This is a genomic window from Neisseria sp. HMSC078H04 (assembly GCF_001838135.1).
GTDB lineage: Bacteria > Pseudomonadota > Gammaproteobacteria > Burkholderiales > Neisseriaceae > Neisseria.
On record NZ_KV835852.1, the window covers coordinates 82,670 to 140,340 of the forward strand.

The 57,671-nt window shown below is 49.8% G+C and carries 51 protein-coding genes and 2 pseudogenes; 23 read left to right on the top strand and 30 right to left on the bottom strand.

The window, feature by feature from the left end; all coding sequences use genetic code 11:
• Positions 1-43 precede the first annotated feature (43 nt).
• Positions 44-589 carry a TIGR00645 family protein gene (locus HMPREF2560_RS09160; RefSeq protein WP_004519303.1) on the bottom strand — a complete coding sequence of 182 codons (546 nt, stop codon included), beginning with the start codon at positions 587-589 and terminating at the stop codon, positions 44-46.
• A gap of 196 nt (positions 590-785) precedes the next feature.
• On the opposite strand from HMPREF2560_RS09160, the pseudogene HMPREF2560_RS09165 reads away from it, so the two are divergent.
• Together HMPREF2560_RS09165 and HMPREF2560_RS11030 are read left to right on the top strand one after the other, a co-directional pair.
• Positions 786-1,346 (top strand): annotated as a pseudogene (locus HMPREF2560_RS09165) (TSUP family transporter); the annotation flags it as partial.
• A gap of 1 nt (position 1,347) precedes the next feature.
• Positions 1,348-1,509: pseudogene (locus HMPREF2560_RS11030) on the top strand (IS3 family transposase); the annotation flags it as partial.
• Positions 1,510-1,533: 24 nt separating this feature from the next.
• Here the strand turns inward: HMPREF2560_RS11030 and HMPREF2560_RS09170 are convergent.
• The 5 genes from HMPREF2560_RS09170 to HMPREF2560_RS09190 form a co-directional block, all read right to left on the bottom strand.
• Positions 1,534-1,917, bottom strand: coding sequence for a CopM family metallochaperone (locus HMPREF2560_RS09170; RefSeq protein WP_036491551.1), 384 nt, complete (start codon positions 1,915-1,917; stop codon positions 1,534-1,536).
• A gap of 242 nt (positions 1,918-2,159) precedes the next feature.
• Complete coding sequence (locus HMPREF2560_RS09175; protein ID WP_070608033.1) at positions 2,160-3,755, bottom strand: peptide chain release factor 3; 1,596 nt, start codon at positions 3,753-3,755, stop codon at positions 2,160-2,162.
• A 213-nt stretch (positions 3,756-3,968) separates the two neighbouring features.
• The gene (locus HMPREF2560_RS09180) at positions 3,969-5,111 is read right to left on the bottom strand and encodes an NADH-dependent flavin oxidoreductase (protein WP_070608032.1); all 1,143 of its coding nucleotides are present in this window, start codon (positions 5,109-5,111) and stop codon (positions 3,969-3,971) included.
• 118 nt (positions 5,112-5,229) lie between these two features.
• The gene (locus tag HMPREF2560_RS09185; RefSeq protein WP_003745670.1) at positions 5,230-6,294 is read right to left on the bottom strand and encodes a 2,3-butanediol dehydrogenase; all 1,065 of its coding nucleotides are present in this window, start codon (positions 6,292-6,294) and stop codon (positions 5,230-5,232) included.
• A 232-nt stretch (positions 6,295-6,526) separates the two neighbouring features.
• Complete coding sequence (locus tag HMPREF2560_RS09190) at positions 6,527-7,585, bottom strand: histone deacetylase family protein (protein ID WP_070608031.1); 1,059 nt, start codon at positions 7,583-7,585, stop codon at positions 6,527-6,529.
• A 178-nt stretch (positions 7,586-7,763) separates the two neighbouring features.
• On the opposite strand from HMPREF2560_RS09190, the gene yajC reads away from it, so the two are divergent.
• The 4 genes from yajC (at position 7,764) to HMPREF2560_RS09210 (ending at position 12,104) form a co-directional block, all read left to right on the top strand.
• Positions 7,764-8,030 (top strand): preprotein translocase subunit YajC, encoded by a 267-nt coding sequence (gene yajC, locus HMPREF2560_RS09195; protein WP_003675720.1) that lies wholly within the window; start codon positions 7,764-7,766, stop codon positions 8,028-8,030.
• A gap of 75 nt (positions 8,031-8,105) precedes the next feature.
• Positions 8,106-9,959: a protein translocase subunit SecD gene (gene secD / locus HMPREF2560_RS09200; RefSeq protein WP_070608029.1), complete on the top strand. Its 1,854-nt coding sequence runs from the start codon at positions 8,106-8,108 to the stop codon at positions 9,957-9,959.
• Positions 9,960-9,962: 3 nt separating this feature from the next.
• Positions 9,963-10,898, top strand: a complete 936-nt coding sequence (gene secF / locus HMPREF2560_RS09205) for a protein translocase subunit SecF (protein ID WP_003686183.1) — start codon at positions 9,963-9,965, stop codon at positions 10,896-10,898.
• 324 nt (positions 10,899-11,222) lie between these two features.
• A complete protein-coding gene (locus tag HMPREF2560_RS09210) occupies positions 11,223-12,104 on the top strand; it encodes a carbohydrate kinase family protein (RefSeq protein ID WP_070608028.1) in 882 nt (293 codons plus the stop codon).
• Between the two features lie 79 nt (positions 12,105-12,183).
• Here the strand turns inward: HMPREF2560_RS09210 and HMPREF2560_RS09215 are convergent, their stop codons facing one another.
• From HMPREF2560_RS09215 to rimP, 5 genes are all read right to left on the bottom strand, one after another.
• Positions 12,184-12,741, bottom strand: coding sequence for a nitroreductase family protein (locus HMPREF2560_RS09215; RefSeq protein WP_070608026.1), 558 nt, complete (start codon positions 12,739-12,741; stop codon positions 12,184-12,186).
• 110 nt (positions 12,742-12,851) lie between these two features.
• Entirely contained in the window at positions 12,852-15,590 is a 2,739-nt protein-coding gene (locus tag HMPREF2560_RS09220) for a calcium-binding protein (protein WP_070608024.1), read from the bottom strand.
• A 351-nt stretch (positions 15,591-15,941) separates the two neighbouring features.
• The gene (infB, locus tag HMPREF2560_RS09225) at positions 15,942-18,836 is read right to left on the bottom strand and encodes a translation initiation factor IF-2 (protein WP_070608022.1); all 2,895 of its coding nucleotides are present in this window, start codon (positions 18,834-18,836) and stop codon (positions 15,942-15,944) included.
• 11 nt (positions 18,837-18,847) lie between these two features.
• Complete coding sequence (nusA, locus tag HMPREF2560_RS09230) at positions 18,848-20,353, bottom strand: transcription termination factor NusA (protein ID WP_003678742.1); 1,506 nt, start codon at positions 20,351-20,353, stop codon at positions 18,848-18,850.
• A 27-nt stretch (positions 20,354-20,380) separates the two neighbouring features.
• Positions 20,381-20,812: a ribosome maturation factor RimP gene (gene rimP, locus HMPREF2560_RS09235; protein ID WP_003685973.1), complete on the bottom strand. Its 432-nt coding sequence runs from the start codon at positions 20,810-20,812 to the stop codon at positions 20,381-20,383.
• A gap of 343 nt (positions 20,813-21,155) precedes the next feature.
• On the opposite strand from rimP, the gene serC reads away from it, so the two are divergent.
• The gene (gene serC, locus HMPREF2560_RS09240; RefSeq protein ID WP_070608020.1) at positions 21,156-22,262 is read left to right on the top strand and encodes a phosphoserine transaminase; all 1,107 of its coding nucleotides are present in this window, start codon (positions 21,156-21,158) and stop codon (positions 22,260-22,262) included.
• A gap of 61 nt (positions 22,263-22,323) precedes the next feature.
• Here the strand turns inward: serC and HMPREF2560_RS09245 are convergent, their stop codons facing one another.
• From HMPREF2560_RS09245 to rnhA, 4 genes are all read right to left on the bottom strand, one after another.
• The gene (locus tag HMPREF2560_RS09245; protein ID WP_070873833.1) at positions 22,324-23,517 is read right to left on the bottom strand and encodes an LD-carboxypeptidase; all 1,194 of its coding nucleotides are present in this window, start codon (positions 23,515-23,517) and stop codon (positions 22,324-22,326) included.
• A gap of 73 nt (positions 23,518-23,590) precedes the next feature.
• On the bottom strand, positions 23,591-23,989 hold the full coding sequence (locus HMPREF2560_RS09250) for an HIT family protein (RefSeq protein ID WP_070608016.1): 399 nt from the start codon (positions 23,987-23,989) through the stop codon (positions 23,591-23,593).
• Positions 23,986-24,300 (bottom strand): hypothetical protein, encoded by a 315-nt coding sequence (locus HMPREF2560_RS09255; RefSeq protein WP_070608014.1) that lies wholly within the window; start codon positions 24,298-24,300, stop codon positions 23,986-23,988. Before HMPREF2560_RS09255 ends, HMPREF2560_RS09250 begins: the two co-directional genes overlap by 4 nt.
• A gap of 10 nt (positions 24,301-24,310) precedes the next feature.
• The gene (gene rnhA / locus HMPREF2560_RS09260) at positions 24,311-24,748 is read right to left on the bottom strand and encodes a ribonuclease HI (RefSeq protein ID WP_070608012.1); all 438 of its coding nucleotides are present in this window, start codon (positions 24,746-24,748) and stop codon (positions 24,311-24,313) included.
• Positions 24,749-24,867: 119 nt separating this feature from the next.
• Between rnhA and HMPREF2560_RS09265 the strand changes: the two genes are divergently transcribed.
• Together HMPREF2560_RS09265 and tehB are read left to right on the top strand one after the other, a co-directional pair.
• Positions 24,868-25,257 carry a PH domain-containing protein gene (locus HMPREF2560_RS09265; RefSeq protein WP_049323867.1) on the top strand — a complete coding sequence of 130 codons (390 nt, stop codon included), beginning with the start codon at positions 24,868-24,870 and terminating at the stop codon, positions 25,255-25,257.
• A 12-nt stretch (positions 25,258-25,269) separates the two neighbouring features.
• Positions 25,270-26,139, top strand: a complete 870-nt coding sequence (gene tehB / locus HMPREF2560_RS09270; protein ID WP_070608010.1) for an SAM-dependent methyltransferase TehB — start codon at positions 25,270-25,272, stop codon at positions 26,137-26,139.
• Between the two features lie 56 nt (positions 26,140-26,195).
• On the opposite strand, the gene HMPREF2560_RS09275 is transcribed toward tehB, so the two are convergent.
• On the bottom strand, positions 26,196-26,696 hold the full coding sequence (locus HMPREF2560_RS09275; protein ID WP_070608007.1) for a GNAT family N-acetyltransferase: 501 nt from the start codon (positions 26,694-26,696) through the stop codon (positions 26,196-26,198).
• A gap of 13 nt (positions 26,697-26,709) precedes the next feature.
• Positions 26,710-27,246 (bottom strand): isochorismatase family protein, encoded by a 537-nt coding sequence (locus HMPREF2560_RS09280; RefSeq protein ID WP_070608006.1) that lies wholly within the window; start codon positions 27,244-27,246, stop codon positions 26,710-26,712.
• Positions 27,247-27,399: 153 nt separating this feature from the next.
• Between HMPREF2560_RS09280 and argS the strand changes: the two genes are divergently transcribed.
• Complete coding sequence (gene argS / locus HMPREF2560_RS09285) at positions 27,400-29,118, top strand: arginine--tRNA ligase (protein WP_070608004.1); 1,719 nt, start codon at positions 27,400-27,402, stop codon at positions 29,116-29,118.
• Between the two features lie 155 nt (positions 29,119-29,273).
• Here argS and HMPREF2560_RS09290 read toward each other — a convergent pair whose 3' ends face one another.
• Both HMPREF2560_RS09290 and HMPREF2560_RS09295 read right to left on the bottom strand, forming a co-directional pair.
• Positions 29,274-29,630 (bottom strand): SpoIIAA family protein, encoded by a 357-nt coding sequence (locus tag HMPREF2560_RS09290; protein ID WP_003745709.1) that lies wholly within the window; start codon positions 29,628-29,630, stop codon positions 29,274-29,276.
• Between the two features lie 18 nt (positions 29,631-29,648).
• Positions 29,649-30,539, bottom strand: a complete 891-nt coding sequence (locus HMPREF2560_RS09295; protein ID WP_070608002.1) for a DMT family transporter — start codon at positions 30,537-30,539, stop codon at positions 29,649-29,651.
• 175 nt (positions 30,540-30,714) lie between these two features.
• Here HMPREF2560_RS09295 and HMPREF2560_RS09300 point away from each other — a divergent pair, with 175 nt between their 5' ends.
• Entirely contained in the window at positions 30,715-31,062 is a 348-nt protein-coding gene (locus HMPREF2560_RS09300; protein WP_070608001.1) for a cupin domain-containing protein, read from the top strand.
• A 73-nt stretch (positions 31,063-31,135) separates the two neighbouring features.
• Here the strand turns inward: HMPREF2560_RS09300 and HMPREF2560_RS09305 are convergent, their stop codons facing one another.
• A complete protein-coding gene (locus HMPREF2560_RS09305) occupies positions 31,136-31,888 on the bottom strand; it encodes a CPBP family glutamic-type intramembrane protease (RefSeq protein WP_070873834.1) in 753 nt (250 codons plus the stop codon).
• 206 nt (positions 31,889-32,094) lie between these two features.
• On the opposite strand from HMPREF2560_RS09305, the gene HMPREF2560_RS09310 reads away from it, so the two are divergent.
• A complete protein-coding gene (locus tag HMPREF2560_RS09310; RefSeq protein ID WP_039861961.1) occupies positions 32,095-32,493 on the top strand; it encodes a DUF350 domain-containing protein in 399 nt (132 codons plus the stop codon).
• Between the two features lie 200 nt (positions 32,494-32,693).
• Here the strand turns inward: HMPREF2560_RS09310 and HMPREF2560_RS09315 are convergent, their stop codons facing one another.
• Entirely contained in the window at positions 32,694-33,536 is an 843-nt protein-coding gene (locus HMPREF2560_RS09315) for an outer membrane beta-barrel protein (protein WP_070607997.1), read from the bottom strand.
• A gap of 406 nt (positions 33,537-33,942) precedes the next feature.
• On the opposite strand from HMPREF2560_RS09315, the gene HMPREF2560_RS09320 reads away from it, so the two are divergent.
• The 6 genes from HMPREF2560_RS09320 (at position 33,943) to HMPREF2560_RS09340 (ending at position 40,659) form a co-directional block, all read left to right on the top strand.
• Positions 33,943-34,956: an SPFH domain-containing protein gene (locus tag HMPREF2560_RS09320; protein ID WP_070607995.1), complete on the top strand. Its 1,014-nt coding sequence runs from the start codon at positions 33,943-33,945 to the stop codon at positions 34,954-34,956.
• A gap of 203 nt (positions 34,957-35,159) precedes the next feature.
• Complete coding sequence (locus HMPREF2560_RS09325; RefSeq protein ID WP_283116388.1) at positions 35,160-36,680, top strand: DUF4178 domain-containing protein; 1,521 nt, start codon at positions 35,160-35,162, stop codon at positions 36,678-36,680.
• 1 nt (position 36,681) lies between these two features.
• The gene (locus HMPREF2560_RS11285) at positions 36,682-36,828 is read left to right on the top strand and encodes a hypothetical protein (RefSeq protein ID WP_162837292.1); all 147 of its coding nucleotides are present in this window, start codon (positions 36,682-36,684) and stop codon (positions 36,826-36,828) included.
• Entirely contained in the window at positions 36,825-37,208 is a 384-nt protein-coding gene (gene speD / locus HMPREF2560_RS09330; RefSeq protein ID WP_070607994.1) for an adenosylmethionine decarboxylase, read from the top strand. The genes HMPREF2560_RS11285 and speD overlap by 4 nt, the downstream gene beginning before the upstream one ends.
• 87 nt (positions 37,209-37,295) lie before the next feature.
• Entirely contained in the window at positions 37,296-38,987 is a 1,692-nt protein-coding gene (locus tag HMPREF2560_RS09335; protein WP_070607993.1) for a DUF4178 domain-containing protein, read from the top strand.
• A 67-nt stretch (positions 38,988-39,054) separates the two neighbouring features.
• Entirely contained in the window at positions 39,055-40,659 is a 1,605-nt protein-coding gene (locus tag HMPREF2560_RS09340; protein ID WP_070607991.1) for an NAD(P)-binding protein, read from the top strand.
• Between the two features lie 65 nt (positions 40,660-40,724).
• Here HMPREF2560_RS09340 and HMPREF2560_RS09345 read toward each other — a convergent pair whose 3' ends face one another.
• Together HMPREF2560_RS09345 and edd are read right to left on the bottom strand one after the other, a co-directional pair.
• A complete protein-coding gene (locus tag HMPREF2560_RS09345) occupies positions 40,725-41,363 on the bottom strand; it encodes a bifunctional 4-hydroxy-2-oxoglutarate aldolase/2-dehydro-3-deoxy-phosphogluconate aldolase (RefSeq protein WP_070607990.1) in 639 nt (212 codons plus the stop codon).
• 90 nt (positions 41,364-41,453) lie between these two features.
• Positions 41,454-43,289 carry a phosphogluconate dehydratase gene (gene edd, locus HMPREF2560_RS09350; RefSeq protein WP_070607988.1) on the bottom strand — a complete coding sequence of 612 codons (1,836 nt, stop codon included), beginning with the start codon at positions 43,287-43,289 and terminating at the stop codon, positions 41,454-41,456.
• A 482-nt stretch (positions 43,290-43,771) separates the two neighbouring features.
• Between edd and zwf the strand changes: the two genes are divergently transcribed.
• From zwf to pgi, 5 genes are all read left to right on the top strand, one after another.
• Entirely contained in the window at positions 43,772-45,217 is a 1,446-nt protein-coding gene (gene zwf / locus HMPREF2560_RS09355; protein WP_070607985.1) for a glucose-6-phosphate dehydrogenase, read from the top strand.
• 63 nt (positions 45,218-45,280) lie between these two features.
• Entirely contained in the window at positions 45,281-45,976 is a 696-nt protein-coding gene (pgl, locus tag HMPREF2560_RS09360) for a 6-phosphogluconolactonase (protein ID WP_070607984.1), read from the top strand.
• Positions 45,957-46,937, top strand: coding sequence for a glucokinase (locus HMPREF2560_RS09365; RefSeq protein WP_039861966.1), 981 nt, complete (start codon positions 45,957-45,959; stop codon positions 46,935-46,937). The genes pgl and HMPREF2560_RS09365 overlap by 20 nt, the downstream gene beginning before the upstream one ends.
• A gap of 77 nt (positions 46,938-47,014) precedes the next feature.
• A complete protein-coding gene (gene hexR / locus HMPREF2560_RS09370) occupies positions 47,015-47,863 on the top strand; it encodes a DNA-binding transcriptional regulator HexR (protein ID WP_004519348.1) in 849 nt (282 codons plus the stop codon).
• A gap of 143 nt (positions 47,864-48,006) precedes the next feature.
• Positions 48,007-49,650, top strand: coding sequence for a glucose-6-phosphate isomerase (gene pgi, locus HMPREF2560_RS09375; protein WP_070607982.1), 1,644 nt, complete (start codon positions 48,007-48,009; stop codon positions 49,648-49,650).
• 51 nt (positions 49,651-49,701) lie between these two features.
• Here pgi and HMPREF2560_RS09380 read toward each other — a convergent pair whose 3' ends face one another.
• From HMPREF2560_RS09380 to HMPREF2560_RS09410, 7 genes are all read right to left on the bottom strand, one after another.
• Complete coding sequence (locus HMPREF2560_RS09380; protein ID WP_070607980.1) at positions 49,702-50,799, bottom strand: NnrS family protein; 1,098 nt, start codon at positions 50,797-50,799, stop codon at positions 49,702-49,704.
• A 283-nt stretch (positions 50,800-51,082) separates the two neighbouring features.
• Positions 51,083-51,697 carry a CadD family cadmium resistance transporter gene (locus tag HMPREF2560_RS09385; protein WP_070608089.1) on the bottom strand — a complete coding sequence of 205 codons (615 nt, stop codon included), beginning with the start codon at positions 51,695-51,697 and terminating at the stop codon, positions 51,083-51,085.
• 309 nt (positions 51,698-52,006) lie between these two features.
• The gene (locus HMPREF2560_RS09390; RefSeq protein ID WP_210398624.1) at positions 52,007-52,699 is read right to left on the bottom strand and encodes an ATP-binding cassette domain-containing protein; all 693 of its coding nucleotides are present in this window, start codon (positions 52,697-52,699) and stop codon (positions 52,007-52,009) included.
• Complete coding sequence (locus HMPREF2560_RS09395; RefSeq protein ID WP_070734661.1) at positions 52,699-53,496, bottom strand: ABC transporter permease; 798 nt, start codon at positions 53,494-53,496, stop codon at positions 52,699-52,701. Before HMPREF2560_RS09395 ends, HMPREF2560_RS09390 begins: the two co-directional genes overlap by 1 nt.
• Positions 53,497-53,621: 125 nt before the next feature.
• Positions 53,622-54,116: a hypothetical protein gene (locus tag HMPREF2560_RS09400; protein WP_070734659.1), complete on the bottom strand. Its 495-nt coding sequence runs from the start codon at positions 54,114-54,116 to the stop codon at positions 53,622-53,624.
• 307 nt (positions 54,117-54,423) lie between these two features.
• Positions 54,424-55,401: an ABC transporter substrate-binding protein gene (locus HMPREF2560_RS09405; RefSeq protein WP_049248358.1), complete on the bottom strand. Its 978-nt coding sequence runs from the start codon at positions 55,399-55,401 to the stop codon at positions 54,424-54,426.
• Positions 55,402-55,458: 57 nt separating this feature from the next.
• Positions 55,459-57,378, bottom strand: coding sequence for a TonB-dependent receptor (locus tag HMPREF2560_RS09410; protein WP_070734656.1), 1,920 nt, complete (start codon positions 57,376-57,378; stop codon positions 55,459-55,461).
• Positions 57,379-57,671: the final 293 nt, after the last annotated feature.

Below are 57,671 nucleotides of genomic sequence, written 5' to 3' on the forward strand. Positions count from 1 at the left end.
AGGCCGTCTGAAATATTTCAGACGGCCTTTTGATTGCTTTTTATCAATGCGCTTTATGCGTCGTGCTGTACACGATTTTGTCTGTTAAAGCCATGGCGAGGGCGGAAATCAGGAAACAGATGTGGGTAATACATTGCCACATGATTTGTTTTTCCGACAGATTGGCGGCGTTGAGGAAGGTTTGCAGCAGATGGATGGAGGAAATGCTGATGATGGACATCGACAGCTTAACCTTCAAAACCGAAGCATTGACATGGCTGAGCCATTCGGGCTGGTCGGGATGTTCGTCAACGTGAAGGCGGGAGACGAAGGTCTCGTAGCCGCCGACAATGACCATGGTCAGCAGGTTGGCAATCATCACAACATCAATCAGGTTCAATACGGCGATCATGATGGTGTTTTCATCCATGATGCTGAAATTGGATACCAAGTGCCACAATGATTTGAGGAACTTACAGGCATAAATGACTTGGGCGATAATCAAGCCTATATAAATCGGTAGTTGCAGCCAGCGGCTGGCAAAAATGAAATGCGCGAAGATGCCCATTCGGTCGTGGGCTGTGCGTTTGGTCGGGGTGGAATGTTCCATAGAATGTGTTGTGTGTGGGAAAGATAAGGGGCGGCATTTTAATGGAAAAGTTTTTAAGCTGCAATTTGAGTGGCTGAATTTAAAAAGAAAGGCCGTCTGAAAACAGAATATCGTTCCTTGTTTTTCAGACGGCCTTGTAGGTTGTCAGGACAGGCAAACACGCGCAAAATCGCTTTGCTTTTTAGAGATGGATATTATGCTTGCAGATTCGTTTTTTTATTATCTGGTGTTGGTCGGCTTTGCTGCCGGGCTAATGGATGCGGCGGTTAGCGGCGGCGGGCTGTTGCAGATTCCCGGATTGTTCAACCTATTGCCAAACGCTACGCCTGTGGCTTCGGTGATGGGTGTCAATAAATTTGCTTCCTGCTGCGGCACGTTGACTGCGACGGGGCAATATCTGCGCCGAATCCCTGTGCCATGGAAAATGCTGCTGCCTGCGGCGGCGTTGGCATTTGCCGCTTCATATTTGGGCGCGAAAACGGTGGTGTATTTCCCCGTGCAATACATGAAACCGGCAATGCTGGTCATCATGATTGCCATGTGCCTGTACACTTTTTTGAAAAAAGACTTGGGGCAGACAGTGCGCACTGAAAAGCTGACGCGCCGCGAAACTTTATGGGGCTTATTTTTCGGCGCGTTAATCGGGTTTTACGACGGCGTGTTCGGGCCGGGAACGGGCAGCCTGCTGGCTTTTGTGTTCGTCCGCTTTTACGGCTATGATTTTTTAGCGGCCAACGCTTCGGCAAAGGTCATCAATTGGACGATTAAAAATGGAATGTTATTACGGTAAATGATTTGAGACGTTCTAACAACTGGAAAAAACGATTCATGAGTACATTCATTATTACAACCATGAGCGCATTCAGGGGAAACTAAAAGGACTGAGCTCTGTGAATTACAGAACTCAGTCCTTGAACTAAATCAGTCTAACTTTTTGGGTCAGATCATTTTACGGAGCTTTTTTTGTTGTGTGCTTTAAGCCATTTTTGCATTTGTTCAATTTCCGCTTGTTGTGCGTTAATAATATCCTCAGCAAGCTTACGCATCTCAGGATCCTTTCCGTATTTTAATTCAACTTCCGCCATTTTTACTGCGCCAATATGGTGTGGCAACATACCTGCTGCAAAAGCAACATCAGGATCTTTATATTGCGCAGCTGCCATCATGTCTTGATTCATTTGATTCATACCTTGCATTAATTCTTGTTGCATTGCAGAATCTGTCGACATTGGCATATTCATGTGTGCTTGATGCGGTTGTTCATTAGCTTGGGCATAATTTGAAATTGCAACAGCGCTAAGTGTGATAAAAGTCATAAGTTTTTTCATGTTTTTCGCCTATGTGATAACTGAAGGAGCACAAATTATAAACTTTGACCTAAGGTTAAAGTCAACATTCTATTCCGAAAATGTTTGGTGAGGTGCTAAAAGCTAAAATAAGACAATATTTGAGCTGCGTTACGGATTTATGTTGCTGCTGTGCCTGACCATTGGGAAGTTTGCTTGGGATTTATTGGGTTGATATCGAATGAAAAAAAGGCCGTCTGAATGTTTCAGACGGCCTTTGCGTTTTACAGTTTAACCGAATGCTCGCGTGTTTCGTGGAACACGATATCCGGCCAGCGTTCTTGTGTCAGATTCAGGTTGACGCGGTTAGGTGCGAGATAGGCGAGGTTGCCGCCTGCGTCTATCGACAGATTGCCTGCATTGGCTTTTTCAAACTCCGCCAGCTTTTTCTTGTCTTCGCACGATACCCAGCGCGCCGACCAGATGGATGCGCTGTCAAACACGGCTTCTACGCCGTATTCGTTGGCCAGCCGCGAGGTAACAACTTCAAACTGCAACACGCCGACCGCGCCCAAAATCAAATCTGCGCCGCTCATCGGTTTGAAAACCTGTACCGCGCCTTCTTCGCCAAGCTGTTGCAAACCTTTTTGCAGTTGCTTGATTTTCAGTGGGTTTTTGATGCGGACGCTGCGGAACAGTTCGGGCGCGAAGAATGGGATGCCGGTGAACGCCAGTTGTTCGCCTTCGGAGAAGCTGTCGCCGATTTGGATGTTGCCGTGGTTCGGGATGCCGATGATGTCGCCGGCGTAGGCTTCTTCTACCAGCTCGCGGTCGTGAGACATGAAGGTTACCACGCTGGAGGCGGCGATTTCGCGGTTGATACGCAGGTGTTTCATCTTCATGCCGCGCTCGAATTTACCGGAGCAGACGCGCAAAAAGGCGATACGGTCGCGGTGTTTCGGGTCCATATTGGCTTGGATTTTGAAGATAAATCCGGAGAATTTTGGCTCGTCAGGCTCGACCATGCGCACGGTTGCGTCGCGCGGTTTCGGCGAAGGCGCCCAGTCAATCAATGAATTGAGGATTTCCTGAATACCGAAGTTGTTAATCGCAGAGCCGAAGAACACGGGCGTGAGTTCGCCGGCGAGGAATTCGTCGAGATTAAATTCGTTCGATGCCGCCTGAACCAATTCGATTTCGTCACGCAACTGCTGTATTTCCAGCGGAAAGCGTTGTTCCAATTCAGGATTGTCGATGCCTTTGATGATGTCGAACTCGTGCGGCAGACGTTCGCCGCCGGCGTCGAAGAGATAGATTTCGTCGTTCAGGATGTGGTACACGCCTTTGAAGTTTTTGCCCATGCCGATCGGCCAGGTGACGGGTGCGCAGCGGATTTGCAGGATGTTTTCCACTTCGTCCAGTAATTCCAGAGAATCGCGTACTTCGCGGTCGTATTTGTTCATGAACGTGACAATCGGCGTATTGCGCAGGCGGCAGACGTTCAAGAGTTTGATGGTTTGCGCTTCCACACCTTTTGCCGCGTCGATGACCATTAACGCGCTGTCGACGGCGGTCAATACACGGTAGGTATCTTCGGAGAAATCTTGGTGTCCCGGCGTGTCCAAGAGGTTGACGGTGTGGTCTTTGTAGTCGAACTGCATCACGCTTGATGCCACAGAAATGCCGCGCTGTTTCTCGATGTCCATCCAGTCGGAGGTGGCGAATTTGCCGGTTTTCTTGCCCTTTACCGTGCCCGCGCTCTGAATCGCACCTGAAAACAGCAGCAGTTTTTCGGTCAGCGTGGTTTTACCCGCGTCAGGGTGGGAGATGATGGCAAACGTGCGGCGGCGGCGCACTTGGTCGAGGATTTCTTGGGACATGGTTTTCTTTGCAAAAAGTTTCAGGCCGCTTTTTCAGACGGCCTGAAGGATATGGGTGTTGGAAAACAGGCTAAAATAAGGGCGTGTGCAACACGCCCTGCAATAGATTGAAAGATGCGGAATTGTACAAAAAAATGCTTGATAATTCAATGTTTGTACCAAAACAAAGGCCGTCTGAAAAGTTTCAGACGGCCTTTGGTTATGAATCGATGATTAAATATCCATCGGTTTCCATTCCGCGCCTTTTACCGGCGGCAGCCATGATTGCGTACCGCTGGAGGCAAATCCCCACAAGGTGTTGGGGAGGCCGTAATGGTCGGCGCGCGTCGGGTCGAGTTGCGTTTCGATTTCATCTTCGCGGCCTTCACGGATTTGCGTGGCGATGTGCGGATTAATCATCACAGTTTTGCCCAATGCGATAAATTCTGCCCAGCCGGTTTCATAGGCGGCCAAAATTTGGTCGGCGGTAAACAGGTTACCCACGCCGATAAGCGGCAGTTTGCCGTTGATGCGTTCGTGGATAAACTGCATACGGGTTTGGGCGGTATCGCCGCCGCGACGGATTTTTTTATCAAATTCCCACAGGGAAACGTGCAGATATTGCAGCGGTCTTTGTACCAATGCGTCAATCAGTGCGCCGGTTTCGGTCATGGTTAAGCCGTCGTCGCCCGGTTCTTCAGGGGAGAAGCGGTAGCCGATAATGAAGTCGTTGCGCTGGTGTTTTTCACGGACGGCAACCACGGCATCGATAACGGCCAGAGGGAAGCGCATTCTGTTTTCCAAGCTGCCGCCCCATTGGTCGTTGCGGCGGTTGCTTTGGGCAGAGTAAAACTGTTGGATCAGATAGGTATTGGCACCGTGGATTTCCACGCCGTCAAAACCGGCACGAAGCGCCAAATCGGCGGCTTGTGCATAAGAAGCGATGAGTGCTTCGACTTCTTCTGCGGTCGCTTCGCGTGCGTGTTCGGCTTCGCTGGCGGAAGCGCTGATTTTGTCGAGACCGTCCAAAAGTTCATCAATGGCTTTGGAACCGCCGTGATGGATTTGCAAAATTGATTTTGCGCCTTGCTGTTGCAGGATTTGTGCGGTTTCTTTCAGGCTGTCGAGGCAGTGTTCGCCTGTGGCTTCAGGTTGGCCGTGAAAGGCTTTGCCGTCTTTTTGAACCAAAGTGGCGGCAGTGATAAACAGGCCCATATCGCCTGCGCGGTTGCTGAGGAAAGTACGCTCTTGGTCGCTGATTAAACCGTCGGCTTGTGAGCCGAAATGGGTCATGGGGGCGACGACAAGGCGGTTTTTGATGGTTACGCCGTTATTGAGGGTGTATGTTTGAAAGAGTGGGGCGTATTTTGGATTCATGGAGTTTTACTCTTGATAAGTGAATGGTCGGCATAGAATTGGGCCATTCGGGAATTTATCAAGTACACAGGCCGTCTGAAAAGTTTCAGACGGCCTGTTTATTCTTTAAGCCTTAGGATTAAAGATTAGGATTAACAATGATTTTTACTGCGGATTCGTTGTTGTGGATCAAGCGCTCGAAGCCTTCGGAAATCAATTCGTCCAGTTTGATGCGTTGGGTAATGAAAGGCTCAAGGTTGATTTTGCCTTCTTCAACCAATTTGATGGTTTCTGCGTGGTCGTTGCAGTAGGCGATGGTGCCGCGCACGTCCAGCTCTTTCATCACAACGCTGTGGACGTTGATGGTAGCGGGGTGGCTCCAAATGGATACGATGACGACTTTCGCAGTCGGACGGCACGCTTCGACCATGGTGTCCAGCACTTTGTTGACGCTGGTGCATTCGAATGCGACGTCTACGCCTTCGCCGTTGGTCAGTTTTTTCACTTCTTCAACGACATCGACTTCGGATGGGTCGAGGATGTAGTCGGCCACGCCGGCTTCGCGTGCTTTGTCTTTACGTGCTTTGCTCAATTCGGTGATGATGACTTTGATGCCTTTGGCTTTCAGTACGGCAGCCAACAGCAAACCGATTGGACCTGCGCCGCCGACCAATGCGACATCGCCTTCTTTCGCGCCACTGCGTACATAAGCATGGTGGCCGACAGACAGAGGCTCAATCAAAGCAGCTTGGTCTAATGGGATTTTGTCGGAAATAGGGTGTACCCAACGGCGTTTGACGGCGATTTTTTCAGACAAGCCGCCACCGCAACCGCCCAAGCCGATGAAGTTCATGTCTTTGGAGAGGTGGTAGTTGCTGCCTTCGCCGGTCGGTACGTCATCGCGGATGATGTAGGGTTCGACAACAACGTGTTGGCCGACTTTGATGTCGTCCACGCCTTCGCCGACGGCATAAACCACGCCGGAAAATTCGTGACCCATGGTAACTGGCGCAGACTCGCCGGAGATTGGGTGCGGATGGCCACAAGGCGGAATGAAAATCGGGCCTTCCATGAATTCGTGCAGGTCGGTACCGCAGATACCGCACCACGCAACATTGATGCCGACAGTACCCGGAGCTACGGTTGGCTCGGGAATGTCTTCGATGCGGATGTCGCCTTTGTTGTAAAAACGTGCTGCTTTCATTGTAACGCTCCTTTTTTTAAGTGGAGGCCGTCTGAAAAAGACGGTCAATTGGGGAAAGGGAAGCAGTGTGGCGTGTGAAATGTTTTTATTGATATGTTTTATGTTTGTTATTTTACTACTGATAATATGGAAATGGTTTGTCTTTGCTCAAATTAAAGTTTGTAAATGAAAAAAAAGGCCGTCTGAAATGGATAATCTGTTTTCAGACGGCCTGGGCAATAGTTTGAATGCATTATGGTGTAGGATTATTACTTTTGCCGCGCTTCAGATGCTTTTGGTAGGCGATGACGTAGTCGGCCTTGCTTAATCCCGCCAATACGCGGATGTGGGCGGCGGCGGATTTTGACATGGATTCCAAGGTATAGCCGCCTTCCAGTACGGAAACGACACGTCCTTGACAGCTTGCCGTTGCTTGGACGATTTTGTGTGTCAGCCAGGCAAAATCGGCTTCATGCAGGTTCAGACGGCCTGTTTCGTCTTGTTTATGCCCGTCAAAACCGGCCGAAAGCAACACCAACTCGGGGCGGAAGGCCGTGAGCTTGGGCAGCCATTGTTCGCGGATGGTCGTGCGGAAGATACGGCTGCCTGTGCCCGGTTTGAGGGGCGTATGCAGCATATTCTTATTGCCGGCGTATTGTTCCGCCTGAGGGAAGGGAAAGATGTCGGTTTCAAACAGGTTGAAAAACATCACGCGCGGATCGTCTTGGAGAATCTCCGCCGTACCGTCGCCGAAGTGGACGTCGAAATCGATGACGGCGATGCGTTGCAAGCGGTATTGGGCAATGGCGTGCATCACGCCGGCGGCAACGTTGTTGATCAGGCAAAATCCGCCGGCGCTGTTGCTGTGGGCATGGTGGCCTGGCGGGCGGATGGCGCAAAAAGCATGCCAGGCCTTTTTGTTCATCACCATATCGACTGCCTTGACGACGGCGCCGGCCGCAAAACGGGCGGCTTGGAGGGAGTCGTGGCCGATGACGGTATCGTCGTCGATGCGGTGGATTTTTCCGGGGAGCGGCTGGGCGGCCTCCAATTCGTGCAGATAGTTGCGCGAGTGAACCAATGCCAGCTGCGCATCTTTGATTTCCGGTGCTTCGGTGGTTTGCAGGCGACGCCAAATGCCTTCTTGTTTTAAGGCGGTTTGAATGGCGCTGATGCGTTCGGGCCTGTCGGGATGGTTGGGCCCCGGCTGGTGCTGTAGGAATATCGGATGCGAAATCCATACGGTGCGGGCGTTTTTGCCAACCAAACGGCGTAGGCGGGTGCTGATGCGCCAAAGGATTTTTTTGAACATGGAACAGTATGTGTCGGACAAGTCGTAAAGACTGCTAAATATGGTTAATAAATACGGAAATACTTGGAAATTTTTCAGACGGCCTTTAGAATAGCTCAATTTTGCAGTCCAACCAATGTGTTTGATTGCAGTGTGCAGTTTTTTACTTAATCTAAAACTTGAAAGAACGGATATATTTATGAATCAAGCAGTGGCTCAATTTGCCCCTTTAGTGCTGATCATGGTGGTGTTCTACTTCCTGATTATGCGTCCTCAACAAAAGAAATTCAAAGCGCACCAAGCGATGTTGGCCGCTTTGAAAGTCGGCGATAAAGTCGTTTTGGCGGCAGGTTTCAAAGGCCGCGTAACCAAAGTCGGCGAGCAATTCTACACTGTCGACATCGGTCAAGGTGCGAAAATCGAAGTGGAAGTTGAGCGCAACGCGATTGCCGCGAAAGCCGAATAATCCGTTTTTTTGCAAAAAGCCGCCTCATTTTCCGAGCGCGGCTGTTTGCCTTTATAAATAAAGCAAAGGTTTACCATGAACCGTTATCCTTTATGGAAATACCTGCTGATTGCGTTCACGATTGTGGTTGCGGCTGTTTACTCGCTGCCCAACCTTTTCGGTGAAACGCCTGCCGTACAGGTATCGACCAACCGACAAGCCATCGTGATCAACGATCAAACCCAGTCTAAAGTGGATGCCGCGCTGAAACAGGCAGGTATTCAGACTGATGGTATGTTCATCGTCGACAACTCGCTGAAAGTGCGTTTCAAAGATACCGAAACGCAATTGAAAGCGCGCGACGTCATCGAAAATACTTTGGGCGAGGGCTATATTACCGCGCTAAACCTGTTGGCAGACAGCCCTGAGTGGATGGCGAAAATCAAAGCCAATCCGATGTTCCTGGGTCTGGACTTGCGCGGCGGCGTGCATTTCACCATGCAGGTGGACATGAAAGCCGCGATGCAGAAAACGTTTGAACGTTATTCCGGCGATATCCGCCGCGAATTGCGCCGCGAAAAAATCCGTACCGGCACGGTGCATCAGACTGAAAACGGTCTGACCGTGCCTTTGCAAGATGCTGCCGATGTACAAAAAGCCTTGCCTCAGTTGCAAAAATTGTTCCCTGAAGCCACGCTGCTGCCGGACGGCAACAATATCGTGCTGACTTTGTCTGAAGAAGCAATCAATAAAGTACGTTCTGATGCAGTTAAACAAAACATCAATACGTTGCACAACCGTGTGAACGAATTGGGCGTAGCCGAACCGGTTATCCAACAATCCGGCCTTGACCGTATTGTCGTACAGCTGCCGGGCGTGCAAGATACTGCCAAAGCCAAAGACATTATCGGCCGTACCGCGACTTTGGAAGTGCGTATGGTGGAAGACGATCCGATCAAATTGCAAGAAGCTTTGAGCGGCAATGTGCCGACCGGTTACGAATTGCTGTCAAGCGGTGGCGATCATCCGGAAACTATCTTGGTCAACAAACAAGTTGAACTGACCGGCGACAACATCAACGATGCGCAACCTAGCTTTGACCAAATGGGCGCGCCTGCCGTGAGCCTGAGCCTGGATAGTGCGGGCGGCAGCATTTTTGGCGAATTGACTTCGGCCAATGTGGGTAAACGTATGGCTATGGTGTTGATCGACCAAGGTAAATCCGAAGTCGTTACCGCACCAGTCATCCGTGCCGCCATTACCGGCGGCCGCGTGGAGATTTCCGGCAGCATGACGACAGCCGAAGCCAACGACACTTCATTGTTGCTGCGTGCCGGTTCGCTGGCCGCGCCGATGCAGATTGTCGAAGAACGTACCATCGGCCCGTCTTTGGGTAAAGAAAACATTGAAAAAGGTTTCCACTCTACCTTGTGGGGCTTTGCCGCCGTTGCTGCATTCATGGTGATTTACTATCGCTTGATGGGTTTCTTCTCTACCATTGCTTTGAGTACCAATATCTTGTTTTTGGTGGGTATTTTGTCTGCCATGCAGGCAACGTTGACCTTGCCGGGTATTGCCGCCTTGGCTTTGACCTTAGGTATGGCGATTGACTCCAACGTGTTGATTAATGAACGTATCCGTGAGGAATTGCGTGCCGGTGTCGCACCGCAGCAGGCCATCAACCTCGGTTTCCAACACGCTTGGGCAACCATTGTCGACTCCAACTTGACCTCCCTGATTGCCGGTATCGCTTTGTTGGTATTCGGTTCCGGCCCGGTACGCGGTTTTGCCGTTGTACACTGTATCGGTATTCTGACCTCGATGTATTCATCTGTGGTCGTGTTCCGTGCTTTGGTCAACCTGTGGTACGGCCGTCGCCGCAAATTGCAAAATATTTCCATCGGCTCGGTATGGAAGCCGAAAGCTGAAATGGCAGAAGGCAAGGAGTAAAACATGGAATTATTTAAAATCAAACGCGATATTCCGTTTATGAGCTACGGCAAACTGACGACTTTTATTTCGTTGGTTACGTTTATCGCTGCCGTGTTCTTTTTGGTAACCAAAGGCCTGAATTTCTCCGTCGAATTTACCGGCGGTACGGTGATGGAAGTCCAATATCAGCAGGGCGTGGATGTGAATAAAACGCGCGAACGCCTCGATACGCTGAAAATGGGTGATGTACAGGTTCAGGCATTGGGTACGAACAAACATATCATGATTCGCCTGCCGAACAAAGAAGGCGTAACGTCTGCCCAGTTGTCCAACCAAGTGATGGATTTGCTGAAAAAAGACAATCCTGACGTTACTTTGCGCCAAGTCGAATTCATCGGCCCTCAAGTCGGCGAAGAATTGGTTACCAATGGTTTGATGGCATTAGGCTTCGTAGTGGCAGGTATCATTATTTACTTGTCCATGCGTTTTGAGTGGCGTTTTGCAGTATCGGCGATTATTGCGAATATGCACGATATCGTGATTATTCTCGGCTGTTTCGCCTTCTTCCAATGGGAATTCTCATTGACTGTCTTGGCAGGTATTTTGGCAGTTCTGGGTTATTCTGTGAACGAATCTGTGGTTGTGTTTGACCGTATTCGTGAAAACTTCCGTAAGCCGCATATGCGCGGCCACACTGTGCCAGAAGTTATCGACAACGCGATTACTGCAACTATGAGCCGTACCATCATTACCCACGGTTCGACCGAGGCAATGGTTGTTTCTATGCTGGTGTTTGGCGGTGCAGCCTTGCACGGTTTCTCCATGGCGCTGACCATCGGTATCGTGTTCGGTATTTACTCATCCGTATTGGTTGCCAGCCCGCTCTTGCTGATGTTTGGCTTGAGTCGTGAGAACATTGCCAAAGAAGTGAAGAAAAAAGAAGAAGTTGTAGTTTAATCGCTGCAATAATTCGATAAAGGCCGTCTGAAAATTGATTGAATCAGTTTTCAGACGGCCTTTTGTATTTAAATTTCAGAATGTTTTGTTTTAATGAAATGAGAGGGGATAAACGTGAAAGAAAAAGAAAAAATAGGAACAATATAATTTTGTGATGAATCAAGTTTATTGTCTGATATCCCCTTAATTGCTTGTCAGTCCCAATATTTTAAAACATAATACTTTTGCCCCCGATGCTGGAGTTTTACTACAAGTACATGATTTGCAAAAAATCTGTCGGGAGTGCAGACCCTGCCAATCAACCTCAAAAAAGGAAGGCCAAGAATGAAAGTAACCAGTTTCGGCGAAGTGCTGTGGGACGATTTTCCAAACGGGAAGGTATTGGGTGGTGCACCCCTAAATGTTGCTGTCCGTTTGCAGTCTTTGGGTATCGATGCTGCCATCATCAGTCGTCGCGGCGATGATGCCGATGGCGAAGAATTGCTACGTCAAATTCAAAGTAAAAACGTCAATACTGATTATTTGCAGGTTTGTCACGAATGCGCGACCAGTTTGGTGAAAGTACACTTGGACAAGTCTGGCAGCGCGTCTTATGAGATTGTTTATCCTTGCGCGTGGGATAGGATTGCGGTTGATGATGCGGCAATCAAACGTGTGGCAGAATCCGATGCTTTCGTTTTTGGCAGCTTGGCAACCCGTGATGAAGTTTCGCGTAAAAGCTTGGCAGTTTTGCTGAAAGAAGCCAAATTCAAAATTTTTGACGTTAATCTGCGTAAGCCGCATTATGATATTGCCCGCTTGTTGGAGACCATGAAACAGTCCGATATGGTTAAACTCAATGATGATGAGTTGTATGAATTGGCTGCGGCTTACGGTTCTCCTTATCGCAGTATCGAACAAAATATTAGCTACCTTGTTAAGCTGACAGGTGTCAAAATCTTGTGTGTAACTTTGGGTAGTCATGGCGCGGTTTTGTATAAGGACGGCAAGTTGTACCGTCATTGCGGTTTCCGCGTCAAAGTGGTGGATACTGTCGGTTCCGGCGACAGCTTTCTTGGCGGTTTGACTTACAAGCTGCTCAATAATGCGCCTCCTCAAGAAGCCATTGCTTTTGCTTGTGCGCTGGGTGCATTGGTGGCTTCACGTCATGGCGCGACGGCGGATATTTCTTTGGAAGAAGTTGAAGCGTTTATGAATCCTGCTTGATATTTTGACAAGAGACATAAAAAGGCCGTCTGAAAACCATTAAATTAGGTTTTTCAGACGGCCTTAGTGTTTTCAGGCTTTACCAATAAGTTGTAAAACATTCCAAGTTGGTATTTTTCGGGCCGCTGCCTTCTTCAGTCGGCGAACCAATCATCATCAGGCCGATGATTTTATCTTTGTCGGCACACTCAAATGCTTCGCGCAACAATGGGCTGTTGACCCACATGCCCGTAATCCAAACGTTGTCGAAGCCTTGAGCAGAAGCAGCCAGTTGTAAAGCATAGGCGGCGCAGCCGGCAGTCAGCATTTGTTCCCATTCAGGTTTGGGTTTTGCCACTTCACGGTTCGGCGCGAATGTAACGCCGATAATCATAGGCGCCATGTTGCCGACACGTTCGGCCTTTTTCATGGCATCATCGCCGAAGTTGAGTTCGGTAACGGTCTTGCTCAAAAGCTCGCGGAAACGTTGCAAGCCGGCTTCGCTTTGAATAACGGTAAAGCGGAAAGGGCGCATATTGCCGTGATCAGGAACTTGCGTTGCCGCTTGCAGCATTTGTTCCAGTTGCTCGGCATTGGGTGCCGGAGCAGTCAGTTTTTTGGAAGAGCGACGCGTGGTGAGGAGATTTAAGGCATCCATTTTTAGTCTTTCTTGTGAACTAGAATGAGAATAATTATATAGCGGAAAGATAAATAAATCAGCAAAGGATTAAGGCCGTCTGAATTAAGGTTTCAGACGGCCTTTGAGTTTTACAGGATACCGTTGTTTTGTGTATTTTCAGTAATCAGTGCTTTGTTGATTTCGTCGGCGGTGTAGCTCTTACCGTTTCCGAATACAAAGCTGTCGACATTATTGTTGGCAATGTCATGGATGGTCAGGGTGTCACCTGTATCTTTGATGGTTAAGACCCAATCATCGCCGGTTTTCAACTGTAAATCTTTCAGCGTAATCCCTTCTTTGAAAAGGACTTGGGTATCGCTGCCACCATACGGATTAAAGGTGTCGTTGCCGCTGTTTCTGCCGAACATAATCACCGTACGCTCGGAACCGGGGTCGGTAATGGTATCGTTTCCTCCGGCCGGATCAACGATGTTGATGCCTCGACCCAAAGTAATGGTTTCATCGCTGCGATTGCCCCTGTATTCGACAACAGAAGTGTAACGCGACAAATCTAAATCGCTGTTGTCGCTATCGGCGTGGATGGTGTGGTTAAAGTTGTTGTACACATCACGGTTGAGTTCTTCAACGGGTTGGCCGGTGTATTGGACGATGTTTTTGTTGCCGATCATGTGCGGGATAGACAGTTTGAAGTGGTTGATTAGCTCGCCCGTGCTGTATGAGGTATTGCCGTCAAACTGAAATTCGGAAATCGCACCATAAATGCCGCTTTGGTTTTTGATGGTTAAAACATCGTCTGTGCCTTTAATGCGGATATGCCAAGTATCGCCATCCAGCAGGGGATTGGATACAAATTGGTTGCTGTCGGGTATGTCGGCAATCCCGGTTTTGTCGTAACCTTTTTCAACGGTAATTTCGAGGTCGTCAAGGGTAATGCCGCCGGTAAATTTAACGACGTTGGCGTTGAGTCTGTGTAGGCTTGCTTCGCTATCAAAACCGAAGTTGTAGTCGAAAATGGTGTCGTGACCGTAACCTTTTCCGAAAACATAGGTATCGTTGTGTTCGCCGCCTTCCAGATAATCATTGCCTGCGCCGCCATCGAATAAGTCGGCGCCTACATGGGCATAGAGTTTGTCATTGCCGTTGCCGCCGTAAAGTTTATCGTCGGAAGCAGGTTCGTTACCGTAATAGGTTTCGCTGTGTTCGCGCAAGATGTCATCGCCGTCGTGGCCATAGAGGGTGTCATGGCCGTCGTTGCCGCCGTTGATTTCATTGTTGTCTGCATTGCCATGCAAGGTGTCATCGTCGTTTGTGCCGACAAATTTAATGGTTTCGTCTTTCAGCGCTTGGAAGGCTTGTTGGAACTGCGCGGCAATATAGGTTTGGTCGTTGAACTGGAAACGGTCGATGGAAATACTGCCATCAGCGCCGATTTGGTTTTGAATCAGGGCTGAACCTTGTTCCGAAGTGATTTCCCAACTTTGGCTGCCATCATCGTTCTGAATGGTCTTCAGGTGGAGCTTGGCATTGTTCAGGCCGTCTGAAAACTTGAGGGTATTGATGCCTTGGTTGTCGATAATGGTATCGTTGTCGCCGTAGATATAGGTATCGTTTCCGGCTCCGCCTTTCAGAATGTCTTTACCGTTGCCGCCCACCAAAATGTCGTCGCCTGCATCACCGTTGATGACATCGTTACCGTCGCCGCCATCCAGATAATCGTTACCGTCGCCGCCGTTGAGGTTGTCGTTGCCACCCATGCCGTAAACGGTATCATCACCGCGTCCGCTATTGAGGCGGTTGCGGCCTTCGTTACCGGTCAGAATGTTATTGCTGTTGTTGCCGGCGGCAAAAATATTGGCTGAGCCGGTCAGGGTAACATTTTCGACGTGGGTAGCGGCGGTATGGGAAATGCTACTGAATACGGTGTCTTCGCCGCCGCCAGCCTGTTCAATCACCACGTCTTTTACATCATTAACGTAGTAAGTGTCATTGCCGTCTCCGCCTTCCATAATGTCGGAACCGGCCTTGCCGTCGATAATATCATTGCCGGATGTGCCGATCAGGTGGTCATTGCCGTCGCTGCCATCGATGGTCTTACCGCTTTCGGTATGCTCTGTCAGAGAAATATCGAAATATTTGGCAAAGCTGTTTACATCCAGTTTTTGTGTGCCGATGATGAATTGGGAGACTGCCGGTGTGGTACCGTTTTGAGTGTATTGGTTTTTGATGGTTAAAACGGCGTTGCTGTTTTTCACGGCAATCAGCCAGTCATGACCGCCGGTTTCATTGTTTCGGACTTCAACGGTTAAATCGTTAAGGCTCAGGTCGGTATGAAAGCGGATGCTGTTGTGGCCTTGATTGTCGATGATGGTGTCTTGCTCGCTTTTTGCAGAGAAAAGGTAGGTATCGTCGCCTTCGCCACCTTCAAGCACATCATTGCCTGCTTCGCCGTTGAGGGTGTCATTGCCTGTTTCACCAAAAAGATGGTCGTTGCCTTCTCCGCCGTTGATGAAATCGTTGCCGCTGCCACCGTAAACGATGTCGTCGCCGCGGCCGCTGTTGAGGCGGTTGCGGCCTTCATTGCCGATGAGGATGTTGTTGCTGTTGTTGCCTGCGCCGAAGATGTTGGCTGTACCGGTCAAAACAAGGTTTTCAACGTGGTTTGGAAGGGTATAGCTGACGTTGCTGTAAACCGTATCATAGCCACCATTTGGGTTTTCAATGATTTTATCGTCGCTGCGGGTTACATAATAAACGTCATCTCCCGAAGTGCCTGTTGTTGCTTGTGCAAGGAGAGATGGCTGTAATTGCTCTAAATGTCGTAATTCAAATTGCGCATTGCGGATGCGCATTGCTTTTTCGATTGTCATGATATTTTCTTTAGATATTGATGAGAGTAACAAGGAAGTAAACGTATCCGGCATATTGCCGGTATTGCTTAATTTGTATTGTGTTTAGGCTGTATATACTAGTGCCGAAATTTGATAAAAACAACAGAAACGTTAAGATATGACAATATATATAGAGCCTTATCAGGCTTAGTTTGCCGTCTATTCTTTTGCCAAATGGCTTTGCCTTGTACGGCTGTTTTGTTTCTTATATACCACACATCAATTTCCATAGTTTCAAACTATGAATGGTTGTAAAAAGGCCGTCTGAAAAATCAGAAGCAGGTTTCGCATTGCAAAACCTGCTTCTGATTTTTCAGACGGCCTGTCTGATTACAGAGTACGGGCAACTTCGACGATGTCGAAACATTCGAGTTGGTCGCCTTCCATAATCTCGTTGTAGCCTTTGAGCATCAGACCACATTCGAAGCCCATGCGGACTTCTTTGACGTCGTCTTTGTAGCGTTTCAAAGAAGACAGCTCGCCGGTATGGATAACCACGTTGTTGCGGATGAGGCGGACATGGGAATCGCGTTTGACCACACCGTCGGTAACCATACAGCCTGCAATGTTGCCGACTTTGGAAACGGAGATAACCTGACGGATTTCGACCGTACCGGTTACTTGCTCTTTCTCTTCCGGAGAGAGCATACCGCTCATGGCGGCTTTCACGTCGTCGATGGCATCGTAAATGATGTTGTAGTAACGGATTTCCACGTTTTCATTCTCAGCCAGTTTGCGTGCGGAAGCATCTGCACGCACGTTAAAGCCGATGATGAATGCGCCGGAAGCGATGGCCAAGTTGACATCAGACTCGGTAATGCCGCCAACACCGCTGTGCAACACGTTCACTTTCACTTCGTCGGTGGACAGTTTTTTTAGGCTGCCCGCCAACGCTTCGTAAGAACCTTGTACGTCTGCTTTGATGATGACGGACAAGGATTGGGCTTGGTTTTCGCCCATGTTGTTGAACATGTTTTCCAGTTTCGCGGCCTGTTGTTTGGCCAAGCGAACGTCGCGGTATTTGCCTTGACGGAAGAGGGCGATTTCGCGCGCTTTTTTCTCGTCGGCCAATACCATTGCATCTTCGCCTGCGTTCGGTACGTCGGACAAGCCGAGGATTTCGACAGGGATAGACGGGCCGGCTTCATTGATGGCTTTGCCGTTTTCGTCAACCATCGCACGGATTTTACCGAATGCAGTACCGGCCAGCAGCATATCGCCTTTTTTCAGTGTACCGCTTTGAACCAGCAATGTGGCAACCGCGCCGCGGCCTTTGTCCAAACGCGCCTCAACGATGATACCTTTGGCAGGTGCATCGACTGGGGCAGTCAGTTCCAAAACTTCGGCTTCGAGCAAGACTGCTTCGAGCAATGCATCGATGTTCAGACCTTTTTTAGCGGAAACGTCGATAAACTGTACATCGCCGCCCCATTCGTCAGGCACGACTTCGTGTGCGGTCAGCTCTTGGCGGATACGCTCAGGGTTGGCGGCTTCTTTATCGATTTTGTTGACGGCAACCACCATCGGTACACCCGCGGCTTTAGCGTGGGCAATCGCCTCGATGGTTTGCGGCATCACGCCGTCGTCGGCTGCAACCACAAGAATCACGATATCGGTTGCTTTCGCACCGCGCGCGCGCATGGCGGTAAACGCTTCGTGACCCGGAGTATCCAAGAAGGTAATCACGCCGCGTGGGGTTTCAACGTGGTATGCGCCGATGTGTTGGGTAATGCCGCCCGCTTCGCCTTGTACCACTTTGGCGCGGCGGATGTAGTCCAGCAGGGAAGTTTTACCGTGGTCAACGTGACCCATCACGGTAACGACCGGAGGACGCGGCAATGCTTCGGCTTCAACTGCTTCAACGCCTTCATCCAAGAATGCTTCAGGATCGTCGGCTGCAGCAGGTTTGCCGATGTGGCCGAGTTCTTCCACCACAATCAGGGCAGTGTCTTGGTCGATAGATTGGTTGATGGTTACCATCATGCCCATTTTCATCAGGGCTTTAACCACTTCGACGCCTTTAACGGCCATTTTGTGTGCCAAGTCGGCAACGGTAATGGTTTCAGGTACCAAAACTTCGTGTACGACAGGTTCGGTCGGCGCTTGGAAGGCGTGTTGGTTTGGCTCAAGTTTGAGTTTTTTGCCTTTTTTACCGCCGCGTACGCGTTCGTCGTCGCCATTGCGTGTATTGTTGCGGTCGCGACCACCTTTGCCGCCTTTGCCTTTAGCATTGCGGCCTTGAATGTCTTCATCACGCTCACGACGGTCTTCTTTTTTACCGCGCGCGTTGTGTTCGGATTTGCCTTCGCCGGATGCTGCTTTGGCTTTCTCGGCAGGTTTATTGCGTTCGCCTGATTTGGCTTCTTTAGTAGGTTTTGAGTCTTTCTCAGCCTGTTGTTTTATGGCTTCGCGGCGCGCCTGACGCTCTTGTTTTTCTTTCAACAAGGCTTCTTGATGCGCACGCAGGGCGGCAGCACGACGGGCTTCTTCATCGCGTTGAGCCTGTTCTTCCACGCTGACGACAGGTTGCGGTACGGCAGGAGCGGCAGGTTTGGCTGCCTTTTTCGCTTCTTTGCCTTTGCCGCCTTTGTCTTGTTTGGCTTTGGCAGGTTTCTTGGCTTCGGCTGGTTTTTCAGCTTCAACGGATTTTTCAGACGGCTTGTTGTCTGCTTTAGCTTCAACTTTTGCTTCGGCCTTGGCTTCTACGGCTTCAACCGGTTTGGCTTCTTCTTTTTTGGCTTCGGCAGGTTTGCCTTCCGCTTTTGGTGCGGCTCTGGCTGCTTTCAGTCTGGCTGCTTCAGCCTCTGCTTTGGCACGGGCTTCGGCTTTGGCGGCAGCTTCTGCTTCAGCTTTGGCTTTTTCTTCGGCTGCTTGAGCGGCTGCTTTTTCTGCTTCGGCTTTTTGGTTTTCCGCTGCTACTTTGGCTTTGGCTTCCGCTGCCAATTCTTCGGAAGAGGGAATGGTAACGGCACGGCTGCGGCGGCGTGTTTCCACTTTTACGCCGTCAACGGTGCTGACTTCGGTTTTTTTGCGGCGGATGCTGATGGTGCCACTGTTGCTGCCGTTTTTCTTTTGCAGGTAAGCAGTCAACAGTTGTTTGTCGTCAGTGGTTATGCTGTCATTGCCGCTGTTTTTGTTGACCCCGGCTTCTTTCAATTGTTTAAGCAAATCATCGACGGGGCGGTTTAGTTCGGCGGCAAATTGCGCTACGGTTGTATTACTCATTCAGTACCCCCTTAGTTGTTTTCTTCAGTAAACCAGTGTTCGCGTGCAGCCAAAATCACTTTTTTGGCTTCTTCTTCGTCAACACCGGTAATTTCGACCAATTCGTCAACAGACAATTCGGCCAGATCATCGCGTTGGGTAACGCCGGCTTCGGCCAGTTTGCGCAACATATCGGAATCTACACCGTCCAAATTGCGCATGTCTTCAGACACTTCGCCCAGTTTTTCTTCTGCGGCGATGGTAATGGTCAGGATCGCGTCGCGTGCGCGGTTGCGCAGGGTTTCAACGATTTCTTCGTCAAAGCCGTCAATCGAGAGCAATTCTGCCGCTGGAACGTAAGCAACTTCTTCCAATGTGGCAAAGCCTTCTTCCACCAAGATATCGGCGGTTTCGTCGTCGATGTTCAAGTGGGTGGTGAAGAGGTTGCGGATAACCGCATCTTCGGCGGCATTGCGCTCGTCGGCTTCTTCAACGGTCATGATGTTCAGCTGCCAGCCGGTCAGGATGGAAGCCAAACGGACGTTTTGACCGCCGCGGCCGATGGCCAGCGCCAGTTGGTTTTCATCAACGATCACGTCAACGGCGTGTTTGTCTTCGTCAATCACGATGCGGCTTACTTCGGCAGGAGACAGCGCATTCATCACGAATTGGGCTGGCTCAGGAGACCACAATACGATGTCGATGCGTTCGCCGGACAATTCGTTGCTCACGGCGTTAACACGGGAACCGCGCACGCCGATACAAGTACCTTGCGGGTCGATGCGTTGGTCGTTGGCTTTAACGGCAACTTTGGCGCGTTGGCCGGGATCGCGTGCTACTTCGCGGATTTCCAACAGGCCGTCTGCAATTTCAGGCACTTCGTTGGCATAGAGTTTGGCCAAGAAGTCGCCGCTGGTACGGCTCAAAATGACTTGTTTGCGGCCGGTATTGCCGATTTCATCCACACGCAGGAAGAGGGCGCGGATGCGGTCGCCGCTGCGGAAGTTTTCGCGCGGAATCATTTCTTCGCGCGGAATCAGAGCGTCAAGTTTGCCTGCGACAACTTCAACGATGATGCCGTGGCGCTCGACACGTTTTACCGTACCGGAAACGATGTCTTCTTTAGAAGCGAGGAACTCGTTCAGGTTTTGCTCGCGCTCCGCATCGCGGATGCGTTGCAGGATGATTTGTTTGGCAGTTTGCGCGGCTTGGCGGCCGAAGCCTTCGTTTGGCAGCTGCTCTTCGTAGTATTCGCCGATTTGGATGGTGGTGCCGGGAATTTCTTCTTGGATTTCCTCGATGGTTTTTTCTACGTCGGGGTAGGTGTAGTCTTCATCGGCAACAATCAGCCAGCGGCGGAAGGTTTGGTATTCGCCGGTATCGCGGTCGATTTCGACGCGCACGTCCATGTGCTCGCGGTCGGCTTTTTTCTTGGCAGCAGTAGAGAGGGCGAATTCAAGGGCTTTGAATACGACTTCCGTTTCAACGTTTTTTTCACTTGCCAGCGCTTCGGCCAGCTGTAACATTTCGCGACTCATTTTCTAGAATCTCCAAGTAATCGGTTTTTAAAATTTAAATTCGGGGCGCAAACGGGCTTTGTCGATATTGCTCAATTCGATTTGGGCAGTTTTGCCGTCGAAAGAGACGGTAACGATGTCGTTTTCGCAAGATTCGATGCGGCCGATGAAGTTTTTCTGACCATCAATCGGCAGGCGTGTTTTGATTTTGGCGTTCTGGCCGGCAAAGCGCACGAAGTCGGCGGCTTTTTTCAGCGGACGGTCAAGGCCCGGGCTGGAGATTTCCAAACGTTTGTAGTCGATGTCTTCAACCATAAACACGCGGCTCAGATGGTTGCTGACAGTGGCGCAGTCTTCAACGGTGATGCCGCCTTCTTTATCGATGAAAACGCGCAAATCGCCTTGTGCGGTCAGTTCGAAATCGACCAGCTCGTAGCCCAAGCCGGGCAGGGTTTTATCAAGAATGCTTTGAATATCCATGCTTCTCCAGAAGTACATAAACAAAAAAATGGCCGCGCGGCCATTTTTCGTGTGATTTGAAAAATTGGCCTATTATAACTGTTTTCAAGATAAAAGAAAAGTGTTGATTTGGCGTGGATTTTTTGAAGTGATTGCTTAAATGTAAAGGATAGGGTTGAGGCCGTCTGAAAAGGAAATTGTTGACAAGTTTTGATGTAGTGTTTTTGAAATTTTTTTGAAAAACAAATAATTGGTATTTCTTTATTTTCAGGCGGCCTTGTATTTCCGGATTTTTCGTGCTTGCACAATGTGCAAGGCGGTTCTACAATTTCTTCATACCCACCGAATAAGAAAGAAGGCTGCAATGTCTGCACACCCGATTTACAATTTTTCCGCCGGTCCTGCCGTATTGCCGGAAGCGGTATTGCGTACCGCGCAACAGGAAATGCTCGACTACAACGGTACGGGCTTTCCCGTGATGGCGATGAGCCACCGTTCGGATATGTTTTTGAGTATTCTGCATCATGCCGAACAAGATTTGCGCCAGCTTTTGAATATTCCGTCCAATTATAAAATCCTGTTTTTACAGGGCGGCGCGACCACGCAATTTAATATGGTGGCCATGAATTTGGCGCACGGTTTTGCGACTGCCGACGCGGTGGTAACGGGCAACTGGAGCCGTATTGCCTATGAGCAGATGAGCCGTTTGAGCAATGCCGAAATCCGTTTGGCCGCGCATGGCGGCGAGCAATATGCCTATAAAAACCTGCCTGCGGTTGAGGATTGGGATATCAACCCGAATTCTGCGTTTGTTCATTTTGCGATTAATGAAACCGTAAACGGCTTGCAGTATCAAAACGTCCCCAAACTTTCAGACGGCCTGCCGCCGTTGGTGTGCGATATGTCGAGCGAGATTTTGTCGCGTGAGTTTGATGTGTCCGATTACGGCTTGATTTATGCAGGCGCACAAAAAAATATCGGCCCTGCCGGTGCAACCGTGGTCATTATCCGCGAGGATTTGCTGGAGCGTTGTCCGAACGATATTCCCGATGTGTTCAACTACTGTTCGCACATCAACCGCGACGGTATGTACAACACGCCTTCCACTTATGCGATTTATATGTCGGGCTTGGTATTCCGCTGGCTGCAAACACAGGGCGGTGTGAAAAAAATTGAAGCGGTCAATCGAATAAAGGCGCACACCTTGTATGAGACGATAGATGGCAGCGGCGGTTTTTACATCAACGATATCCATCCTGATGCACGCTCCAAAATGAACGTGGTCTTCAAAACCGCAAGCGAAGACTTGGACCGCCGCTTTGTGTTGGAAGCCGAGTTGCAGGGCTTGTGCCTGCTTAAGGGCTATAAAACCGTCGGCGGTATGCGTGCCAGCATTTACAATGCGATGCCGCTTGAAGGCGTGAACGCGTTGGCCGACTTTATGAAAGATTTTCAACGACGTTACGGTTAAGATGAAGATAAAAAGGCCGTCTGAAACTGGGTTTCAGACGGCCTTTTTATTTGAACAAGCCTTATTCGGTCACTTCTTCAGTAATGCTGTCGCGGTAGATGGTGCTGTCGTAAGTCGGAACAGGAGGCGGCAGCAGGCTGTCGAGTGTCAGCGCGGACGGGTTCAGCGTAGGATAGCCACTGAAGGTTACGGAATAACCGCCGTTGCCGGTACTGCGGACTTTGGCATGCGCGCCCAAAGGGAAAGTGGTTTTGTTGGTAATGTGGCCGAATGGGAAGCCGGTCAACACAGGAATCTTGGCGGTACGAGAAATGTGGTTGACGACGGCGGAGAAATCGTAGCTGGAGTCGTACACGTCGCGGATGGTGCCCATGCGGAAATCGCCGAAGATGATGGCGCGTTGTTTTTGCAAAACACCTGACAGATAAAGCGTGTTGAGCATGCGCTCGATGCGGTAGGGTTGCTCGCTGACGTCTTCGATAAAGAGGATGCCGCCTTGAATATCAGGCATATAAGGCGTACCGGCAAGGGAGGCGAGAACGCTGAGGTTGCCGCCCCACAATGTGCCTTCGACGTTGACATCGGCACGTTGGATGGTCGGAACATCAACGATGTTGACGTTGTTGGTCGTGCCGCGAATGAAAGAATCCATGGTAAAGACGCTGGGGTCTGCTTTGCCGAATTCGCTGTACACCATCGGGCCTGCAAAGCTCATCATATTGCCTTTGGTCAACAGGGCGAGTTGGACGGCGCACACGTCGCTGAAACCGAAGAATAATGTGCCGCGTTCGCGCATTCTGGCGCCGAGTGAGGCAAAGTCAATTTGCGGCAGGATGCGTGCCGCGCCGTAGCCGCCGCGCAGGCCCATCAAGACTTTAGGCGTTTCGACGCGGCCGTTGGCAACGTCTTGGAAGTCGGCGGCGCGTTGGGCATCGCTGCCGGCAAAGCGTTGGTAACGGCGGCTGCCTGCTTGTTGGTTGGTCACGGTAAAGCCTGCGTTGTAGAGGCGGGTCAGGCCGGGGGTCACGCGGTTGGGGTCTTCGGCGAAGCCTGACGGCGCAACAACGCGCAGGAGGTTGTCGCCGGAACGTGGCGGATGGGATTGCTTAGGTTGCACGGTTTTGGCTTTTGCGGTGGTAGAAGTGGTTTTGGTTTGCGGCGTGGTGGTCGTGCCTGTGCCGCAGGCTTGCAACAACCCTGCGCCTGCCGCGGCAGAGCAGGTACGCAGGAAATGGCGGCGCGTGGTGGAGTTCATTGAGGTTTTCCTTTCGTTATATGTTCAGACGGCCTGAACTTGGCGTGTCGGGCCTTACAGGCCGTCTGAAAGTTTAAGCGATTAAGTTTTTAATTTGTTCCGGCCAATTTTCGGGCAAGGCCATACCGTGTTCGCGGACGGGCGCGGCCCAAATCGGCGCGGGGAAGTTGGCGTCGTTTTCAAAGCGGGCGATGACGTGCCAATGCAGGTGGGGCACAACATTGCCGAGGCTGGCCAGATTGATTTTGGCCGGGCGGAAGACTTGGCGCATTGCGGCTTCAACCTGATACACCATTTCCATGATTTCGTTGCGTTCGGCAGGGGAAAGGTCGGTCATCTCGGAAACATGGTCATTCCAAATAACGCGGCAGAATGCCGGTGCGCCGGCTTCGTTGTGGACGGCGATAACGTGCAGATTGGGCGTTTGCAGCAAAATGTCTTCGTTGTCGGCAGTGCAGATGGGGCAGGTCATGGGTTTTTCTTTCTCAGTCTGAATAGGAATCGGATGATTTCAATCAGGATTTTTAGAATGAGGTAAATAGCAGTCAGCGTGATGAATGCGAAAAGCCACGGTTTGGGTATAAACCACCAAAATAAATAGGAAGGCGTGATTAAGTCGTCACATTCTTCGGCACTCTCAATGTGATCGCACAATCCAAAGTTAAAATAATCATTGACATCATGAAAGGGCGAATAGGCGAACATAAGTGCTTTTGGTGTCACACAAATCAATGCAATGATAGCAATCCAAAAGAATGGTTTGAGATATTTGAGTACAGTCATGGGTGAAGTGTTATGCAAATTTTGCCGCCCCTTGATTAGCGAGCTCGTCGGCTTTTTCGTTTTCAGGGTGTCCGGCGTGGCCTTTGACCCACGTCCAGCGGACATCGTGCTGTTGAACCAGACTATCCAGCTCTTTCCATAAATCGTCGTTTTTAACCGGTTTTTTGGCGGCGGTTTTCCAGCCGTTTTTTTTCCAACCGTGTATCCAGCTTTCCATGCCGTTTTTGACGTATTGCGAGTCGGTGTAGATGACGACTTGGCAGCGGCGTTTTAGAGATTTCAGTCCTTCGATGACGGCGGTCAGCTCCATGCGGTTGTTGGTGGTTTCGGCTTCGCCGCCGAACAGTTCTTTTTCGTGCGTGCCGTAGCGCATAAATACACCCCAGCCGCCTGCGCCGGGGTTGCCTTTGCATGCGCCGTCTGTGTAGAGGTAAACGGGTTTATCCATGGGCATGTCTTTGTCGAATAAGGCGGTATCATAACATAAGGCCGTCTGAAATATCGGCAAATACGGTTTGCGCGTGTAAAATACCCTGCACTTATCACTCGTATAGAAAGCAGGCAGATATGGGATTGTTCAGCGGCCTTTTGGGCAATGCTTCGCAAAAAGACGCCGATGCGGTGGAACGCGATTTGGCGAATATCCTGATTGATGGCGAACAGGTAAAAATGGCATTCAGCCTGGTGCGCGATTTGATTGTGTTTACCGAATATCGGCTGGTGTTGGTGGACAAGCAGGGTTTGACCGGCAAGAAAGTGTCTTACCGTTCGATTCCGTATCGTTCCGTATCGCGCTTTTCGGTGGAAACCTCGGGTCATTTCGATTTGGATGCCGAGCTGAAGATTTGGGTTTCTTCCAGCGAAGTGCCGACTGAAACCTTGCAGTTTAAAAGCGACAAGAGCGTGATTGCCATTCAAAAAGCCTTGGCAGAAGCTGTGTTGAAACCGTCAAAATAGAAAGGAAATATGATGAGCGAACAGCAAGAATTGTTTTGTTACAAACAGATGCCGGTGTGGACGGCGGACGAGATTCCCGAAGCTTTGTTGTCCAAACACAATACCGCTGCCGGTACTTGGGGCTGCCTCAATGTCCTCCAAGGCCGTCTGAACTTCAATGAAGTGGACGAAGCAGGCAACATTACGGCCACGCACGAGCTGACGCCTGAAAGCGATGATTGGATTATCCATCCGCAAGCATGGCACTTTATCGCGCCGCAAACGCAAGACACGGAAATCCAACTGTCGTTTTACTGCGAGGCGGCGGACTATTTCAATAAGAAATACGGCATGAGCGCGACACATTCGGCCGTCCGTGCCGCCGAAGGCATCGTGCCCGTCGGCAAGGTTTTGGATATGGGCTGCGGTCAGGGCCGTAATGCGCTGTATCTGGGTTTGAAAGGTTTTGACGTTACCGCTGTCGATAATAATCCGAACGCGGTTCAAAACGTGGAAGAGCTGGCGCGTATCGAAGAGTTGAATGTCCGCGCGTTTGAATACGACCTTAACGCCGCCAATATTCAGGAAAACTTCGATTATATGGTGGCGACCGTGGTGTTTATGTTCCTGATGCCGCGTTACGTTCCTGACGTGATTGCCAATATGAAGGAACACACCAACCCCGGCGGCTACAACCTGATCGTGTCTGCGATGGATACGGAAGATTTCCCTTGCCCGATGCCGTTCCCGTTCAAATTCAGCGAAGGCGAGCTGCGCGAATACTATAAAGACTGGGAATTGGTGGAATACAAGGAAGAGCTGGGTTCGATGCACGCGAAAGACGAATTCGGCAATCCGATTCAGTTTAAATTCGTCACCATGCTGGCGAAGAAACCGGAATAAAGGTTTTACCGTAAAAAGGCCGTCTGAATTCAGTTTTCAGACGGCCTTTGTCGTGATCAATCCACAATCCTTTTGCCCAAAATCACGACGTCTGCCAACATGGTTTCCAAATCGCAGACTTGCGGCAGCCGCCCCCATTCTTCAAAACCGAAACGGTGAAACAGGTTCAGGCTCGGATAGTTGTGGCCGAACACAAGCGCGATGACGTTGTGGATGTCTAAGGACGGTGCGCGTTCGAGCATGTGCCGCAACAGGATTTTGCCCACGCCTGCACCGCGCATATCGTGGCGGACATAAATGCTGACTTCCGCGCTGATGTGGTAGGCGTAGCGCGGATGGTAGTCGCTGAAACTGCCCCAGGCCAATACGGTGCCGTCGGTATCGTAAAGGGCGTAGATCGGGCGTTTGTACGTGTGTGCGGCAAACCACATTTCACGTTCGGCAACCGTGGTCGGCGACAAATCGGCCGTGGATTGGCGCGTGGCCACGGTGCTGTTGTAAATATCGACGATGGCGGGCAGATCTTGGCGCAGGGCAGGGCGGATGGTGTATTGCATTTCAGACGGCCTGTTATTGAATCAGTTTGGAGATAGTCTTAAAGGCCGGATGTTTGGCATCGCCGAGCAGTTGGAACAAAATACTTTCGACATTGGAAATGATAATGTCCTGACGGCTCAGTTGCGCCAAACCATTGTCGCGGTTGGCCGTTGTGCGCGAGGCAGTGCATTCGAAAGGCAGGGATACGGCGTAACCTTGCGCCTTCAAATCCAAGGCCGTCTGAAGCATACAGATATGCGCTTCCGATCCCACTAAAATGACGTTTTTGATGTCGTTTTTGCGTAAGATTTCCTGAATTTCAGGTAAAAACGCCGAGAATCGGGTTTTCTCGACAAACGGCGTCCCATCAGGCAAAAGCAGCGATACGGCGGACACAGTGTTGCCCAAACCTTTCGGATATTGTTCGGTTACGGCAAAGGGTACGTCCAAAGCCGTCAAACCTTGAATCAGCAGGCGGCAGCGTTCCAACATTTCATCCGCACCGGAGAGGGCGGGCAACAGGCGTTCTTGAATATCGACAATCAGACAAAGCGTATTTTGGGGGTTCATGGCTTTTCCTTTCAGACGGCCTTTACAGCAAAATCGTTGAATCAGAATACAATCATATAACAAGCCGCTGGAAAAGTATTGCAGCTTGCCCTGTTTTAAAGCCCGAAATTCTTTTAAAATACCGCCTGATTTGAATTGATAGAGACCGACAACATGAATTTATACCAAACCGTCGAACGTGAAGCCCAAGCAGCCTTTGCCGCTGCAGGCATTGCCGACAGCCCCGTTGTTTTGCAGCCGACCAAGAATGCCGAACACGGCGATTTCCAAATCAACGGCGTAATGGGTGCGGCGAAAAAAGCCAAACAAAATCCGCGCGAGTTGGCGCAAAAAGTGGCCGAAGCATTGGCTGACAATACCGTGATTGAAAGCGCGGAAGTAGCCGGCCCCGGCTTTATCAACCTGCGCCTACGTCCCGAATTTCTCGCCCAAAACATTCAGACGGCCTTGAACAACGCGCGTTTCGGCGTAGCGAAAACCGACAAACCGCAAACCGTCGTTATCGACTATTCTTCGCCTAATTTGGCCAAAGAAATGCACGTCGGCCACCTGCGTTCCAGCATCATCGGCGACAGCATTTCGCGCGTGTTGGAATTTATGGGCAATACCGTCATCCGCCAAAACCACGTCGGCGACTGGGGTACGCAGTTTGGCATGTTGGTCGCTTATTTGGTCGAGCAGCAAAAAGACAATGCCGCGTTTGAACTGGCGGATTTGGAGCAGTTTTACCGCGCCGCCAAAGTACGCTTTGACGAAGATCCTGCCTTCGCCGACACCGCGCGCGAATACGTTGTGAAGCTGCAAGGCGGCGATGAAACCGTATTGGCGTTGTGGAAACAGTTTGTCGATATTTCGCTCTCGCACGCCCAAGCCGTTTACGACACGCTGGGTTTGAAACTGCGCCCCGAAGACGTAGCAGGCGAATCGACGTACAACGACAATTTGCAGCCTGTGGTCGATGATTTGGTCAAAAAAGGTCTGGCAGTCGAAGACGACGGCGCGAAAGTCGTGTTCTTGGACGAGTTCAAAAACAAAGACGGCGAACCTGCCGCATTTATCGTGCAAAAACAAGGCGGCGGCTTCCTTTATGCTTCCACCGACTTGGCGTGTTTGCGCTACCGTGTCGGCACGCTTCATGCCGACCGCCTGCTGTACGTCGTCGACCACCGCCAAGCCCTGCACTTCGAACAACTTTTCACCACTTCCCACAAAGCAGGCTATTTGCCGGAAAATGTAAAAGCCGAGTTTATCGGCTTCGGCACGATGATGGGCAAAGACGGCAAACCGTTCAAAACACGTAGTGGCGACACCGTAAAACTGGTTGACCTGCTGACCGAAGCAGTTGAGCGCGCTACTGCTTTGGTGAAAGAGAAAAATCCTGAATTGGGCACAGACGAAGCAGGAAAAATCGGTAAAACCGTCGGCATCGGCGCGGTCAAATACGCCGATTTGAGCAAAAACCGCACCAGCGATTATGTGTTCGACTGGGACGCCATGCTTTCGTTTGAGGGCAACACCGCCCCCTACCTGCAATACGCCTACACACGCGTACAAAGCGTGTTCCGCAAAGCAGGCGAATGGGACGCAAATGCGCCAACCGTTTTGACCGAACCTTTGGAAAAACAACTGGCCGCCGAGCTTCTGAAATTCGAAGACGTGCTGCAAAGCGTGGCGGACACGGCATATCCGCACTACCTCGCCGCCTACCTCTATCAAATCGCCACCTTGTTCAGCCGCTTCTACGAAGCCTGCCCGATTTTGAAATCAGAAGGCGCAACCCGCAACAGCCGCCTGCAACTGGCGAAGCTGACCGGCGATACGCTGAAACAAGGCTTGGAGTTGTTGGGCATTGATGTGTTGAATGTCATGTAAGTTTTTGAATAAAAACGATGAAAGGCCGTCTGAAACTTTGCAGGTTGCAAGGTTTCAGACGGCCTTTTTGATGCTTTGACAGATGTCGTGATGTCGTTGTTTGAGCCTAAGCGGTTTTGAATTTGCTTAGGTAATGTGTTCAGACGGCCTTGTCTTTATTTCAAATTGCTTGCCAACAACCAAGCCTGTGCTTCGGTAGCGTCGCTGAAATATTTGGGATGTTGGTTGGTCAAGAGGCTGGAAAGGCGTGCGCCGAGTTTAATCCAGATATCGTCGGTAATGACGGCAACGCGGCCAAAGTCAGTTTCGTGTTGGTTGAGGAATTTGATTTGCTCGACCGCCATATCGATGGTGAAGTCTTTCAGCATGGACAAATCCAGCAGGATGTCGGGCAGATGGATTTTTTGTTTTGCGGCCAACAAGGCTTCTTCCAATTGGCGGAAATCGTCCAAAGTGAACTCGTTGTACAGCGCTACGTTTAAGCCGTAAGATTGTTCGCGGATGGAAATCATGGTGTTCTCCTTGTTAAATTATTGCTTCATCAGAAATTTTTTGATTGAGGCCGGAGTAAAGCTGCTGAACACGCCGCCTGCAACAATGATAACCATGCCGGCAGCTTCCTGCCAAGTGATTTTATCGCCGAAAAGCAGTACGCCGGATAGGGCGGAGAAAACGACGGTCAGGTAGGAAAGCGAGGCAACGGTAAATTTCTTGCCGACCTTATAGGCGCGGGTCATGGCCAATTGTGCAATCATGGCGGAGATGCCGATGCCGGCCAGATAGGGCAGGGAAGACACGGTCAGCGGATGCCAGCCTGTGATGGTACTCCAGACTGCGCCCATAATCAGGCCGGTAAGCGAGAGGTAAAACACCACGCGCCAGCCCGGTTCGCCCAAAAGCGAGAGTTCGCGCACCTGCAAATACGCCCAGCCCGACATGGCGCCGCCTGCCAAACTGACCAGTGCGGCAAACTCCTGTCCACCTTGAAAAGATGGGTTGAGCAACAGGATAACGCCGATAAAGCCCATAACCAAAATGGCTTGGGTATAAAGCGTAATTCGTTCTTTTAAAATGAAAAATGAAAAAATGGCAAGCCAGATGGAGGACGTGTAGTTGAGCGTGACGCCTGTTGCCAGCGGCAGGTGCATGACGGAATAAAACGTGCACATCATGGCAAGCGTGCCGATGACGCTGCGGTTGAGATGGGTTTTCCAATGCGGCGTGGAAAACGTGTTGCCTTGTGCTTTGGCCATGATGCCTAAGAACAGGGTGGAGACCAGCATGCGCCAAAAGACCAGCTCGCCGCTGGAAAAGCCGAAATGTGTAGAGGCGGCTTTGACGGAGAGGTTCATGACGGTAAAGCCGAGCGCGGCGATAACCATCCATGCCGAGCCGAGCGGATCTTTTCTGACGGTTTCCATTTGATGGGTGTGTAAAGCGATTTTATTAATAAGAAAATATTATACAGGTCAATCAGGCCGTCTGAAAAATATCGTTGGGTTTCAGACGGCCTTTTTATTGGAAAATGAGAATTATTATTGAACAATGAAGTGGGTTTTTATAGAATGGGGGTTCTGTTTTTAAGAAAGGCTTATCATGAAAGTTTCCAATATTTCTGCCGTATTGCTGTCTGCTTTGTTTTCCATTGCCGTTTCTGCCGCGCCTTTGGGAGAGGTTTCTTCCGAAAACGGTAAGATTTTCAGCGGCGAAAATTACATGGTCGTTAAGAAGGACATGAAGAAAGGGGAGCAGATTAAGCCACACGATCATCCAGGTTTTAAAACGCTGATTTTTGCCGTTGGAAAAGGAAGCTTTGACGTAACCTTGAATCAGAAGGAAAAACATACGGTCGGCGCAGGCTCGGTGTTGCGGTTTGGCGGAGATGCAGTGATTGAGGCTGTTGCAACCGAAGATGCAGATGTGGTAATTACTTTGATTAAGTAAGCCGATAGAGGATAAAAGGCCGTCTGAAAAATGATGTTTCAGACGGCCTTGTTTATTCAGTCAACCGTTGGCATTAAGCGCAAATCAAATAGATGAAGCCGGAGCCGAAGATATCTGCCAAGGCGTGAATCAGGAAAAACGGCAGCAGGTTTTTGACTTTGTATTTGTAGAAGAAGTAGTACATCAAGCCGAAAACAACGCCGATAACGGTCGCCCAAAGCATGCCTTGATAAGTATGGAAGGAGATGCGCACCAAGGTCGAGTAGGCCAATGCCTGCCATTTGTATTTGTCTTCCACGCAGGTTAAAAGGCCGAGGAAGCAGAATTCTTCGTAAAAGCCGTTTAAAAGGCAGTAGAGGATGGCCATCGGCGCAAGGGCGGCGAATTTGTCAAAAATGGATAATGGTTTGATGTATTGGAAGATTTCAGTGGTGAAGTAATTGTAGCCGCCGCTTAACGAAGTTACCGCATCGGCAGTTAGACCCATCAGGATAAAAATCACAGGCGTCCAAAACAATACGCCTAAATTAAAGCGAATCGGCAACTGTTTGAAGTCGAAACGGCGGATAACGAGGTAAATCAGAGCAATAGCAAGCAGCGTCAACTGCAGGCTCATATTTTCAGAATAAGCCACGCCGGTTACCACAGTATCGCGCGCCTCTTCGGTAACAGCGGCTGTTTCCACTTGCGGCATCAGGCTGGCGATATAAAGTTGGGTAGAACGGTAGGCAAATTGACCGAACAGGATAGCGGTCACAATCAGCATGTCAAACCAGCGCAGATTGCGCAAAGGCTCTTTAGGGCGGATAGCGGCGAGTATGCTCATAATTCTCCTCTTTGCTCTAATAAATAGCGGTGCGCAATAGTTACATAAACATACAAAAATCGTCAACAATTATCACAATAAAACATGAATTAAAAATCAGACCGTTTCAGACGGCCTGAAGTGCTTCTAAAAATGCCATATTTTCCGAAGGGTTTATCTTCAAAAATATGGCATAATCACTTTATTGCAAACCAAGGAATCTTATCGTGAGTATTTCTCTGTCCCAATATCTGCTCTACCTGCAATACATGTTGGCAGGTATCGCCATGACCGTTGTTTTTGCTGCCGTATATCTGCGGATTACACCCGTTGAAGAATTGCGCCTGATTAAAAACGGCAACCTTGCCTGCGCCTTGTCATTTGGCGGCGCTTTGGTCGGTTTTTGTCTGACACTGGCTTCAAGTATTGCCCACAGCGTCAGCTTCATCGATTTTATCCTGTGGGCCCTTGCCGCAGCCGTAATTCAGATTTTTGTCTATTTCGCCGCCACCATGATGATTAAAGGTGCTACCGCAGAACTTATTGGCAACAATGTTGCTGTTGGCGCGTTATTTGGCGCAGTGTCCATTTCGATTGGCATTTTGAACGCTGCTTGTTTGACTTGATGTTGATGGTCGGTTGGATAGCAAAAGATGTGCTGATCCTTACTCCTGCCTGGAGAAATTATCGGTAGATTTTTTGACTGATAATGTCTTATGTCTGATGGTATTGGCGTAGTGCCGAGATTTGGAAAGTATCAAAAAATTCAGACGGCCTGTTATATACAAGGCCGTCTGAAACGTTTTAACTACTTAAACTCATCAAATTAGAAAGAGTATTGCAATCTTACGCCTGCTTCGTGGGTGTGGTTTTTAGGTTCTATAGATCCCAATCCATATGAGTCATACTCTTCCGTAACGGTAAGGTTCGATTCTTTAACTTTCCAGCCGCGATAGAATGGAGCGAGGCTGATTTTGGAGCCGTTAGCGAATTTTTTAGATATAGGCACTTCAACCTCAATACCTTGTCCGCCGCCTTGTTTCATTCGGGTTTCTACCTGGTCGGGTTCGTAAGAATATTGGCGGCCTTTCACGGCACGATTGTAGGCAATGCGGGGAGATATCTCAAAGTTTGCAGGAAGGGCGATATTTACTCCGGTATTGATTTGCGCATATGTAGTTCGGTTTTTGCGGTCATAATCATTAGGATCAATGCGGCTGCTTAAGTCTCTCAGAACACGGTGTCCCAAGCCGGCTCCGGCAGTAATGCTAAAGCGATCGTTAATCGGGAGTGTATATTCGTATAAGGCACGGATATCGTATGCGCGACGTGGTGCATTTTTGAGTGTGGCTGAGCCATAACTTGCTGAATCGTCGATATAATCCTCAGTTATATATTGTATGCTTCCTGTGTAATCTGTTTTACCGCGCGAATAACGGCCTTCTAATTTTGCCGCATGGCGATCGTTGAAACGGTATTTTACGCCGGCATTAATAGACCATAAGTTGCCTTTTTGCTGCATTAAGCGACTACCATCTTTTTCGTATTCGCGATAGGTCTCGTTGTAATATTCGCTACCAACGGTAAATTCAACCGGGCGGGCAGCCTGTGTACTTACGGCAGCAGAGAGTGCTAACACAGCAAAACAGAAATGCGCAGAATTTTTCATATAAATTCCTTTTACTTTATGAAAGCCAATGTGATAATTTGACAATACAGCATGATGAATTTCTAGGATTTGGTAAATATTAACAGGTGTAGTGAACGCTTGGTATGGTGTTTAATGATTTTCTACCTATATTTGTCTTTTTTATGATATAGCGCAGGTAAAAGCAGAAAAATAGTGTAAAACAGAGTCTGCATGAATTTTAATGATATGTTAATGTTTCTGGGTCGGCTAGTGGGTTTAACACTAAAAATAGATAGAGCAACCCACTCTATTCCCATGCATAAAGACATTTTGAATGTTAATATCGTATGACATTATATTTATATAAAATAAGCGATATAACCGACTAGGCAAATTGACCTGACTGCCCATAAGTTATCCCTTCTTCTTCAAATAAGGAACTGCGATGTTCAACTTTATCAAGAAACAGTTTATCGATGTCATTCAATGGCCGAATCCCGATGACAGCCTGCTGATGTGGCGTTTTCCGATTGCCGATGAGGAGATCCAAAACGGTGCGAGCCTGACTGTGCGTGAGGCGCAGATGGCGATGTTTGTCGATGAAGGTGTAACCGCCGACGTGTTCGGGCCGGGGCGTTACACGCTCAATACGCAAACGCTGCCAGTGCTGACCAACTTGAAAAACTGGGACAAGCTTTTTGAGTCTCCGTTTAAATCGGATGTTTATTTTTTCAATACCAAACAACAGCTTGCACGAAAATGGGGTACGTCCCAACCTGTTACCGTGCGCGATGCCGAGTTTGGCGCGGTGCAACTGCGTTCGTTCGGTATGTATTCTTACCGCATCAGCGATCCGGCAAAATTCTTCAAAGAAGTTAGCGGCGTGGCGGCGCAATACAGCGGCGTAGACTTGGAAAACCAACTGCGCAATATTGCAGTCACCCAGTTGGCGGCGGCATTTGGCAGCTCCGGTATCCCATTCTTGGATATGGCGGCGAACCAAGTTTTGCTGTCGCAAAAAATCGGCGAATTACTTGGCGCGGAATTTGCCAAGCTGGGTTTGGCGCTGGAAAACTTCACTGTTGAAAGCATTTCCTTGCCCGCGTCTATTCAGGCTGCGTTGGATAAGAAAATTTCGATGGGCGTTATCGGCGATTTGGGACGCTACACCCAATATCAAACCGCCGAATCCATCCCGCTTGCGGCACAAAATGAAGGCGGACTTGCCGGAATCGGTGCAGGCTTAGGCGTAGGTGCCGGCATTGGTCAGGCGATGGCGGGTGCCATGTCTGGCATGATGCAGCCGAATGCGCAACAGGCTCAGCAAAATGTTCAGCCGGCTGCCGAAGATCCGCAGGCGAAATTGGTGAAACTCAAGTCTTTGCTGGATGGCGGTTTGATTTCGCAAGAAGATTTTGATAAAGCCAAGGCTGAAGTGTTGAAGCAGCTGATTGGTTGATCAATTGAAGGCCGTCTGAAAAATATCATTCAAAGAAGCGTTGAGCTGCTTCTGTGAAAAGGTTTCAGACGGCCTTTCGAATCATTTGATTGAGTCCGTTCGGCGATTTGGTTCGTTTCTAATCTGAAATCATTGATAAAACCAGTTGATATAAACGCTAAGGCCGTCTGAAACATCCCAACCCATTCTGAAAAAGCAAACCCATGTCTCAAACTCCTTTCTTCAAAACCGACTGCCCAAGCTGCGGCGCACCGGTCGAAGCGCATTCTGCTTCTGCCGTGACGCTGGTGTGCGGCTATTGCAACAGCATGCTGGTGCGGAAAGATAACGGCGTTGTCGACTCCGGCCGCGATTCCGCATTGCTGGAAGATTTTAGTCCGCTGCAAATCGGCACCAGCGGCACATTTGTCGCTCAACGCTTTACCTTGGTCGGACGGCTTCAGGTGCAATACGACGATGGTGCGTGGAATGAATGGTATGCGTTATTTGACGACGGCAGAGCAGGTTGGCTTTCTGAGGCGGGCGATTTGTATGTGATGACCATGCCGGTCGAAATCGATAATCCGCCGAAATTTGAAGACACGCAAGCCGGATTTAGTGAGCTGACTTTTCAAGATAAGCACTATATTGCCTCCGATGTCCGCAAAATCAGCTTGAAACGCGCCGCCGCGCAGGGCGAATTGCCGTTTGTTTTGAAAGAGGATACAGAAAATCGGGTTTCCGACTGGCGTTGCGAAAACCTTTTCATCACGCTCGATTACAGCAACAAAACACCCAAAGCCTTCTTCGGTCGGATGGTAAACCTAGATGATTTGAAGCTGGAAAACACGCGCCACGAAGATGAAATTAAAGAAAGCGCAGGCCGTCTGAAAGGTAGTATTACTTCAGAAAACTGTCCTAACTGCGGCTCATCCATTCATTGGGTAAGCGGGCTGACTTCCCATCTGAACTGTCAAAGTTGCGGCAGCGAATTGGCAGTCGGCAAAGATAAAGCGGAGCTTATTACCGCCAACAATTTGCGTTTGTCGCAAAATACGATGTTTACTTTGCCTGTCGGCTCGACAGGCCGTCTGAAAAATAAAGAGTTTCATGTTATCGGCGCAATCCGATATTTAGAAACAGATGCGCAGGAAACATTTGATAACTTGTTCAAAGGTGCCAAACATACATTGGCACCAGAAGGGCAGTGGACAGAGTATCTGCTTTACAACCCAACTCAGGGTTTCTTATGGCTGGTTGAAGCCGATGAAGGTTGGAATATTTCCGAAACCTTGAATGATTGGCCGCGCCTCGACCGCAACCGCCAACCGCAAGGCTATGGCAAACTTTATGACTATGGCGGACGGGTCAGGATTGCCAGCGGAGCGTTTTATTGGCGTGTCCGAAACGGTGATTTGAACTATTACAGCGATTACCGAGACGGACAAAGCCGTAAGATTGGTTCCGAATTAAACAGTCACGAAATGGCATGGACTAGAAGTGCCCCAATTGCTTATCGGGAGATTGCGGACGCGTTTAATCTGACCAGCCAAGCTCCGCATTACACTGCAAACATGGCGGCAGACGGTATTGATAAATCATTAAGAATCATAATGACTGCCATCTTGGTTGTCGTCAATCTCCCTGCGCTTCTGACCGGCGACAGCTCTGCTGCACTTACCGTCATCTTTGTAGGATGCTGGTTGTTGTGGACCATGGGCAAAAAAGACGAGGACGAGGATTAACATGTCGAGAATCACTTACATCATTTTCAGCACCATTATCATCGTCATCTCCATGATTATCAGCTACGGCTCTTCCGATTCTGACGGCTCGCGTATGCACTCCGGAGGCTATTACGGCGGCAGTGGTTATTCTGGAGGCCATAAATGACCCACATGCCCGGTAATCATGGCCTATTGGACTTATACGGTTGCGACGAAGCCATCTTAAAAGATGAAGTCCGTCTGAAAACCGCTTTGGTAGCTGCCGCACAGGCTGCAGAAGCCACCATATTGACCGAACATTTCCACACATTCGGCGGAACTGGCGGCGTAACCGGCGTTTTACTGCTCGCCGAGTCCCATATCAGTATCCATACTTGGCCTGAACACCGCTTCGCCGCTATAGACGCATTTATCTGCGGCGGTATGAAATTGGAAAAAGTGAAGGAAATCTTGTGTAGAGAGTTGACGGCTGAAAGGGCTGTTTGGACGGTTGTGCAACGTGGCGAAGGTATACTGGACGATATACAATCATCGGTTGAACAATAAAATCTGTCAGGCCGTCTGAAAGCATATTTAATCCGTTTTCAGACGGCCTTAAACCTTGTGCTGATTAAACTGAAATATTGACGTTATATGGAAAAAACGCCTTTTTTTAAAACCGATTGCCCAAGCTGTGGTGCGCCAGTGGAGGCATATTCCGCTACTGCCGTGACGCTCGTGTGTGGCCATTGTCACAGTATGCTGGTTGCTAGAAGCGGTAAGGGGAGGAGCGGATATTTTGTTGCCAATTCAGGGCGTGATTCTGCGTTGCTGGAGGATTTTAGTCCGTTGCAGATTGGAACGAGAGGCGTTTTTGATGATCGGAAATTTACGCTGATTGGGCGATTGCAGGTGCATTACGATGTCGGCGCATGGAATGAATGGTATGTCTTGTTTGATGACGGGCAGACCGGCTGGCTTTCCGAGGTTGGCGATTTATATGCGATGACATGTTTACTTGCCCAGAAGAGGAGACGGGGGCCGAAAAATTTTAAGTCGGTGAAAGCCGGCTCCAGTTCGTTGATCTTTAATGGACAAACCTTTATTGCGTCAGACGTCCGCACCATACATTACCGTAATACCGATGCGCAAGGCGAATTGCCGTTCAATTTATCTGGGAATCAAGCGACAGGCGAGGTTTGCGACTGGCGACGGGGCAATTTGTTTTTGACCTTGGATTATTCGACTTTTCCAATGGACTCCTACTTCGGACACATAGTCAGTTTGGACAGTTTGAAGCTGGAAAATAAGCGCAGTGATGATGAAATCCGTGAAAGTGCAGGCCGTCTGAAAGGAGAGATTCTTTCTGAAAACTGCCCTCATTGCGGCGCTCCTGTCCATTGGCCAAGTGGTGTTACTTCTTTCCTTTTATGTCAGTCTTGCGGCAGCAGTTTGAATACGACAAAAGATACTGTTGCGTTGATGGAGGCAAATGCCCAAAGGAAAGAACAAGAAAACTTGTTCACGCTTTCCATAGGTACAAAAGGCCGTCTGAACGATACAGAATATCTGATTATCGGGGCTGTAAGATTTGCCGAGATATCGTCCTATAACCAAAATCAGTCCGAATACTGGACGGAATATCTGCTTTATAACACGCAGCAAGGGTTTGCCTGGCTGATTGAGTCTGGAAAACGCTGGCGGCTGTCAGAAACCTTACATACATGGTCGGACTTTGATTCAAGTGGCAATCCTGCCGGTGAAATGTTGATTGATCATTACCGCGGGCAGGTCGAGGCGGCGGCTGGTGCTTTTTATTGGAAAGTCAAACAAGGCGATTTGCTTCATTACAAGGAATATAGCGGCAAGAAAAGTTATGGCCGGAATGTCATTCTGTGTTCTGAGCAGAGCAGGGATGAAATAGTCTGGAGTAAAAGCAGTCCTGTGTCTTACCGTCAAATGAGAAAGGCATTTGGCCTGTCTTTTGATACTAAGGAGATGCTCTCTTACTGGCTGAAGGGCGACAATAGAAATGTTGGGAGTAGAGATAATGTAGCCCGTATCATTGCTATGCTGATTCTTATCATCGTCAACCTTCCGGCCTGGCTGTCGCCGCATCTACGTAGCCCGGTCGGCATAGTGGTCAGTCTGTGTGCATTGGTATGGATATGGGTTTCTGACAGATATAAAAACGATCGTGATTACGAAGAAGAACGGGTAGGGACGATTATTTTCTTTGCTTTCATCATTTTCCTTACCGTCTTGTTCAACTATGTCAAAGCTGAAGACAGCGATTCATCGCATTCCGGCAGCTCTTATCATGGTTATTCGACAGGGCATAAATAACGTGAGATCTGCTTAACTTCGTTGTGCCGTTTTACTTTTATTTTTTCAGACGACCTATTTCAAAAACATGCTAACCCGCCGTCAATTTCTCAGTTATACCGCCGCGCTTGGCGCTGCTTCTGCTTTTTCTTGGCAGACTTATAAGTACCTCAACCGCAAACCGCCGGTTTCTATTAACCGTGTCGGCTTGCCGTTGGGGCATTTGTTGCGCGACGGAGAATTACTCAGTCTGCCGACCCGTCGTTATGAATGCAATACGTTGATACTCGGCAGTGGTGCGGCTGGCTTGGGGGCGTTGTGGTATTTGGCGAAGCATCATCACCGCGATGTATTGTTGGCAGAAGGGTTTGAACGCAATGGCAACAATGCCGCCTATACGTCTTCAGACGGCCTGAAAGCGCCGAGCGGTGCGCATTATTTGGCTTTGCCGTCGAAAGAAAGCGTGTATGTGCGCGAGATGCTGGCGGATTTCGGTATTTTGCAGTCGGACGGCAGCTTTAGGGAAACCGATTTGGTTTATGCGCTCGAATCGCGCCTCTTATATCAGGATAAATGGGTGGAACATTTATTGCCGAAAGAAGATGCGGATTCCAAACGTTTTTTTGATTTGATAGGCCGTCTGAAACAGGCTTACGGCGATGACGGTAAGAAAATTTTTGCCATTCCGATTGCGCTGTCATCGGCAGATGAGAGATGGCGAAAGCTCGATCATCTGACGTTTCAACAATGGCTTGATCAGGAAGGTTATCACTCGCCCGAGCTTTTGTGGTATCTCGATTATTGTTGCCGCGACGATTACGGACAAGGCATCGGGCAAGTTTCTGCCTTTGCCGGTCTGCATTATTTTGCCGCCCGCAACAATGCAGAAACCGTCCTCACTTGGCCCGAAGGTTTGGCGCATCTTTCTGAAGGCCTGCGCCGTCATGCCGGTTTGCAGGAAGGCTGGCAATGGCCGTCTGAAAGTAGTATCCGTTTGGAGAAACCTGCTTCAATTAATGCTTCCGCCGTCAAAATCAAACCGCTTTCAGACGGCCGGATTGAAGTGTGGCTGCGTGATAATGCAAAAGGGGAAACCGTTGCCGTCACCGCGCAACACGTTATCTCCGCCATGCCGCTGATGGTTGCCGCCCGCATTATTGAATCTCCCGAACGATTTGGTCTGGACATTCCCGAATATGCGCCATGGCTGGTTTCCAATTTTGAACTGCACAGTTTCCCGAAAGAAAAAAACAACAGCGAACTTGCGTGGGACAATGTGGTTTGCGGCAGCCAAGGACTGGGCTATGTTGTTGCGACCAACCAGTTTATCCGGGTTGCCCGTCCTGAACGCACGATTTTTACCGCCTATGCCGCGCTCAACCACGATACGCCACAAGCCGTCCGCCGCCAGCTGCTTGAAGCAAGCGACGAAGAGCTGCTCCAGCTTGCCGCCCAAGATCTGCTTACCACTTACGGCGAAGGCTTTTGGCGGCACGTTTCCCGTGTTGACATTACCGTTCGCGGGCATGGCATGAGCGTGCCGAAACCTGGCTATTTAAGCGATGAGGCTTTATTAAAAATCAGAAACCGAAATGCCGGATTGTTGTTTGCACACAGTGACTTAAGCAGCTATTCGGTATTTGAAGAGGCTTTGTATTGGGGTGTGGAAGCGGCGCGGAAAGTGTTGGCTTAATTGATATAAAAAGGCCGTCTGAAATCATATTCAGACGGCCTTTTCTTTTTTAACCTATAACCTGATTAGGCTTTTGGTTTCAAAGCGGCAGCTTCGCGAGCCAGACGGGTGATGGTATCCCAGTCTTTGTTTTTGATGGCTTCTTTCGGAGTCAGCCATGAGCCGCCGACGCACAAGACATTAGGTAGTGCCAAGTACTCGGGAGCGGTTGCCAGGCTGATGCCGCCGGTCGGGCAGAAGCGAACATCGGCGTAAGGGCCGTACAGGGCTTTGAGCATGGCTTTGCCGCCAACGACTTCGGCAGGGAAGAGTTTGAGTGTGTCGATGCCGTGTTCCAAAGCCAGTTGGACTTCGCCCGGAGTGGCAACGCCGGGAATCAGGGGGATGCCGCTGTCGTGGCTGGCTTTGGCGAGGGATTCGTGCAAACCTGGGCTGATGGCGAAAACCGCGCCTGCGTCTTCGACGGCTTTGAGCTGTTCGGGATTGGTTACCGTACCCGCGCCGACGATGGAGTTAGGCACTTCTTTGGCAATCAGGCGGATGGCGTCGAGGCCGACAGGGGTGCGCAGGGTGATTTCGAGGGTGGGAATGCCGCCTTCGACAAGGGCATGGGATAAATCGACGGCAGTACTCAAGTCGTCAATCGCCATTACCGGCACAACTGCGCCGGCAGTCAGAATTTCACGAGGGGTCAGTTTGGACATTTTAGGTCTCCGTTGGGGACTGTATCGTAATAGGGTCGTTAACATGGTTTCAGACGGCCTGATTGTTTTAAAAGGCCGTCTGAAAAGGGTTTAGGCAAATTCGCCGCCGAAGCTCATGGCGCCGGTTTCTGCGCTGCTGGTCATGCTGCGGAAGTTGGCGAAGAGTTCGCGGCCGCAGCCTTGTTGGTTCGCGCTCAAGTCGATGCGTTCGACTTCGCGGGCGTTCCATTCGGCTTCGTTAATCAGGACATTGAGTTCGCCGGTAACGGAGTCGAAGCGGATCAGGTCGCCGGTACGGATTTTGGCGATGTTGCCGCCCATCAGGGCTTCGGGCGTCATGTGGATGGACGCGGGCACTTTGCCGGACGCGCCGGACATGCGGCCGTCAGTCAGCAGCGCCACTTTGAAGCCGCGGTCTTGCAGAATGCCCAAAGGCGGGGTCAGTTTGTGCAACTCGGGCATACCGTTGGCGCGCGGGCCTTGGTAGCGGACGACGCAGACGAAATCACGTTCCAACTCGCCGCGTTCAAATGCGGCCAATACTTCGCGTTGGTCGTTGAACACGATGGCGGGTGCTTCAATGATGCGGCAACCTTCGCGCACGGCGGATACTTTAATTACGCCGCGTCCGATGTTGCCTTTCATCAGGCGCAAACCGCCGTCTGGGGAGAATGGGTTGTCGGCTTTGCGCAGGATGTCTTCATTACCGCTGGTTTCAGGGGCTTCGCGCCATTCAAGCTTGCCGTCGATGAGGAAAGGCTCTTTGGTGTAGTGGCGCATACCGTGTCCGACGACGGTATCGACATCGTCGTGCAACAAGCCTGCGTCCAACAATTCGCGGATAACGAAAGGTAGGCCGCCTGCCGCGGTAAAGTGGTTCACGTCGGCTTTGCCGTTTGGATATACACGGATCAGCAATGGGATGATGGAAGAAATTTCATCGAAGTCGTCCCAGTTCAAAATCACGCCTGCAGCACGCGCCATAGCAACGAGGTGCATGGTGTGGTTGGTCGAGCCGCCGGTTGCCATCAGGCCGATCAGGGCGTTGATAAAGGATTTTTCGGTCAACATTTCGCCCAATGGTTTGATGGTGCCGTTTTTAATGCCGCGTGCGAGGTGTCCGGCTGCGTAGCGGGTCAGTGCTTCGCGCAGGTCGGTATAAGGGTGGACGAAGGCGGCGGCAGGCAGGTGTACGCCCATCATTTCCATCATCATTTGGTTGGAGTTGGCGGTGCCGTAGAAGGTACAAGTACCCGGGCTGTGGTAAGAGCCCATTTCGCTTTCAAGCAAGGCGTCGCGGCCGACTTTACCTTCGGCGAAAAGCTGGCGGGTGCGGGCTTTTTCTTTATTACCGATACCGCTGGACATCGGGCCTGCCGGAACGAAGATGCCCGGAATATGGCCGAAAGACAAAGCGCCGATCATTAAGCCCGGAACGATTTTGTCGCACACACCCATAAACAGACTGCCGTCAAACATCTGATGAGACAGACCGACAGCGGTACTCATGGCAATCACGTCACGGGAGAACAGCGACAATTCCATACCGGCATAGCCTTGGGTAATACCGTCGCACATGGCGGGCGTACCGCCGGCGACTTGGGCGGTCGCGCCGTTTTTCTGTGCTTCGTCTTTGATTTGGTCAGGGAAGTCTTTAAACGGTTGGTGTGCGGAAACCATGTCGTTGTAGGCAGTGATGATACCTAAGTTGGGGACGGTTTCCTGAAGCATTTCGATTTTGATGCTTTTAGGCATGGAGGCATAGCCGTGTGCCAAGTTGCTGCAGCCGAGTTGGTTGCGCTCTAAGCGTCCCATCTGTTTGGCACTACGGATTTTCGCCAGATATTTTTCACGCGTCGGGCGGCTGCGCTCGATGATGCGCTCGGTAATCTCGGCGAGTTTAGGGTGGATAGGAGTGGGATTCATGTGCTGTCTCCTGGCAAAACGATATGATAGGGATTTTGTTTGCGCGTTTCTGATTTTTGTATTGGGTGTTTTTTCAGACGGCCTGGAGCTGTGGGAATAAATAATGAGTGCCGTCTGAAATGTTGAAGATTTCTCTTCGAAGTGTCTACGTATTATAGTACAAATTCTGTAATTTTGTTACAAAATAATTTACTAAGTGGAAGAAATTTGATTTAAATCGAGGTATGGTCAATTCGTAAAATGGCAGGCTGCAAAAGTCATCAAACTTTTATGTTAAATCAAACAATTTGTAAAAATGAGAATAGACAAAATGTGTAGCCATGTGTAGTATTACTACTCATTAGCCCGCTTGTTTGAAATTTTGGTGCAGGCGATTGGTTTTTTACTGCTTATTGCTTAAAGGCTTTTGATTCTAATCGATTTTTATAGATGACGACAGTCCAAAAGTTTTGAAGCAAGCTTCCTCAACGAGAGATGAAACAATGAGTACACAGACAAATTTTGATTTGGTGTTGTTTGGCGCGACCGGCGATTTGGCAATGCGTAAACTTTTGCCTTGCCTGTATCAGGCGCATGTAGCCGGTTTGCTTCATCCCGAGGGTCGTATTTTGGGCGTAAGCCGCAGCGAATTGGATACCGCCGGCTTTTTGGCTAAAGTGGAAACGAATTCTAAAATTCATGTCAAACAAAACTTCTCAGATGAAGCGTGGGCATCGTTTATCCAACGTCTCGAGTATTTAAAAGTCGATGTTACAGAGAAAGGCGATTTCATTGCCTTGGGCGACTTGGTAAAAGCACGCAAAAATACTGAAAATGTCGTGATCTACCTCTCAACTGCGCCGAAATTCTTTGCACAAGCCTGTGAAAATCTTGCCGAAATCGGTTTGAATGCCGATAACGTGCGCGTGGTTTTGGAAAAACCGTTGGGTACGGACTTGGTTTCTTCCCAACAAATCAATACAGATGTAGCCCGTTATTTCAAAGAAGAACAAATCTACCGTATCGACCATTATTTGGGTAAAGAAAGCCTGCAAAACCTGCTGGCCTTGCGTTTTGCCAATGTGATGTTCGAGCCTTTGTGGAACAACAAATATATTGAGAGCGTACAGCTGACCATCGCCGAGCAGCTGGGCGTGGAAGAACGCGGTGAGTTTTACGACATTACCGGCGCGTTGCGCGATATGGTGCAAAACCACTTGATGCAAATGCTTTGTATGACTGCAATGGAAGCACCGGCAAGCTTGGATGCCGATGCCGTACGCGACGAGAAAGTGAAAGTCATTAAATCGCTGAAACCGCTGACCATCGAATCCGTCAACGAAAATGTTATTCGCGGCCAATATGTTGCAGCAAACGGCATGAACGGCTATCTGGAAGAAGTCGATGTACCGAAAGACAGTTTCACTGAAACCTATGTTGCCATCAAAGCCGAAATTGAAAACGAGCGTTGGAAAGGCGTACCTTTCTACCTGCGTACCGGCAAACGCATGGCAGGCAAAGTGGCGGAAATCGTGTTGAACTTCCGTCCGTTGCAAAACCATATTTTTGACAACAGCCAACCTGCGCCGAATCGTTTGGTTATTGAACTACAACCAACCGAATCCGTCCGCCTTTACACACAAGTGAAAACCCCGGGTGCAGGCAACAAAGTCGAAGTGACACCGATTGGCGTGGACTTGGGCACAGCCGTCGAGGGTCGCCGTGCCGAGGCTTATGAGCGCCTGCTGCTGGATGTGATTAACGGCAAACTCGCTTTGTTCAACCGCCGCGACGAACTCGAAGCCGCTTGGGAATATGTGATGCCGATTTTGGAAAACTGGGCGAACAATACAACGCCTCCACATGCTTACGAAGCCCATTCTTGGGGTCCTGAAGCTGCGCGCACGCTGTTGGCCCGTGACGGCAACAAGTGGCACGAAGAGCAATAATATTTCTTTCAGACGGCCTTGTTTTCCAACAAAAGGCCGTCTGAAACCATGAAAGGACGAAACATGTTTGTTTGGCACGAACAAGAAAACGCTGCAACTGCCGCGCAAGCTCTCGCCGATGCCGTTGCCGCTGCATTGCAAGCCGCGTTGAATGAGAAAGGCCATGCAGTTTTGGCCGTTTCCGGCGGTCGTTCGCCGATTGCGTTTTTCGAGGCTTTGTCGCAAAAAGATTTAAATTGGCAAAATGTCGGCATCACATTGGTGGACGAGCGTATTGTCCCGACTACGCATGCCGACAGCAATACAGGCTTGGTACGCGAATATCTGCTCAAAAATAACGCGGCCGTTGCCACATGGATTCCTGTTGTTGAAGACGGAAAGTCTGAAACTGAATTACAACCTGAAGTTGTCGTTGCTTACGCATTGAAACATTACAAGCAACCTGACGTGCTGGTGTTGGGCATGGGTTCAGACGGGCATACGGCGTCGTTATTCCCTCAAGCGCCTCAATTACAGGCCGCAATCAATGAAGCCAATGACCCGACATTGATTCATACTACGCCGGTTACCGCGCCGCATGAGCGTGTGAGCATGACTTTGGGTGCGATTGCCAAAACGCTGAATGTATTTTTGGCCATTCAAGGCGCAGAGAAAAAAGCGGTATTCGACAAAGCTGCTGCAAGGGCCGATACCGAATATCCGACCAGTCTGATTCTCAATCACCAAGGAATTAACTGCCATGTCTACTATGCACACTGAAGCTTATCCTCGTTTGGTTGCCGATATCGGCGGTACGAATGCCCGTTTTGCACTTGAAACTGCACCACAGGTCATTGAAAAGGCTGAAGTCTTACCTTGCCAGGATTACGACACCATTGTCGATGCCGCTAAAACTTATTTGGAACGCGCAGGCAGTCCGAAAGTCTTGCACGCCGCCTTTGCGATTGCCAATCCGATTTTGGGCGACTGGGTGCAGATGACCAACCACCACTGGGCATTCTCCATCGAAACCACCCGCCAGGCTTTGGGTTTTGAAACGTTGATTCTGTTGAACGACTTTACCGCCCAGGCTTTGGCGGTAACAAAAACCGATAAGAAAGACTTGATACAAATCGGCGGTCAAAAACCCATCGAATTTGCGCCTAAAGCCGTTATCGGTCCGGGTACCGGTTTGGGTGTCAGCGGTTTGGTGCACAGCGCTGCCGGCTGGGTGGCGTTGGCAGGCGAGGGCGGCCATACCAGCTTCCCGCCGTTTGACGATATGGAAGTATTGATTTGGCAATACGCTAAAAACAAATACGGCCATGTTTCTGCCGAGCGTTTCTTGAGCGGCGCAGGTTTGAGCCTGATTTACGAAGCATTGGCCAAACGCGACAACATCAAACAATGCCGTCTGAAGCCTTCTGAAATCACCGATAAGACATTGAGCGGAACATCGCCGATTTGCCGTCAGACTTTGGATATTTTCTGCGCCATGCTGGGTACGGTTGCTTCCAATTTGGCTTTGTCATTGGGTGCGCGCGGCGGCGTGTATTTGTGCGGCGGGATTATCCCGCGCGTGTTGGATTACTTTAAAACATCCCCGTTCCGCAGCCGCTTTGAAAATAAAGGCCGCTTTGAGGCTTATCTTGCCGCCATTCCCGTGTATGTCGTATTGAGCGAGTTTCCGGGCATCGTCGGCGCGGCGGTCGCATTAGACAATCATTTAAATAACGTTTAAACACACAAACGGCGGTGCAGGGCAGGGTGCGAAAATGTGCCTTGTCCTGAACGTCAAAGAATCAAAGGGTAGAGTATATGTTAAGCAAAATCAGCGAATCATTGTCCAATCTCTCCGGTGCGGAACGCAAAGTTGCCGAATCTGCGCTGGCCGAGCCGAAATGGTTCGTTCATGCCGCTGTGGCGGAAATCGCCGAGCGTGCATCCGTCAGTCAGCCGACTGTAATCCGTTTCTGCCGCAGCCTGGGTTACAAAGGCTTGCCTGAGTTCAAACTCGCTTTGTCTGCCAGCATCGGACACGAAGGCATGCCTTACGTTCATGAAGAGTTAAACGCCGATGACAACATGGGCAGCGTGGTCGAAAAAGTATTGGGCAATGCCGCAGCCTCCCTTTTGGGCGAGCGCCGCTTCCTGAAAGAATCTGAGCTTGAAAACGCGATTGCCATTCTGATGCACGCGCGACGCGTTGAGTTTTATGGTGTCGGCAATTCCGGCATCGTTGCCCAGGATGCGCAACACAAATTCTTCCGCTTCGGTATGTCCACCGTTGCCTATGTCGATACGCATACCCAGCTGATGGCGGCTTCCGTATTGACCGAGCAGGATGTGTTGGTGGCGATTTCCAATACCGGCTCATCTATCGAATTGTTGGACGCGGCCAGTATCGCCAAAGAAAACGGCGCAGCCGTTATCGCGCTCACCCGTAATGATTCGCCGTTGGCTCAAATGGCCGACTGCGTATTGAGCATTGCCACTCAGGAAAATGCCGAGCTTTATACGCCTATGGTGTCCCGTCTTCTGCAGCTGGCCGTTATCGACATTCTTGCCATCGGTTTGGCCTTGCGTTTGGGCGACACTGCCAGCACGCAACTGCAAAAAAGTAAAAAAAGTATACATAACAAGCACATCGAATACGATAAAGATTGATTCTTCACTGACATTTTCAGACGGCCCCAACCCACATCAAGGCCGTCTGAAACCTCAAAAAACGGAAACCATCCCGTTCCCGTTTCAGACGACCTCACGGCCGTTTTCTCAACAAAACTGTCCACTATCCAGGAGAGCATCCGATGAAACACCTTCACGATTTACCAGCTTGGTCAAAATTATGGATACATTTTGACGAAACCAAAGAACAACACATGCGCGAAATGTTCGAGCAAGATCCCGAACGTGCCGAGCGCTACTGGCTGCAAGTTGGCGGCCTGACTTTGGATTATTCTAAAAACCGTATCAACGACGAAACCATGTCGCTTTTGTTCGAGTTGGCGCGTGAAGCAGGCGTGCCGGAACGGATGCAGCAAATGTTCCACGGCGAAAAAATCAATACGACGGAAAACCGCGCCGTTCTCCACGTCGCCCTGCGCAACCGCACCAACGCCCCCATCGTCGTGGACGGCGAAGATGTGATGCCTAAAGTCAACCATGTCCTGCAACGCATGGGCGAATTTGCGCATGAAGTCCGCAGCGGCAGCTGGTTGGGCTATACCAACCAAGTCATCACCGACGTCGTCAACATCGGTATCGGCGGCTCCGACCTCGGTCCGCTGATGATGTGTACCGCGCTCAAACAATTCGGTCATCCGCGTTTGAACATGCACTTCGTTTCCAATGTGGACGGCTCCCAACTGCGCGACGTATTGTCCAAAGTCCACCCTGAAACTACGCTGTTCATCATTGCGTCCAAAACCTTTACCACCCAAGAAACCCTGACCAACGCCCTGACCGCGCGTAAATGGTTCTTGGATCATGCAGGCGATGAAAGCGCCGTGGCCAAACACTTCGTTGCCGTGTCGACCAACCAAAAAGCCGTTGCCGAATTCGGTATCGATACCGCCAATATGTTTGAATTTTGGGACTGGGTCGGCGGACGATACAGCCTGTGGTCGGCCATCGGCCTGCCGATTATGCTGTATCTCGGCGAAGAGAACTTCATCGAAATGCTCAACGGCGCGCACCTGATGGACCAACACTTCATCAATACGCCGCTAGAGCGCAACATGCCGGTTATCCTTGCCCTTATCGGCGTTTGGTACATCAACTACTACGGCGGCGGCAGCCATGTTATCGCGCCTTACGACCAACATCTCCACCGTCTGCCTAAATTCATCCAGCAGCTCGATATGGAGAGCAACGGCAAACAAGTTACCCTCGACGGTAAACCGGTCGGTTACGAAACTTCCCCGATTATTTGGGGCGAGACCGGTATCAACGGCCAGCACGCATTCTTCCAACTGCTGCACCAAGGTACGCACATCACGCCGATTGATCTGATTGCCTCCCTTGAAAAACGCAGCAACCTGCGCGGCCACCACGAAATCCTGCTGGCGAACGTTTTTGCCCAAGCCGAAGCCTTTATGCGCGGTAAAACGCCTGACGAAGTACGCGCCGAGCTTCAAGCACAAGGCATGGACGAAGCGCGTATCGAAGAGCTGGTTCCGCATAAAACCTTCTCCGGGAACCGTCCGACCAACCTCATCCTCATGGACAAAATCAACCCGCGCAATATGGGCAGCCTAATTGCCATGTACGAACACAAAACCTTCGTTCAAGGCATTATTTGGGGCATCAACAGCTTTGACCAATGGGGCGTAGAACTCGGCAAACAACTGGCCAAAACCATTCTTGCCGAATTGACCGGCGAGACCGAAGTGCAAAAACACGACAGCTCCACTACACGCCTGATTAATCTTTATTTGAACGCCAACAAATAAAGCATTTATTTAAAGCTAAGGCCGTCTGAAATTTTCAGACGGCCTTTTGTTTTATTCCGGATCATCCGTAAACGCATTTTCCCGAAATATCGGTACAAATGTGAAAAGATACAGTACGAACACGGCGATGGTCAGAATCGCAGGAACGGTGATGAAAAATATCGGGTTCACGTTCATCAAGAAAGCGCGCGAGACGGCAGCTATAAAGAGTAGGGGGACGGCAATGCGGCAGAGTTTTGGGTAGTCGAGCTTGGTAAAACCGCTGTGCCACAGTCCGGCGGTCAGCCACACCATTATCACGCCGCCCATCATGCCGCCGAGGGTAATCAAATGCAGGGGGGCAGAAGCGAGCAGGTTTTGCAGTTTCGCCGCGCCTGTCCACAGATAGCCTGCGGCGGCAAAAAGCTGGAGCAGGTAATAGGTGCGGACGTAGTGTTTGCGCAGGAGTTCGTGATGGTGAAGCTCACGCAGCTTGGCAAGCAGGATAAAGCCGACGGCGAGCGCGGTAAAACCGGCGGTCTGCGCGGGCAGCCAAAGTTCGGCGGCAGCGTGCAAGAGCAGGAAAGTAATGGCGATGTTTTTATAAACGATATTTGGAATAAAAACAGGGTCTTTCAGACGGCATTCTTTAAGGGCTTCCGCGCCCAAAAGAATGCTGACGCGGACGGATACAAACATGACCGCCGCCATGTTCAGATGTACTTGCGCGCGCAATAAGTTCAAATTGCCAGTTGCGGCGTAGGCCGTCTGAAAAATAGTAAACGCGGCAAGCAGCATTAAGAGGGCGAAGTTATCAGTGTTGTGGTCGAGCCAAATCAGCCAGGCGCAAAACAGCAGCAATACCAGCCAATAGGCGGCAACGAAAAACGAGGCAGTTTGCGGCGAAAAGGGCAGTATGGCGGATGCGGCGAGCAACAATGCCGCCATCAAAGTAGCGACAGGTTTCAGACGGCCTTGATAGCCCGTCCATTCGAGCATGGCGGCAGTCAGGAAGCCGCCGTATGCCGCAGGCAGCATGAGTTCTAAGAAGATTTGGCGGTGCAAAATGACGGCACCGGGGCTGATGAAAAACACCAACGCGCCGAGTATGGCAAGCACCGCCGCACCGACGAAAAACGGCCGCATGGGGTGGGTGAAAAACTTATTCATGGTTTGGCTTGATTCTGCATGAAGATGCTTTCGGATATAGATTTATTGGGAGGACAGGGCCGTATCTTTTGCCAAAGAGGCAAGCCTGCGGCTTGCTTGCCCTCTCCCTAGCCCTCTCCCACGGGGAGAGGGAATTGGGCTGTCGAGCCTGAACATTTTCAGGTTTACCTGCCATCTAATTCCCAATCCTGCACTCTTTGATTTTCAGCAACTTGATTCCCTCTCCCCGTGGGAGAGGGCAACGAACCGCAAGGTTTGTCAGATACTCAAATGCCCGTATCATTCATATTATTGATATTATTGTTTGAATTGTATTGTTTTCAATAATAATAAATAATCCTAAACCAATATAAATAACAGCCATTATCCAACGACTAAACTTCTCTACAATTTCACCAATACCTGCAATATTAGCCAATCTTTGTGCTGTATATACTAAAACAAAAATCAATATTAAAAATACAAGAAGAGTAACTAATAAGTCGACAAGATCTAAAGTCACAAAGTAAGGAACAAAAAGTCCAATATTATCTGCACCACAGCTAGCAACTGTAACCAAAGCAACAATACCGACTAATTTTGACAACCCTTTTTCATCCAATTCTTTTTTAGCTCTTTTTTCGCCCTCACAATCGTCGTAAATAGCAACTTTAATACCTAAGTAAATCGGTATTAAACCTAATAAACCCAACACCCATTTTTCCGGAACATAATGCAAAACAAAAGCTAGAAATAAACTAACTAATATTAAAATTACAGAACCTAAATATTGTCCGATATAAATATCTCGATATTCTTTTCTAGTATTTGCTCTAGCAAAAAATATTAATAGTATTACCAACAAATCTACTGCTGTAGCAATATATAAAACAGCAGCAGTAATCACAGTCGAAAACATAAAGCACCTCATAATGAATCCCCTGCCCCCTTGGCACCACGGCTTTTTCAAAAACCGAATCGCGTTCGGATAACAGATTCGTATCTTTCGCTAAAGAGGCAAGCCTGCGGCTTGCTTACCCTCTCCCTAGCCATCTCCCACGGGGAGAGGGAATTGGGCTGTCGAGCCTGAACATTTTCAGGTTTACCTGACATCTGATTCCCAATTCTACGGCTCTCTGATTTTGAGAAACCTGATTCCCTTTCCCCGTGGGAGAGGGTTAGGGAGAGGGTAACGAACCGCAAGGTTTGTCAGAAATTTAAATTCCTATCACTCATAATAATGAATCCCCTGAAACTCCCTTGCCACCACGGTTTCTTCAAAAGCCGAATCGCGTTCGGACAACGGCGTGGGCAGGGTCATCACGTTTTGCACATCCATGCCCTTAGTGGAAAGCAGCATGATTTCATGGCTCAGGCGCGCGGCTTCGAAGCGGTCGTGCGTTACCAGCATACACGCCATGCCCTGCCGCTCGATTTTTTCCACCAGCATGGCGACTAAAATATCGCGCAAATCGCGGTCCAAACCGACGAACGGCTCGTCCAGCAAGGCAAGGTCGCAGCCGCACAGCAGCAGGCGCAAAAATGCTACCCGTTTCGCCATGCCGCCGGACAATTCGGTCGGATATTTGTTCAAATCGCCCGCAGTCAGCCCGACTTTCGCCGCCAGCGCGATGATTTCGCCTTCATCGGGTTTGTCCATAAAAATAGCGATATTCTGCATCGCGGTCAAGTTTCCCGGCAGGCGGTTTTCCTGAAACAGAAAACCCGTTTTGCGGAAAGTATTGCGTATTGTGCCCGATTTCGGCGTTTCCAAGCCCGCAATCAGCCGCAAAACCGTCGTCTTACCGCAGCCGCTCGGCCCGAACAAGGCTTTCACTTCGCCGTGTTGCAGGTTCAAACTGAAATCGCGCACGATGGGGTCGCGGAGAATTTCAAAACGCACGTTTTCAAGACAGAGCATCATCTTCTCCACGGCATAAACAAAATTTCCAAAGGCTTGGTAATCAGGTATTCAAACAGCGACACAAACACGATGACCAACACCACATAAGCCATCACCGTCGAAGTCTCCAGCATTGCCCTCGCGTCCGCAATCCGCGCGCCCACGCCTTCGCTCGCGCCCAAGAGTTCCGCCATAATCACCACCTTCACCCCCATCGCCACCGCCACGCCGACACTGGAAATTACATAGCCCGTCAGATGCGGGATATACAGATAACGGATTTTTTTCAGACGGCCTAATTTATAAGCGTCAAACAATTCCTCATGCTGCTTGTTCACGCTCGCCATTCCGACCGCCGCACTCGCAAACGTCAGCGGCGCAACCAACACAATGATGGTAAACAACACGCTCGGATTGCCGAACCCAAACCAAAACAACGCCATCACCACCCAAATAATCGGCGGCATCGCCAACAAAATCGTAATCACAGGCTTAAGCAACGCCATCGCCGTCTTAAAACTGCCCGCCACCAGCCCCGCTGCCAATCCTGCTACCAAAGCAACTGAAATCCCCACCACCGACCGCCACAGTGAAATCCCGATTTCGTTTTCCTGAAAATGTTTCAATAAATCCAAAGACTTTTGAAATACCTCCACCGGCGCAGGCAGCATAAACTCACCGAACACGGCGCTGCCCCACGCCCACAACGCCACCACCACCATCGCCACGCTCAGACCGGAAAAGCCACTCCAAAGGTAGTCGATGATGTAAAACAGCGCAGGCTGCGGTTTGCGGATTTTGTCGGTTTTAATCATGGTTTGAGTGTTGGTTGGTGTGGATGGTTTGGGGATGGTGGGTCGTCTGAAAAAAGTAGGTCGGATACTCGTATCCGACAGCCCTTTTAACCGAAATGTCGGATTCAAGAATCCGACCTACGCTACTACGTTGGCTCGCAATTATTAGCAGGGGTATATACGAATTCATCAGGTTCATCTTCGCGAAGCCCGTTCGCCCTTAAATCTTTATACACTTTTGTTTGTTTATAAGTAGATTGGATAAACTCGTTCTTCTCTAAAATCTTAAATACTGTTTGTTTATATGGATTATCATGTTGTACAAGTGCAAAAATCTTTAAATCTTCCTTGTACTCGTTTTGAAGGAATTGTCTTAGTATTTCTGTAAAGTGTACGTTTGTATCATCTGTCAATGTACCAAATATAATTTCATATCCATCTCCATAATCCCAAACTTCCAATATGATAAAAGCTACTAAAACTTCATTTAAATAGCATTCATATATCTTGCTTTTTTCATCAAAAACGATAGGTTCATTATCATTTATATATCTGAGATTATAAGCTCTCTCATTTTTAAGAATAAATTCTGTAATTTTGTTGCTGGCAATACATCCAATTTTTTTAAATTCAAAAGTCATTTTAAATATTCCTAATAATTATAGTAGATTGATTCATAACTCAACCTTCCAGATTTTGTATACTGTTCTAAATATTGTTTGATAGCCCGTCTGAAACGAGTAGCAAGCGTAGGTTGGGTCTTTCAAATAATTCAACAATTCTGTTGGGTTTGATAACCCAATATACAGATACCTGTCGTCATTCCCGCCTGCGCGGGAATGACGGCTTTTTGTGTACTGTTCTAACTATTATCTGATAGGTCGTCTGAAAAGGGTATATTGGATTCCCCAATACTAACTTCCCCTTTTTCAGACGACCCCCCTCCCGTTAAGCCAAGAAGAACCCGTTATCCGGCAGCTTGCCGCCCAAAAGTTTCGGGTTGAACTGCATCAGGATTTCGTAAAACTTCAAAATCTCGTTCTTCACTTCGCTGCCTTTGGTTACCGTCAACCGCGCACCGTCCAAGCCCATGACTAGGGCGGGTTCGGGGGCTGGGAGGTAGTTTTTGCCAATTTTCGCCGCGCTTTGTCGGTTGGCCAATATCCAGTTGAGCGCGTTTTTCAAATCCTGATGGAAGAGGTCGAACTGCGCCTTGTGTGCGTGGAAATATTCTTCGTTGGCGATGATGCCCGCCATCGGAATCAGCGGTTTGGTGTCAAACGCCTGCCCCCATGCTTTCACTAAATCAAAGCCGCGCACGACGTTTACACCCATGGTTTTGCCTTTAAGCAGGCTGGCGGTTGCCATCGGTTCAGGCAGGATGGCGGCGTGGTAGTCTTTGCTCAAAAACAGTCCGACTGCTTCGGGCGGTGTGGCTGTGTAAGTGATGCCGACTTTGTGCGCGTCGATTTTCAGTTTTTTCAACAAAGCTTGCAGCACGATGTCGGGCATGTCGTTTTTAAACGGCACAAGGATTTTTTTGCCGACCAAATCCTGCGGCGAGGTAATCGCGCTGCCTTTGCACATCAGCTGCGTGATGCCGTTGGTCAAAATATTCACCATGCCGACTTTTTGCCCTTGGTTGCGCAGGTTTACGCCGACATTGCTCGGGCTCATCATGACTTTAAATTGTCCGCTTGCTACGCCTGCACGCAGTTGGTCGGGTGAACGCCAGATTTTCAGCGATACATCTGCCTGTTTCGCCAGCTTGCCTTGCAACGCCGCTACAGCAATGGTAACGCTGGGCATTGCCGGTGCGCCGTACACGGTAAATTGCTCTTTACCGGCAGCAAGTAGAGAAGGCGAAACGCCTGCGGCTGCCAGCGCGGCGGTCATTTTTAAGAAATCACGTCTTTTCATGTCCATTTTTTATCTCCTAATTCTTAATAAGCCAGTGTAGGCATTCTTTCAGACGGCCTGATTTTAAAAAGCCGCATGCAAACTCAACCAATATGTCCTGCCCGGTGCATACACTACACTGGGCGACAGGGCGAGGACGTGGTCGCCGCTGATGTATTCGGCGTATTTTTTGTTGAACACGTTGTTCACGCCCAAGCGTAAGCCGTATTTGTCTTTGATGTTTACGCCTGCGTAAAGGTCGGCAACGGTAAAGCCTTTGGCGGCTTCGCGTTTGTCTATGCCCAGACCGCTTGCGGCATCAAAATCGCCGCGCGTTTGTTTTGCGACAAAGCGTGCAGCCGCGCCGATGTTGTAGCTGCCGTGGGCAAAGTAGTTTTTGTAGTCGGCTTGGACGGCGGCTTCAAACGGACGGATTTGATAGAGCGGCCTGCCGTCGGTTTCGTTGTGTCCGTAGTTGTAGGTGGCTTTGATGCCTGCCGCCCAATACGGATTGAAGTTGTAACGCGCGTAGGCCTGCGCGGTAAACAATCGTGCGTTCACGTTGCGTGTGATGATGCCGCCGCCTTTGGAAGCAGTGCCGCTTTGTCCGTGTGCACGGTCAAAAATAATCAGGTCTTTGACTTTGTCCGCCATAAGTGTGCCGCCCACGTTCCAGCCTGCGCCTGCCAACGAGTTCATGTAGCCGTTGTAGTAGTTGTTGCGGCTGTCGGCGGTGAGCTTGATGCGGTTGTGTTTTTCGGTTTTCAGCAGGGGATTGCCTGCGATGGCAGCGGCTGGGTTTGGGTTCATCAATGCGCCGTTCATGCGGTTTTGTACGATGGCGGCAAGTGAGTTGAAGCGTTCGGTGTTGTCGCCGATGCGTTCTAAGTGAGCAAGGGAGACGCTGTATTTTTGCGTTTCAGACGGCGTGAAATCATATTTGAGTTCGCCCGACAAAGCATGACGGCGCACTTTGCCGTTGAAGTCGTAGCCGTAATGGGTTTTCCAGATTTGCTGCGCCGAGGCGAAGGCGAGATTGCGGTTCATCGGATGGGCGGGCTGCGCCGTATTTTTGCGTACGTCCGCTTCGTTGATTTCGTAGCTTAAGCCCAAGCCCAGTTTGTGTTGGTCGTTGAACTTGTAAGACAGGGTATCGGCAATGCGCCAGCGGTCGAGGTGTACATCGGCGAAACGGTAGCCGTTGAGGAAATTACGCATGGCGGTGTGGGCGTTGCGCTCGCCGTTTTGACTGTCGTTGCGGTAGCTGACGGCTGCCGTGTTGTGTAATTTGCCGAAATCCGCGTCGTGTTTGAGCGAGAAGTCGTACACTTTGCGGTCAAGCTCTACGAATACTTGTTGCGGCGTGTTGTTTTGACGCAGGGAGTAATTGTCGGCGCGGCGTTTGAGTTTGATGATGCCTGCTTCCGCGCTGACCGTATTGCTCAAATCGGCATTGCCCCAACGCGCGTTGAGTTTGGCGATGTGGCGTTCGGTGTCCAATGCGTCGTTGACGAACTGCGGCTGGCGGTCATCGTTGATGTCATCGTGTAGGTAGGTGAGGCGGTATTCCTGGTTTTCAGACGGCACGAAACCGAGTACCAAAGCTTGATTAAAACGGCTGTATTTCCAATCGGTCTGATTGCCGTCGCCGTCTTTATAGCCGTTGGCCTTGGTGTGATTGAGGTTGGCCACGCCGTACACCTTTGCTCCACGCGCTTGTGCGGTAACGGAGTTGTAAAAGCTTTTGCCGTAGAAGCCGCTGTTTGCTTTCAACGGACGGAAGGCTTGGTCTATGTTTTCGGTAACAAAGTAATGATCGCTGCGGTCGGTGCGGTCGAATTGGTTTTCGGGGAAATAGCCTTGAGCGGCGGTCGGGGCAATCGGTTTGGGAGGGGAAAAGGTTTTGACAGGCTGGATTTCATCGGGGTCTGCCAAGGTTTCGGCAAAGCCGTTTGCGGCGGCAAAACTGCTCATTAACAAGCAAATCAAATGGTTTTGTTTCATGATTTATATCCTGATAATCATTTTTATTTATTATGCTCTTAGAGAGAAGCAAAGTAAAGAAACGATAAAGTGTCTGAAGCTGACAAAACTTTATTGTCGGCAAGGAAAGCTTTAGCCTTGAACACAAGCCGATACGGACTAAAAACTTTTAGAAGAGGGGAGTGTTAGCGAGGTTTGTATTTGGGTTTTATTTTGCGTTTGTGTTTTCCGTTTATAGAGCAGCATAGGCCGTCTGAAAAAACTCTCTCTTTTCAGACGGCCTATTGCTGGTTATAATATTTTACGAATCATTA

Bases quoted from the DNA above. Each gene is read 5' to 3' on its own strand.
- HMPREF2560_RS09160 (WP_004519303.1), bottom strand. From the start codon at position 589: ATGGAACATTCCACCCCGACCAAACGCACAGCCCACGACCGAATGGGC.
- HMPREF2560_RS09170 (WP_036491551.1), bottom strand. From the start codon at position 1,917: ATGAAAAAACTTATGACTTTTATCACACTTAGCGCTGTTGCAATTTCA.
- HMPREF2560_RS09175 (WP_070608033.1), bottom strand. From the start codon at position 3,755: ATGTCCCAAGAAATCCTCGACCAAGTGCGCCGCCGCCGCACGTTTGCC.
- HMPREF2560_RS09180 (WP_070608032.1), bottom strand. From the start codon at position 5,111: ATGAATCCAAAATACGCCCCACTCTTTCAAACATACACCCTCAATAAC.
- HMPREF2560_RS09185 (WP_003745670.1), bottom strand. From the start codon at position 6,294: ATGAAAGCAGCACGTTTTTACAACAAAGGCGACATCCGCATCGAAGAC.
- HMPREF2560_RS09190 (WP_070608031.1), bottom strand. From the start codon at position 7,585: ATGTTCAAAAAAATCCTTTGGCGCATCAGCACCCGCCTACGCCGTTTG.
- yajC (WP_003675720.1), top strand. From the start codon at position 7,764: ATGAATCAAGCAGTGGCTCAATTTGCCCCTTTAGTGCTGATCATGGTG.
- secD (WP_070608029.1), top strand. From the start codon at position 8,106: ATGAACCGTTATCCTTTATGGAAATACCTGCTGATTGCGTTCACGATT.
- secF (WP_003686183.1), top strand. From the start codon at position 9,963: ATGGAATTATTTAAAATCAAACGCGATATTCCGTTTATGAGCTACGGC.
- HMPREF2560_RS09210 (WP_070608028.1), top strand. From the start codon at position 11,223: ATGAAAGTAACCAGTTTCGGCGAAGTGCTGTGGGACGATTTTCCAAAC.
- HMPREF2560_RS09215 (WP_070608026.1), bottom strand. From the start codon at position 12,741: ATGGATGCCTTAAATCTCCTCACCACGCGTCGCTCTTCCAAAAAACTG.
- HMPREF2560_RS09220 (WP_070608024.1), bottom strand. From the start codon at position 15,590: ATGACAATCGAAAAAGCAATGCGCATCCGCAATGCGCAATTTGAATTA.
- infB (WP_070608022.1), bottom strand. From the start codon at position 18,836: ATGAGTAATACAACCGTAGCGCAATTTGCCGCCGAACTAAACCGCCCC.
- nusA (WP_003678742.1), bottom strand. From the start codon at position 20,353: ATGAGTCGCGAAATGTTACAGCTGGCCGAAGCGCTGGCAAGTGAAAAA.
- rimP (WP_003685973.1), bottom strand. From the start codon at position 20,812: ATGGATATTCAAAGCATTCTTGATAAAACCCTGCCCGGCTTGGGCTAC.
- serC (WP_070608020.1), top strand. From the start codon at position 21,156: ATGTCTGCACACCCGATTTACAATTTTTCCGCCGGTCCTGCCGTATTG.
- HMPREF2560_RS09245 (WP_070873833.1), bottom strand. From the start codon at position 23,517: ATGAACTCCACCACGCGCCGCCATTTCCTGCGTACCTGCTCTGCCGCG.
- HMPREF2560_RS09250 (WP_070608016.1), bottom strand. From the start codon at position 23,989: ATGACCTGCCCCATCTGCACTGCCGACAACGAAGACATTTTGCTGCAA.
- HMPREF2560_RS09255 (WP_070608014.1), bottom strand. From the start codon at position 24,300: ATGACTGTACTCAAATATCTCAAACCATTCTTTTGGATTGCTATCATT.
- rnhA (WP_070608012.1), bottom strand. From the start codon at position 24,748: ATGGATAAACCCGTTTACCTCTACACAGACGGCGCATGCAAAGGCAAC.
- HMPREF2560_RS09265 (WP_049323867.1), top strand. From the start codon at position 24,868: ATGGGATTGTTCAGCGGCCTTTTGGGCAATGCTTCGCAAAAAGACGCC.
- tehB (WP_070608010.1), top strand. From the start codon at position 25,270: ATGAGCGAACAGCAAGAATTGTTTTGTTACAAACAGATGCCGGTGTGG.
- HMPREF2560_RS09275 (WP_070608007.1), bottom strand. From the start codon at position 26,696: ATGCAATACACCATCCGCCCTGCCCTGCGCCAAGATCTGCCCGCCATC.
- HMPREF2560_RS09280 (WP_070608006.1), bottom strand. From the start codon at position 27,246: ATGAACCCCCAAAATACGCTTTGTCTGATTGTCGATATTCAAGAACGC.
- argS (WP_070608004.1), top strand. From the start codon at position 27,400: ATGAATTTATACCAAACCGTCGAACGTGAAGCCCAAGCAGCCTTTGCC.
- HMPREF2560_RS09290 (WP_003745709.1), bottom strand. From the start codon at position 29,630: ATGATTTCCATCCGCGAACAATCTTACGGCTTAAACGTAGCGCTGTAC.
- HMPREF2560_RS09295 (WP_070608002.1), bottom strand. From the start codon at position 30,539: ATGGAAACCGTCAGAAAAGATCCGCTCGGCTCGGCATGGATGGTTATC.
- HMPREF2560_RS09300 (WP_070608001.1), top strand. From the start codon at position 30,715: ATGAAAGTTTCCAATATTTCTGCCGTATTGCTGTCTGCTTTGTTTTCC.
- HMPREF2560_RS09305 (WP_070873834.1), bottom strand. From the start codon at position 31,888: ATGAGCATACTCGCCGCTATCCGCCCTAAAGAGCCTTTGCGCAATCTG.
- HMPREF2560_RS09315 (WP_070607997.1), bottom strand. From the start codon at position 33,536: ATGAAAAATTCTGCGCATTTCTGTTTTGCTGTGTTAGCACTCTCTGCT.
- HMPREF2560_RS09320 (WP_070607995.1), top strand. From the start codon at position 33,943: ATGTTCAACTTTATCAAGAAACAGTTTATCGATGTCATTCAATGGCCG.
- HMPREF2560_RS09325 (WP_283116388.1), top strand. From the start codon at position 35,160: ATGTCTCAAACTCCTTTCTTCAAAACCGACTGCCCAAGCTGCGGCGCA.
- HMPREF2560_RS11285 (WP_162837292.1), top strand. From the start codon at position 36,682: ATGTCGAGAATCACTTACATCATTTTCAGCACCATTATCATCGTCATC.
- speD (WP_070607994.1), top strand. From the start codon at position 36,825: ATGACCCACATGCCCGGTAATCATGGCCTATTGGACTTATACGGTTGC.
- HMPREF2560_RS09335 (WP_070607993.1), top strand. From the start codon at position 37,296: ATGGAAAAAACGCCTTTTTTTAAAACCGATTGCCCAAGCTGTGGTGCG.
- HMPREF2560_RS09340 (WP_070607991.1), top strand. From the start codon at position 39,055: ATGCTAACCCGCCGTCAATTTCTCAGTTATACCGCCGCGCTTGGCGCT.
- HMPREF2560_RS09345 (WP_070607990.1), bottom strand. From the start codon at position 41,363: ATGTCCAAACTGACCCCTCGTGAAATTCTGACTGCCGGCGCAGTTGTG.
- edd (WP_070607988.1), bottom strand. From the start codon at position 43,289: ATGAATCCCACTCCTATCCACCCTAAACTCGCCGAGATTACCGAGCGC.
- zwf (WP_070607985.1), top strand. From the start codon at position 43,772: ATGAGTACACAGACAAATTTTGATTTGGTGTTGTTTGGCGCGACCGGC.
- pgl (WP_070607984.1), top strand. From the start codon at position 45,281: ATGTTTGTTTGGCACGAACAAGAAAACGCTGCAACTGCCGCGCAAGCT.
- HMPREF2560_RS09365 (WP_039861966.1), top strand. From the start codon at position 45,957: ATGTCTACTATGCACACTGAAGCTTATCCTCGTTTGGTTGCCGATATC.
- hexR (WP_004519348.1), top strand. From the start codon at position 47,015: ATGTTAAGCAAAATCAGCGAATCATTGTCCAATCTCTCCGGTGCGGAA.
- pgi (WP_070607982.1), top strand. From the start codon at position 48,007: ATGAAACACCTTCACGATTTACCAGCTTGGTCAAAATTATGGATACAT.
- HMPREF2560_RS09380 (WP_070607980.1), bottom strand. From the start codon at position 50,799: ATGAATAAGTTTTTCACCCACCCCATGCGGCCGTTTTTCGTCGGTGCG.
- HMPREF2560_RS09385 (WP_070608089.1), bottom strand. From the start codon at position 51,697: ATGTTTTCGACTGTGATTACTGCTGCTGTTTTATATATTGCTACAGCA.
- HMPREF2560_RS09390 (WP_210398624.1), bottom strand. From the start codon at position 52,699: ATGCTCTGTCTTGAAAACGTGCGTTTTGAAATTCTCCGCGACCCCATC.
- HMPREF2560_RS09395 (WP_070734661.1), bottom strand. From the start codon at position 53,496: ATGATTAAAACCGACAAAATCCGCAAACCGCAGCCTGCGCTGTTTTAC.
- HMPREF2560_RS09400 (WP_070734659.1), bottom strand. From the start codon at position 54,116: ATGACTTTTGAATTTAAAAAAATTGGATGTATTGCCAGCAACAAAATT.
- HMPREF2560_RS09405 (WP_049248358.1), bottom strand. From the start codon at position 55,401: ATGGACATGAAAAGACGTGATTTCTTAAAAATGACCGCCGCGCTGGCA.
- HMPREF2560_RS09410 (WP_070734656.1), bottom strand. From the start codon at position 57,378: ATGAAACAAAACCATTTGATTTGCTTGTTAATGAGCAGTTTTGCCGCC.